At 49.9% G+C, this 49,611-nt stretch carries 36 protein-coding genes and 1 pseudogene; 6 read left to right on the top strand and 31 right to left on the bottom strand.

From position 1 onward, the window contains the following. Positions 1–96 precede the first annotated feature (96 nt). The 7 genes from BN3772_RS28790 to BN3772_RS28760 form a co-directional block, all read right to left on the bottom strand. The gene (locus tag BN3772_RS28790; protein ID WP_042203927.1) at positions 97–1,512 is read right to left on the bottom strand and encodes a DKNYY domain-containing protein; all 1,416 of its coding nucleotides are present in this window, start codon (positions 1,510–1,512) and stop codon (positions 97–99) included. An 84-nt stretch (positions 1,513–1,596) separates the two neighbouring features. Continuing rightward, positions 1,597–2,322, bottom strand: coding sequence for a response regulator transcription factor (locus BN3772_RS28785; RefSeq protein ID WP_042203925.1), 726 nt, complete (start codon positions 2,320–2,322; stop codon positions 1,597–1,599). Positions 2,323–2,363: 41 nt separating this feature from the next. Then, entirely contained in the window at positions 2,364–4,082 is a 1,719-nt protein-coding gene (gene cydC / locus BN3772_RS28780) for a thiol reductant ABC exporter subunit CydC (RefSeq protein ID WP_042203923.1), read from the bottom strand. Further along, the gene (gene cydD / locus BN3772_RS28775) at positions 4,079–5,839 is read right to left on the bottom strand and encodes a thiol reductant ABC exporter subunit CydD (RefSeq protein ID WP_042203920.1); all 1,761 of its coding nucleotides are present in this window, start codon (positions 5,837–5,839) and stop codon (positions 4,079–4,081) included. The genes cydC and cydD overlap by 4 nt, the downstream gene beginning before the upstream one ends. Beyond that, complete coding sequence (locus BN3772_RS28770; RefSeq protein ID WP_042203919.1) at positions 5,840–6,853, bottom strand: cytochrome d ubiquinol oxidase subunit II; 1,014 nt, start codon at positions 6,851–6,853, stop codon at positions 5,840–5,842. Further along, positions 6,850–8,217 (bottom strand): cytochrome ubiquinol oxidase subunit I, encoded by a 1,368-nt coding sequence (locus tag BN3772_RS28765; RefSeq protein WP_042203917.1) that lies wholly within the window; start codon positions 8,215–8,217, stop codon positions 6,850–6,852. The genes BN3772_RS28770 and BN3772_RS28765 overlap by 4 nt, the downstream gene beginning before the upstream one ends. A 258-nt stretch (positions 8,218–8,475) precedes the next feature. Beyond that, positions 8,476–9,870 (bottom strand): aminotransferase-like domain-containing protein, encoded by a 1,395-nt coding sequence (locus tag BN3772_RS28760; RefSeq protein WP_042203916.1) that lies wholly within the window; start codon positions 9,868–9,870, stop codon positions 8,476–8,478. A 113-nt stretch (positions 9,871–9,983) separates the two neighbouring features. Between BN3772_RS28760 and BN3772_RS28755 the strand changes: the two genes are divergently transcribed. Then, the gene (locus BN3772_RS28755) at positions 9,984–10,892 is read left to right on the top strand and encodes a DMT family transporter (protein WP_042203914.1); all 909 of its coding nucleotides are present in this window, start codon (positions 9,984–9,986) and stop codon (positions 10,890–10,892) included. Positions 10,893–10,944: 52 nt separating this feature from the next. Here the strand turns inward: BN3772_RS28755 and BN3772_RS28750 are convergent, their stop codons facing one another. Then, the gene (locus BN3772_RS28750; RefSeq protein ID WP_042203912.1) at positions 10,945–11,862 is read right to left on the bottom strand and encodes a DsbA family protein; all 918 of its coding nucleotides are present in this window, start codon (positions 11,860–11,862) and stop codon (positions 10,945–10,947) included. Positions 11,863–12,005: 143 nt separating this feature from the next. Between BN3772_RS28750 and BN3772_RS28745 the strand changes: the two genes are divergently transcribed. Both BN3772_RS28745 and BN3772_RS28740 read left to right on the top strand, forming a co-directional pair. Next, the gene (locus BN3772_RS28745) at positions 12,006–12,341 is read left to right on the top strand and encodes a winged helix-turn-helix transcriptional regulator (protein WP_042203910.1); all 336 of its coding nucleotides are present in this window, start codon (positions 12,006–12,008) and stop codon (positions 12,339–12,341) included. A gap of 74 nt (positions 12,342–12,415) precedes the next feature. Continuing rightward, positions 12,416–13,228: a class I SAM-dependent methyltransferase gene (locus BN3772_RS28740; RefSeq protein WP_042203908.1), complete on the top strand. Its 813-nt coding sequence runs from the start codon at positions 12,416–12,418 to the stop codon at positions 13,226–13,228. Between the two features lie 69 nt (positions 13,229–13,297). Here the strand turns inward: BN3772_RS28740 and BN3772_RS28735 are convergent, their stop codons facing one another. The 6 genes from BN3772_RS28735 to BN3772_RS28710 form a co-directional block, all read right to left on the bottom strand. Further along, positions 13,298–15,304: a beta-galactosidase gene (locus tag BN3772_RS28735; protein ID WP_042203907.1), complete on the bottom strand. Its 2,007-nt coding sequence runs from the start codon at positions 15,302–15,304 to the stop codon at positions 13,298–13,300. Between the two features lie 201 nt (positions 15,305–15,505). Continuing rightward, positions 15,506–16,225, bottom strand: coding sequence for a purine-nucleoside phosphorylase (gene deoD / locus BN3772_RS28730; protein WP_042203906.1), 720 nt, complete (start codon positions 16,223–16,225; stop codon positions 15,506–15,508). An 80-nt stretch (positions 16,226–16,305) separates the two neighbouring features. After that, positions 16,306–17,754: a right-handed parallel beta-helix repeat-containing protein gene (locus BN3772_RS28725; protein ID WP_042203933.1), complete on the bottom strand. Its 1,449-nt coding sequence runs from the start codon at positions 17,752–17,754 to the stop codon at positions 16,306–16,308. 134 nt (positions 17,755–17,888) lie between these two features. After that, positions 17,889–20,183, bottom strand: a complete 2,295-nt coding sequence (locus tag BN3772_RS28720) for a heavy metal translocating P-type ATPase (RefSeq protein ID WP_042203905.1) — start codon at positions 20,181–20,183, stop codon at positions 17,889–17,891. A 255-nt stretch (positions 20,184–20,438) separates the two neighbouring features. Further along, the gene (locus BN3772_RS28715) at positions 20,439–21,248 is read right to left on the bottom strand and encodes an AAA family ATPase (RefSeq protein WP_042203903.1); all 810 of its coding nucleotides are present in this window, start codon (positions 21,246–21,248) and stop codon (positions 20,439–20,441) included. A gap of 25 nt (positions 21,249–21,273) precedes the next feature. After that, positions 21,274–21,654, bottom strand: a complete 381-nt coding sequence (locus BN3772_RS28710) for a helix-turn-helix domain-containing protein (protein ID WP_042203902.1) — start codon at positions 21,652–21,654, stop codon at positions 21,274–21,276. Positions 21,655–21,772: 118 nt separating this feature from the next. On the opposite strand from BN3772_RS28710, the pseudogene BN3772_RS28705 reads away from it, so the two are divergent. Further along, positions 21,773–22,428 (top strand): annotated as a pseudogene (locus BN3772_RS28705) (nitroreductase family protein). Between the two features lie 87 nt (positions 22,429–22,515). On the opposite strand, the gene BN3772_RS28700 reads toward BN3772_RS28705, so the two are convergent. From BN3772_RS28700 to BN3772_RS28650, 11 genes are all read right to left on the bottom strand, one after another. Next, positions 22,516–23,748 (bottom strand): MFS transporter, encoded by a 1,233-nt coding sequence (locus BN3772_RS28700; RefSeq protein ID WP_042203901.1) that lies wholly within the window; start codon positions 23,746–23,748, stop codon positions 22,516–22,518. A 25-nt stretch (positions 23,749–23,773) separates the two neighbouring features. Then, positions 23,774–24,340, bottom strand: coding sequence for a TetR/AcrR family transcriptional regulator (locus BN3772_RS28695; RefSeq protein WP_042203900.1), 567 nt, complete (start codon positions 24,338–24,340; stop codon positions 23,774–23,776). A 173-nt stretch (positions 24,341–24,513) separates the two neighbouring features. Next, positions 24,514–26,127, bottom strand: a complete 1,614-nt coding sequence (gene nagZ / locus BN3772_RS28690) for a beta-N-acetylhexosaminidase (protein ID WP_042203899.1) — start codon at positions 26,125–26,127, stop codon at positions 24,514–24,516. 30 nt (positions 26,128–26,157) lie between these two features. Continuing rightward, positions 26,158–27,687: a beta-N-acetylhexosaminidase gene (nagZ, locus tag BN3772_RS28685; protein WP_042203898.1), complete on the bottom strand. Its 1,530-nt coding sequence runs from the start codon at positions 27,685–27,687 to the stop codon at positions 26,158–26,160. Then, entirely contained in the window at positions 27,684–28,985 is a 1,302-nt protein-coding gene (locus BN3772_RS28680; RefSeq protein ID WP_042203896.1) for a 6-phospho-beta-glucosidase, read from the bottom strand. Before BN3772_RS28680 ends, nagZ (BN3772_RS28685) begins: the two co-directional genes overlap by 4 nt. Continuing rightward, a complete protein-coding gene (locus BN3772_RS28675; protein ID WP_042203893.1) occupies positions 28,970–29,962 on the bottom strand; it encodes an N-acetylglucosamine kinase in 993 nt (330 codons plus the stop codon). The genes BN3772_RS28680 and BN3772_RS28675 overlap by 16 nt, the downstream gene beginning before the upstream one ends. 25 nt (positions 29,963–29,987) lie before the next feature. Beyond that, on the bottom strand, positions 29,988–31,646 hold the full coding sequence (locus tag BN3772_RS28670) for an extracellular solute-binding protein (protein ID WP_042203892.1): 1,659 nt from the start codon (positions 31,644–31,646) through the stop codon (positions 29,988–29,990). A 24-nt stretch (positions 31,647–31,670) separates the two neighbouring features. After that, the gene (locus BN3772_RS28665) at positions 31,671–32,564 is read right to left on the bottom strand and encodes a carbohydrate ABC transporter permease (RefSeq protein WP_042203891.1); all 894 of its coding nucleotides are present in this window, start codon (positions 32,562–32,564) and stop codon (positions 31,671–31,673) included. Between the two features lie 23 nt (positions 32,565–32,587). Further along, entirely contained in the window at positions 32,588–33,544 is a 957-nt protein-coding gene (locus BN3772_RS28660; protein WP_042203890.1) for an ABC transporter permease, read from the bottom strand. A 76-nt stretch (positions 33,545–33,620) separates the two neighbouring features. Next, positions 33,621–34,553, bottom strand: coding sequence for an AraC family transcriptional regulator (locus BN3772_RS28655; RefSeq protein ID WP_086074815.1), 933 nt, complete (start codon positions 34,551–34,553; stop codon positions 33,621–33,623). A 308-nt stretch (positions 34,554–34,861) separates the two neighbouring features. After that, a complete protein-coding gene (locus BN3772_RS28650) occupies positions 34,862–35,911 on the bottom strand; it encodes an NAD(P)-dependent alcohol dehydrogenase (RefSeq protein ID WP_042203888.1) in 1,050 nt (349 codons plus the stop codon). Positions 35,912–36,059: 148 nt separating this feature from the next. Between BN3772_RS28650 and BN3772_RS28645 the strand changes: the two genes are divergently transcribed. Continuing rightward, positions 36,060–36,470, top strand: a complete 411-nt coding sequence (locus BN3772_RS28645) for a MerR family transcriptional regulator (RefSeq protein ID WP_042203886.1) — start codon at positions 36,060–36,062, stop codon at positions 36,468–36,470. Here BN3772_RS28645 and ppsA read toward each other — a convergent pair. Both ppsA and BN3772_RS28635 read right to left on the bottom strand, forming a co-directional pair. After that, entirely contained in the window at positions 36,454–39,069 is a 2,616-nt protein-coding gene (gene ppsA / locus BN3772_RS28640; protein WP_042203884.1) for a phosphoenolpyruvate synthase, read from the bottom strand. The two genes, BN3772_RS28645 and ppsA, sit on opposite strands and share 17 nt — an antisense overlap. A gap of 239 nt (positions 39,070–39,308) precedes the next feature. Beyond that, on the bottom strand, positions 39,309–39,788 hold the full coding sequence (locus BN3772_RS28635; protein WP_042203883.1) for a GyrI-like domain-containing protein: 480 nt from the start codon (positions 39,786–39,788) through the stop codon (positions 39,309–39,311). Between the two features lie 109 nt (positions 39,789–39,897). On the opposite strand from BN3772_RS28635, the gene BN3772_RS28630 reads away from it, so the two are divergent. Next, complete coding sequence (locus BN3772_RS28630) at positions 39,898–40,848, top strand: helix-turn-helix transcriptional regulator (RefSeq protein WP_042203881.1); 951 nt, start codon at positions 39,898–39,900, stop codon at positions 40,846–40,848. Positions 40,849–40,938: 90 nt separating this feature from the next. Here the strand turns inward: BN3772_RS28630 and BN3772_RS31620 are convergent, their stop codons facing one another. The 4 genes from BN3772_RS31620 to BN3772_RS28615 form a co-directional block, all read right to left on the bottom strand. Further along, positions 40,939–47,328: a rhamnogalacturonan lyase family protein gene (locus BN3772_RS31620; protein WP_157643672.1), complete on the bottom strand. Its 6,390-nt coding sequence runs from the start codon at positions 47,326–47,328 to the stop codon at positions 40,939–40,941. Between the two features lie 382 nt (positions 47,329–47,710). Further along, entirely contained in the window at positions 47,711–47,857 is a 147-nt protein-coding gene (locus tag BN3772_RS30825; protein ID WP_157643671.1) for a hypothetical protein, read from the bottom strand. A gap of 14 nt (positions 47,858–47,871) precedes the next feature. Beyond that, on the bottom strand, positions 47,872–48,678 hold the full coding sequence (locus BN3772_RS28620; protein WP_052380745.1) for a hypothetical protein: 807 nt from the start codon (positions 48,676–48,678) through the stop codon (positions 47,872–47,874). A 181-nt stretch (positions 48,679–48,859) separates the two neighbouring features. Further along, entirely contained in the window at positions 48,860–49,537 is a 678-nt protein-coding gene (locus BN3772_RS28615; RefSeq protein WP_042203880.1) for a DUF554 domain-containing protein, read from the bottom strand. Positions 49,538–49,611: the final 74 nt, after the last annotated feature.

Raw genomic sequence — 49,611 nt, 5'->3', positions numbered from 1 at the left:
ATCTTCACTCCCGGTTCAATGTTTAGGACAGTATAAAAGATACTTGTGTTTTTTATATGTCCTAAACAAAGGAAGACCGAAATCCGCTGTTCAATCTTACTTCTTCTTGCTTTTCTTTATGGTGCCATCCTCTTTTATCGCATAGAAGAAGCTGACATCCTCTGCGCCACCTTCCTCGTCTGTCACCTGAAACGTCGCAGCATCGGCAGAACGCTGCACACTTCCGGTGGCGAAGCAGAATACCGCGTGGCCATCATTACCCCAGAACCGGTTCAGCATCCGGAAGTTCCTGCCGTCGATCCCTTTTACCGTGCGCTTGCCATTGGCGTTGTAGAGGCCGTTACAGTCTGAGGCCCAGCTCTCCGGCCCCTGATCGAACAGATACACGAAGCTGGCCCTGTCCAGCTTTTTGGCCGGGCTCCCCCACTGGTACACCGTACCCCGGTCTACTGCCCAGCTTCCATTCTCAGACAGCACCTCGAAGTACTCCGGGTCGGCACCCGGCAGCGGCACCAGAATATAGTCCGGATGTCCGAACGGGGGTTCTGTGCGGTCGAACGTTGCATGAAATACGTGATTCTTATCTTTAGAGAGACCGAGATACCCTGTTGGCAGCAGGCATTGAAACGTAGCAGGATCGGCGCCATTAACCCGGTATCCGTTATAAAAAATGCTCTCGTCATCTTTCCCGTACATTCCATGCAGTGCTTTGAAGGTCTGAGCGTTGGCTGCGGTAACCTTTCTCCATGTATAGTAGACTCCATCCGCATCGCGTCCATAGTGGCCGCTGAGCACTTCAAACGTTGCCGGATCTGCCCCTCTTACCAGATTATAAACCTGGCGCTGCTCCTTCCTGTTCGGTTTCCCGTGCTCCTCACTGTAGAAAACGGCAGATGCAGTCTTGTACCAGTTGCCTTGTATATTTTCAGCACCCTGCTCACTCTTGGCATAATCCGGATGCCACCAGCCGCCCACATCGGGATGGCTTTCCCGGAGCCATTCTATGAGCTCTCCTTTGCTGCTGTTGGCGTACGACAGTGAATTAAACAGATGCAGCACATGATCCTTATCTATACAGTAGTCCATTTTGGCCGCTGCGGTTTCTGTATCGATATCGTCCCAGGTGTGAAAGCGGTCACCGTTCTTGACATACAGGCGTTGCCTGTCCGCTGAAAAATAAGGCGATCCCGGCAACAGCCTGAAGGTGTCAGGGTCTGCCCCCGGAATCGCCTTGTCTTCCAGATAGACATGTGAACGGTCCAGTCCGTAATCATCATCCAATACGCGGAACCCTTCCGTTTCCCGGCTCACCAGCGTCACTTTGCTCTTACGGCCGTCGAACCACCATACTCCTTGAGAGTCCCGCAAATATCCGAACGGCAGCCATCCGCGATTGAAGATATGAATTATCGAAAAACCTTCACTGGTGATTCCGCCCTTAAGCTGCGCAGGTTCTCCTTCATTCTGTTTGAGCAACACCCGGTCCGCTTCAGTAACAAACAGGCTAGACATTTACTATCCTCTCCTCACAGTTTATTTGGTCTATCATATAACAATCCTGCTTCGGAGGAAATTCCTGTGTGATATCGCAGTAATCTAAGGAGTGCGGAAGATGTAGCCTTGTCCCCAGATCGTCTGAATGTATTCGTCCCCTTTCGGGTAACGGGAGAACAGCTTTTTTCGTAATCGCTTAATATGATTATCTACGGTGCGCCGGTCATAGATCTCTTGGTAGGATGATTTCCACACTTCCTTGAGTAAGGCTTCCCGGGAGAAGGCAGTTTCCTGATTGGTTACGAGAAAATAGAGCAGATCATATTCTTTGGGAGTCAGATGAATTTCATTGCGCTGTACAAGCACGCGCCGGGCTGACGGCTGAATTACAATTTCTGCAATCAGGATTTGACTGCCGGAGACCGTTTTGTCGAAATGGTAAGCTTCCTGGGCACGGGCCAAAATACTTTGGATACGTAATACAACTTCCCTCGGACTAAACGGCTTGACGACATAATCGTCAACGCCTGCCTTAAAGCCTTCGAGCAGGTCCTTTTCTTCCGAGCGTCCGGACAGCATCAGGATCGGAATCTCCTGGTGGTTCAGCTTCACATGCTTACAGATCTCTATGCCGCTTATATCGGGTAACAGCCAGTCCAGCACCATCAGATCATATTTTCCGCCGGTCATACAGCAATTCAGAATGGCTTGTTCGCCGCTATCCGCTTCGTCTACAACATAGCCTTCTTTCTCCAGGTATTTCCTCAGCAGCGTGCGGATTCGAGTTTCGTCGTCTACCAGCAGAATTCGTTTATGGGTATTAGTCATGTCTCTGCACCTCCGTTTTGCTTAGGCTTCAGGTCTGCCTATTACTCGCCAACCATTTGCAGCTCGATTTGCTTCATCCGGTAAAAATAGCCCTGTTGTTCCATTAGCTCTGAATAGGAGCCGGCTTCGATTATCCTGCCTTGCTCGATTACTATAATTCTGTCCATACCTTCCAGGCCCGTAAGCCGGTGGCAAATGAACAGTAATGTATCTCCGGCAGACTGTTCGTAGAGACGGGTTAACACTCGTTGTTCCGTTACATAATCCAGCGATGATGTCGGTTCATCCAGCAGCCATAACCGCCCTTTGCGGAGCATGACTCTTGCCAGAGCCAGCCGCTGCTTCTCACCGTCAGACAGGTTCTCTCCTTTCTCGAAGATTGTATCGGTTAATGCCAGATCCGGCAGCTGGGCTTTAGCGAGAACATCCAGTAATGCCTCGTCAGATTGCTCTTCTCCCTTAAGCAGCAGGTTGTCCCTGACGGTTCCGCGGAAAAAGTGACTTTGCTGCAGCACGACATTAGCGGACTCCCAGATGCTTGCCTCATCCAGTACCTGTAAAGAAATACCGTTTAAACGTATGTCACCAGATACAGGCGTGCGAAGTTTAAGCAGCAAATCAATCAGGGTTGATTTGCCGGACCCGCTCGGTCCGACAATCGCTGTTCTGGAGCCAGCCGGGAGCTGTAGTGACAGGTCCGTCAGTGCCGGCCGCCATTCATCTTCATATTGGAACGTAACGCCGGCCAGCTCCACCGAAACAGCCTCTTCAGCTGGCAAAGTGCGGACCGGCTGTACAGGATGATCACCGGCAGTCAATACCGTTTCGGTCAGCCGTCTAGCCGCGTGCTCACTGTCTTGCTTATACGCTGGTAAAGTAGCCATTGCTGCGGCTTCTTCAAAGACAGTCTGTGAGGCCATGACAAGCATAGCTAAGAATACGCCGGCCAGCGCGCCTTCCATAATTAGATACGCACCGAGCGTCAGTACACCCCAGGAGATAAAAAAGGTAACAAAGGTATGCATAGCCTGGCCGCGCAGCAGATGGCCCGCGGCCCGCTGCTGTTCAGCTGTCAATGCTGCAGAAGCAAGCTGGAGCTGCTGTTCTCTCTGTGGTAATTGCCCGTACACCTTCAGATCCCGGAAGCCGTACAATACCTCCGTTACTTCCGCCGACAGCAGAGCCCGCTGCTTACGGACACGGCCGTGTGTCGAACGCTGGCCCAGCAGCACGATGCCCGGTACAACTAATGCTGTTAACAGCATTCCTGCTACAAACAGGCAGGCAATCCAGAACGAAAAGGAAGCACTGAACACCATGGTCGCTAAAAAGACCGTAATAACAATAACCGGAGGATATGCGACGCGCAAAAAATAATTCTGCAGGCTCTCCACATCCCCGACGATCCGTGCAAGCAGATCGCCGCTGCGGTTCTTGTTCAATATCCCGGGCGTTAACGGAATCAGCTTGTCAAAAAAGGCTGTGCGCAGCCGGCTAAGCATGGAGAACGTGGCTCTGTGCGAATAAAGACGTTCCCCGTAACGGCTTGCCGCACGGAGCAGGCCAAGCAGCTTGACCAGCGAGGTAAGGATAATTAAGGTGTAGAGCGGCGGCATAAAGACCGTCTGTGAAATCAGATACCCGCTCGCGGAGAAAAGAGCCACACCGGCTGCGCCGGCAATAAATCCTCCCAGAATCGAAAGGAGAATATCCTTTCGCTCTGATATCATTGCCTTAGACAAAATCGCCAGCTCATTCATACTGACCCTCCCTTTCGCTGAATATCCACCATTTCGGCATATTGAGGTATGCATTCGAGAAGCTCATCGTGGACTCCTGATGCCGCTAATTTCCCATGATCCATAAACACAATATGATCGGCCTGCCGGATCGTATATAGCCGGTGCGCGACTGTAATCATCGTTGCGTTATTGGCTAATGCAGTTATAGAGCTCTGCAGGATTTGTTCGGTCTGCAGATCGAGGCCAACGGTAGGCTCATCAAACAAGATCAAGGCCGGCCGCTTCAAGAAAGCCCGTGCTAAAGCAAGACGCTGCTTCTCTCCGCCCGACAGTCCCCGGCCTCCTTCACCGACAAAGGTATCCAGGCCCTGTTCTAATTGGGCAACAAGCGGTGCTAGTCCCGCATCCTCTGCTGCCTGACTGATTTCATCCCTGGAGATATCACGTCCGGCACCGATTGCGATATTATCAGCAAGCGTTCCTGCAAAAATATAAGGATGCTGTGTAATGTAGCTAACCTGCTCAAACCATGCGTTCTCATCCAATTGTTCAAGCGGGCTTCCGTTCACCCTGACCGTGCCTGAGACCGGCTTCAGCAGTCCGGCAAAGAGATGGAGCAGAGTCGTTTTGCCGGAGCCGCTTTTGCCGACGATAGCAACATTCTCTCCCGGCTTAATAGAAATCGTACCGGCCTTAAGCTCAAACGAACCGGGTGCATAATGGAATTGGATATCATTCAGTTCAATGGACGGAGGTGCCGGGAGCAGCTTGGCAACGGACTTCTGTACCTCAGTAGGCTGTGTCACGGAGCTGTCATTCGTCTCAGCCAGCATGTGCTCAACCTTACGAACCGCTCCCATACTCGTCCGCCCGCTGTGAAAAGCGGTACCCGTATTCTTGAGCAGGTTAAAAAATTCGGGAACGAGCAGCAGAACCAGAAAGGCGGTATGAAACGGCATCGATTTAAATACAAGCAGCTGAATAGCCAGTTCAAGGGCAACGATCCCGATGCTCAGCATCACAATGGATTCCAGCATAAAGGTATTTGTAAAGGCAACCTTCAGAATATCCATTGTGGCGTCACGGTAGCCCAGGCTGCTGCGCTTAATTTGCTGCTGCTGACGGCGGGCCTGTCCGAATATTTTTAATGTCACCAGCCCTTGCAGTGAATCAAGGAATGTAGCAGAGAATTCTGCAAGCTGCGCATACTTTTCTTCGGATTTGTTTTTCGTTTGCAGTCCCACCAGAATCATAAACAGCGGAATGAACGGTGCTGTGAACAGCAGAATGAAGCCTGAATTAGCATGTAAGATAAACGTAACAATCAGAATCAGCACCGGGATGATCGCGGCTTCGACCATCCGCGGCATGTAATGGCTGAAATAGCTGTCAGCCTCGTCGACTGCATCCAGGGCCACACTGACCTTGCCTCCCGTCTGTCCCTGCAGGGTTGAAGGCATGGAAGCACGGGTCAGCTTCTGCAGTACAGCTGAACGCATATTGGCCTTGGCGGAAGCCGCCATAAGCAAGCCTACCCTTCCGTTTCCGTATGACAGCAAAGTGCGGATAGCCATAACGGACAGCAGAAGAGCGAGCAGCAGGGCAACGGATGATAAGGAGGCTTTTTCCACAAAAACCCGCTGGACTGCTTCAGCCAGCAGCCCGGCCTGACTTACAATGGCAATGCCCAGCATAAGCGAAAGGATTGTCAGCATAACAAGTGGTTTGCGTTGCCCTGACATCTGCTCAGCGATCAGGCTTGTTTTCTTCTTCATCTACTTCTTCCCTTTCACATAATCTGCGTCAAAGAGGAACAGCTTGAACACCAAAATCAGGGCAGGAACCAGCATACACATGCCGCCGATGAACACAATGACCAGTGCCAAGCCCATTGCCGGTGAAGTGATGCTGTTCTCGATTGTAATGAACGGGTCGAGAATGTAAGGGTACTGCCCAATCCCATAAGCGAAAAAGGCGCATAAAAATTGCAGCATAATGCTTGTGAAGGCCAATCCGTAACGGCGTCCGCTGTACAACAGCCACATTGCAAGCATGAAGAAAGCAACGGAAAGGGCGAGCAGCCACCATAAATCCATCATGTTTTGAAAATGCCGCTCATTGTGCTGGCCCAAATAGATAAAGGCTGTCAGTGCGGTAATAATGGTCGGGGTGCTCCAGAACAGCGCATAGCTCCGCATAAGCTTCAGTGCGGAATGATCCTCTGCCCGCGAAGCATAAAAGGCCAAAAAGGAGCCGCTGATGAACAACACGGATACAATCGCCAAGCCAACAATGCTCCAGGATAACGGGTTTGTGAACAATGCCCAGTAATCCAGAGAGATGGTCTCCCCCTGCTTGTATATAAAGCCGCCTTCCGACAGAGTGAGTGCTACTGACAATGATGCGGGAATAAGCAGCCCTGAAGCTCCGTACAGGAAAAGATATACGATGTTATTCTTGGAGCCGTAATTCTCAAACGCATAGAATGAGCCGCGGATCGCGATCAGTATAACCGCAATGCTTCCCGGAACAAGCAGCGCTGAGCCGTAGTAATAAGCGGTATCCGGGAAAAAGCCGATAAGTCCAATGTAAAAAAAGACGAAAAATACATTGGTGATCTCCCAGACGGGTGATAAGTAGCGGGAGATCAGACGGTTAATCAGATGATCCTGCTTCGTCAGCCGGGCATAAAAGGCAAAGAAGCCGGCTCCGAAATCTATCGAGGCTACAATTAAATATCCGTATAAAAACAACCAGAGCACGGAAATTCCAATCAGCTCATAACTCATTTTGCGTGCTCACCCTTTACTGTTGTTTTGTCACCGGGATGCTGGTTCCACTTCTCCATCTCGGTTTCTGCCGGATTGTTTTTGAACATGCGCCGCAGCACAAGAACACACACAGTGCCTAACAGGATGTACAGTAACAGGAACACAAAAAACAGGATTCTCACGCTCGGCGATGTCGTAGCCGCTTCTTCTACACGCATGTATCCCCGCAAAATCCAGGGCTGCCGTCCGATTTCAGCGTAAAACCAGCCTAGCTCGACTCCCAAAAAGGCAAGCGGTGCACCTAACGCGATGCTGCGAAGCAGCCATTTATTATGCTCATTGCGCTTTTTCCAGAAGACAAACAGGAAATACAGGAATGAAATGCCTAATAACGTGAAGCCGACACCAGCCATCAGATCAAACAAATAGTGCACCAGAAGCGGCGGCTGCTCGTCCAGTGGGAATTCATTCAGTCCTGTCACTTCAGCATTAAAGTCTCCAAAGGCAAGGAAGCTGAGCAGCTTAGGAATATGGAGTGCGCCCAGAACCTCATGCTCTGCGTTAAGCCACCCTAACAGAATCAGGTCTGCTCCGCTTTCGGTTTCAAAATGCCACTCTGCCGCAGCCAGCTTTTCCGGCTGATGCTCAGCCAAAAATTTCGCGGAGACATCTCCGGCCAATGCGTTCAGCAGTCCGAACACCATAACAACGGCCATCATCAGCTTCAGCGCTTTTTTATGGTATTCCGAGGCGCCCTTCTTAAGGAGTGCAAATGCGGCAATCCCTGCCAGCAGCGCGGCTCCGGTCAGATAGGCTGAGCTTAATACATGGAACACCTTGGAGAACGTCGCCGTATTCAGCATCGCCTGCACCGGATTAACGGCGGTAAATTGTCCTCCTGACATAGCAAAGCCCTCGGGCTGATTCATGAAACCGTTAACTGTCGTGATAAAAACTGCGGACATCCCTGCACCGGCGACAATCGGGATCGTAAGGAGCCAGTGTATGTACGGTTTCTTGAAGCGGTCCCAAGTATAGAGGTAAATACCCAGAAAGATGGCTTCGAAAAAGAAAGCAAATACTTCCATAAATAACGGGAGCGCTATAACATTACCGGCAAGCTTCATGAAATTCGGCCATACCAGGGCCAGCTGTAGTGAAATTGCAGTGCCTGTAACAACACCAACTGCAACAGAAATGACAAACCCGCGGGCCCATCTCTTTGCCATCAGCGTATAGTGTGGATCTTTTTTGCGTATGCCCATGAGTTCAGCGATTGCGATCATTAGCGGAACACCTACGCCAATCGTTGCGAAAATAACGTGGAAGCCTAGTGTCAAGCCTGTCACCAGTCTGCTCCACAGCACTGTATCGATGCCCATAGCGTTAGTGCCTCCTTAATTAAAAGCTTTTGATTAGTTTAAATTATTATATCTTTATCTTTAACTAAAACAGTTCCGGTCACCTCTTTGCCTTTAAACGTTCATGAAAGCATCAACTCTTTTTTACAACTCAGTGAATAACACCGAAACTACCCATTTGAGCTATTGTTTGATTAGCCATAACGTGCTATGGATTTTATTTCGCTTCCCGGGATTCACATCTTTACATGACTATAGGTATTTCATCCATAACTCGCATTAAGCTTGCGGGTAACGGCCGTTTGGACCAGCCAGCTTCAGTATTTCCTCCCGGATGATGTTCATGCCCTCTGCAACCCTCAGGCTCGGCACATTGGAAATATTAAGCCGCAGCATCTTATCCTGCCGGGGGTAATCTTGAGGATAATAGCGTTCGGTTGTGTCTGCCAGGACACCGCGCTTCGTAAGCCGCGGGACCAGTACGCTCACAGGCAGGCGGTCTGGCAGAGGGAGCACCGTGTGTTCTCCTCCGGTACGCGGTGCGCGGGCGAACGGAGCCAGGCCGGCAAATGCATCCAGCTGTTCATGCACCTTACGCATACGCTCGGCGTACCGGCTGCGGATCACTTTGCCGTGGTGGGCAAACATGCCGCTGCGGATATAGATTTCAAGAGCAGCCTGTGATAACAGTGAAGTGTCGATATCGAGCATTCTTTTGTGCGCGCCGAACAAGGGTACGAGTGAATACGGCAGCACAGCAACGCCGAGACGCAGTCCGGGAAAAAGGATTTTGGAGTAGCTCTTCAGATAAATGACCCGGCCTTCCGAATCCGCTGACCAGAGCGGGTCCTGTTTCGAATCGCTTTCCAAATCAGCCAGATAATCATCCTCCACGAGATAGACATCATATTTATGAGCAAGCTGTATCAGCCGTTTCCTGTCATGGGCAGACAGCGAGGTTCCCAGCGGATTATGAAAGCGCGGCATTACATAGAAAAATTTGATGTTGTCCTCCCTGAAGCTGCGTTCCAGTCCGTCCCAATCCAGGCCTTCTGTAGTTCTGTGTACTCCGGCATAAGGCACATGAAGCCCCTTCAAGAGCGGAGGCATGTTGTGATAGCCGGGTAACTCCAGCAATACCTGCTGCTTACCGTTCGGAAAAGGCATCAGCGCCAGCACGGCAAGCGACTGCTGCACACCGGATGTGATAAATAGCTGCTCTTTCTTAGCAAACACCTGATAATCCGCAAATTGTTTGCGGAGCAAGTCGATAAGTGAGGGTAATCCGCGGTCGGTACCGTAGAGAAACAGCTCAGCCTGCTTCTGCTTTATCGCCTGGTCCACACAGTGCCGGAAATCCGCATAGGGGAACACACGCGGATCAGGCGCCGCTGAAGAGAAATCGAGCGGGCCTTCCCACTGCGCCTCCGCCGGCAATCCGCCGGCAGGCACTGCATAATATCCGGACTGTGGAACAGCGTACACCAGATGCCGCTGTTCGAGCCATTCATAGGCACGTAAAACGGTGCTGATACTGCATTCATACTGTTTAGCCAGCATCCGGACAGCCGGGAGCTTAATGCCTTTCATCTCCCGGCTGTTCTGGCTGAGCAGCGCTGTCTGCTCCTGCATCCATTCCTCAAGCGAACGGGCAATGATTTCAAATTTTTTCATGTTGGTTCCTCCTCAACTGTACCGGTACAATTCGTGTTTTTCTAGATTGTAACACGAATTGTCAGCGTGTATATTGAATCCATGTTCACAGACAACAGGATGGAGGAAACATCATGAAACACTTGACAATAAAGACTTATGCTTACGGTGCAGCTCTTTTATACGCCATGATTATCGGTTTATCGTTCATGTTCGCCAAAATGACGGTGGCGATTGCCCATCCTCTGGATGTCCTCGCGCACCGTTTTACTCTTTCACTAATCGTTGTCAGTATCCCCATTGTATTAGGCTTGGTGCGTATCAGGCTGTCAGCAAAGGATATATGGCGGATCCTTCCGCTGGGCCTGCTGTCCCCTGTCCTGTTCTTTGCCTTCCAGACCTTTGGACTTGTCACCTCTAATTCCTCAGAAGCCGGTATTATCCAGGCGCTGGTTCCGGTATTCACGCTGATTCTCGCCTCTATATTTCTGAAGGAACGGACGACATTGGCTCAAAAGCTGTTTATGCTGCTCTCTGTCTCCGGAGTTGTTTTAATTTTTGCGATGAAGGGCGGGCTAGTCTCTTCGTCCTCCATTAGCATCAAAGGCAGCCTGCTGCTTCTGCTCTCTGTCCTCTCCTTCGCCGGTTATGGCGTGCTCGCCCGTCCCTTAACCCGGAAATACAAGCCGCTTGAGCTTACCTGGGTTACGTTAATGACCGGCTGTATTTCCTTTAATACTGCTGCACTCATACGGCATGCTTACAGCGGAACACTGGATGCGTACGTGCAGCCCTTGAGCAATGGAATCTATATCCTGGCACTGGCCTACTTGGCAATTGCATCCACAATGCTCACGACCCTCTTATCCAGCTTTGCGCTAACCCATTTGGAGGCCTCTCAAATGAGCGTATTCAGCAACCTGTCCACACTGGTGTCCATTGCCGGCGGTGCCTGGATTTTGCATGAGCCGGTCAGCGGATATCACATCATTGGAGCTCTGCTCATAATTGCGGGTGTACTTGGAACGAATATAAAGAAGTGAACATAACAAAGACAACAGGTATATTACCTGCTGTCTCTGTTGCGTTCTTATTTCAACCTATTTTCTCAACATACAATTCATTCATAATGTGCTGGACCCGGTAAGCATCTGCAGGTAATTCTGAGTCAATAAATGCCTTCACTTTCTCTTCGGCAAGCCCGTACATCTCCTCAATCTCTTTTGAGAAAAGCTTATGTCCGTCCTTTATCAGCTGTGAGAGAGGCGGCTTCTCTTTGGGCGTAATCTCTTGTGCTGTAATATGCTGCAGAGCCTCTATATAAGTAGCCAGCGGCCTTGCTCCGGCAACCTTTACCCCTTTATTCTCTTCATTCACCATGATCAGGGATGGGAATCCCCGCACTCCCAGACGGGCTGCCAGCTGAAAATCTGCATCCAGCAGCTCCTGTGCGGAATCAAGTGCCGCTTCTTCCACGATATGTCTGCCGTCCAGTCCCAAGCGGTCAACGATGGAGATCAGCACTTTCTCTTCACCGATGTTCAGATTGGACACGAATACCGCCTCCCGCGCGCTTCTCAGATATTCCTCCGCTTTGCCTGGATGCTTATCCTGTATAACTTTGAATACTCTGGAAGGCGGGAATGACGAAAGAATCGGATTGCTGTGCCACAGTGAACCGTCTATAGGCATCCGGGAATGCTCGCCCACTTCTCTCCAGTGCCCGGCAACATCTGCAGGCTTTTGGATACCGTTCCCTCCATCAGAAAAGCCTTTCCAGCTCGGCAGCAGTCCGCCCATAACGGTTGTTACTTCAAAATAATGGCCGTATTCCTGTATAAAGCGGTTCAGAACAGGCTCTAACGCCCAGCAATGGGAACAAATCGGATCGGTAACATAATAGAGCGTTATTTTTTTCTTCATATCATTCAGATCAATCACTTGCATGGTATCCTCACCGGCAACGCCGCAAATACCGGTCTCAAGGTCGCACATCATATTGGAATCACTCATTACTGCATCCGCCCTTCATTTACATTTTAATGAATATGATTTACTATCTTTTCTATAGTATGATTATATTTTGTATAAATTTTTTAACAAGTACTATTATTAATAATACCTAGTATAAAATATATACTATTGGAGGATTTGCAATGAAATATGAGATGAGTATGGACCGGCTCTGTCCGGCAACCTTTGCCTTTCAGGTGATTGGCGGCAAGTGGAATCTGCCCATCCTCGCTTGTTTGAGTGAGGAAGAAAATATACGGTACAACGAACTAAAAAGGAGGCTGAGCGGAATTACTGGTACGACACTGACCAACTGTCTTAAAGACCTCATTGATAACGGAATTGTACACCGGCTGCAATACAATGAAATCCCTCCGCGGGTGGAATACTCCCTTACTCCGTCCGGCCGGGAATTAGTTCCGCTTATTCAGTCAATCGTAGCCTGGGGCGAAAGGAACATCACCGCGCCTGATAAATGAGTCTTAATGTCATAACCCTCTGGATCAGAATGCTATATACTGGAAAGGTATACTATTGTGAGGGGGCTGTATGTATGAGCAAACAAGCTAATTACAGGGCAAATATTATAGGCGGCGGCGAGGCTGGTGTCGCATTAACAGTAGAGATGGATAAGGACGTAATACACCAGACAAACAGCTTATTCTGGGATACAAAAGGAAACGAGGTTTTAGGAGCAACCGCACTTCCCTTATACGGCGCTTTTGTCTCGGAAGAAAATCACCGGCTTCTTGGTGATGTTAGCGGTAAAAAGATTCTGGAGATCGGCTGCGGAAGCGGGCAGTCTCTCCTATATCTCGGAGAACGCCAGGCAGCTGAGCTGTGGGGCACGGATATATCAGAGAACCAGATCGGCAAAACCCGGCAGCTCCTGGAGTCGCATGGTTTGTCAGCAGAATTGATCTGTGCGCCAATGGAGGACAAGTGCGGGCTGCCTGAGGATTATTTTGACATCATTTATTCCGTTTATGCAATTGGCTGGACTACTGATCTTGAGGGGACTTTCGCCCGGATCGCTTCTTATCTGAATAAAGACGGCGTATTCCTCTTCAGCTGGTCCCACCCGATACATAAATGTGTTGGAGCCGAAAAGGACATGCTTGTATTCAAAAAGAGCTATTTCGATGAATCCTGGTATTCTGTCGAGCTTGGCGGCAACACATTATCGTTATCCGACCGCAAAATGTCCACTTACGTAAATGCACTCGCCAAAGCAGGATTTGTAATTGAACAGATGGTTGAGGAATCAGATGATGATTTACTCCAGGCTCAGGGCGGCAGCAGCGATTTTGCCAAAAAAGCAAAAGTACTGCCTGTAACGTTTGTATTGAAGGCAAGAAAGCTGTAACAGTACAATAAAGGCTATGCTTCCGCTTTCGCTGGGAGCATAGCCTTTCTGTTGTTTACCCGTTATAGATCATTTTTCTAAGACAATAATAAAGCCCCATGCTTCAAGCTCAGTGGTTTCTCCTGATGTTATAGGCTGACTGCTGACTAGTTCCAGGCCGTTGCCGTGCGGATAGCTGAAAGAGTGTTTGCCTGCGGAATAGTTGAAATAGTAACGGATCGTCTGTCCGGCCAGATTCTTCCCTGACTTAACAATCAGCGGGAATCGGATTTGCTGATCCTGGCCCCATAGTCCCGCCTCCCTGCAAGCCCGTTCCAATACCTTGCCTGTAACCTCCGGAGTTGTCAGACACCCGATATAAGTGGCAACCCCTTTACCATAGCGGTTCTCCGTTATAGCAGCATATGCCCCCCAGTGCGGATGCTCATACCAGGCCAATACGTTAGCTGTAGTCGGAGTGATTAACTCCATCCATGTGCTGACAGTATTATATTCTTCACCGGCGCCAAACGGATCATCCTTCAGCTTGACTGCACTTGGCGTAACAAACTGGCTGTACTTAATGCCGCACGCGTGTCCGATTATACCTGGCTGGACTGTGTTTCTGACTTGAATATGCTCGTTAGCGAACCCGCTTTTGAAGGTATAGACGACATGTCCCCCATTGTCCACGTAACGGTTCAACCGCTCCAGAAGCTCATCCGATGCTGCATAGAGAGCCGGGACAACAATCAGCTTGTACCGGTCCAAATCGTCTGCCGAACCGGGGTGCACCAGATCACAGCCGATGTTCATCTCATACAGCCGGTCATACAGCAAGCGGACAATATCGTTGTAGTCAGTCTGGCCACCGGGAAGTTTAAACCATTCTAATGAGGTCAGCGCTTCATTGCTTACGAGAATTGCGGCTTCATTCGTAATCTGGAGACCGATTAATTCCGGTGACAGCCGGGCAAAATCCTGACCGATGCTTATTGCTTCCTCATAGGTTGGATTGGTATCCAGATCGTGGCTGAGCAAGCCCTTCCAATAGGTCTCGATCGAATTGTGAATGGAGTGCCAATGCCAGTATTCAACCATATTCGCTCCAGATGCCAGGTGGCTGAATGCCTGCAGCCTTAGCTGTCCCGGGTACGGAGTCCATTCCGGAAAGGCCTGCGCCTGTGTCTCAAGCACGAAGTAGTTGCTCTGCTTAAGCGAACGCGTTAAGTCTCCGCCGAATGAAATTTCCTTACCGGTCAGCTCGTCACGCGAAGGATGGTAAATATCCACTCCGGCAATATCCAGCGGTGCAGCAGCTGCAAAATGATCAACATCCGGCTGTACACCGAAGGAATGACCTTTCCAGGAAAAATCGAAATTGTGGGTGACAAACTGGTTAGCCTGCTTATACTCATTCACAATTGAAACCTGCCAGGCCAGAAAATCAGTTACCAGCTGCCGCTGGAACCTGGCAAATTCTGCACCGAGGCTGCCGTTTATAGTGCCCGCGACGGACGGGAAGTCCTCCCAGCTGTTGATCCGGTTGCTCCAGTAGCTGAGCCCGAATTCATCGTTCAGGCACTCAAGTGTTCCGAACTTGTCTTTGATATATTTTACGAATTTGAGCTGGACATTGTGGCCGCAGGTCCCGTAATGCTTCGTTTCATTATCGACCTGATAGCCGATTACAGCCGGATGCTTACTGACGCGGCTGATTAACCGGCGGATGATCCGCTCCGAATAGAACAGGTATGCAGGACTGGTGATGTCCATAATTTGACGTGCGCCGTAACGGCCGGGTCCGCGGGAGGTTTCAGCAAGCACCTCAGGATGCTCCTTGACCATCCACGTAGGCACGGCATAGGTCGGCGTTCCGATAATGACATGAATTCCAGCCTTGTGCATCGCATCCAGTACCCGGTCTACGCTGGTAAAATCAAATACACCGTTCTGGGGCTCATGTGTGCTCCAGGTGGACTCCGCAATCCGGACCAGGTTAATGCCGGCAGCCTTCATCATCCGGATATCCTCATCCAGCCGTTCATAAGGCATGTACTCATCATAATAAGCTACGCCATACAATAATTCTTGCACATTTAAACGCTCCTTTTATTAATCAAATAACAAATATATTAATATTGGGTTACCATTCCATATTAGATTCAGGCTTGCCTCTCTTCAATAATAAAATCCTGCGATTGTATGATTATCGTGCCATAAGCAGCCGGTTAGCTTTATTGCATACAAAAAATCCCGCAACCGGAAGGATTGCGGGATTTCAGGCTCAAGCTGGAATTAAGCCAGCTCTAAAGCAATTTCCATCATATTAGTGAAGGAGGTCTGGCGTTCTTCGGAGGTTGTCTCCTCAGCCCGGAAAATGTGGTCACTGATCGTCAGGATGCACAGGGCGTTGACACCTGCTTGAGCTGCATTCAAATACAGTGCTGCGGCTTCCATCTCAATACACAAGACGCCCATATCCTTCCACTTAGATGCAGCGGACTTGTCCGCATTATAGAAAGTGTCACTGGTCAGGATGTTACCGATATGAACCTTCTGCCCTTGGGCATCAGCTGTTTTCTTAGCCTTTTCCAACAATTCATAGGAAGCGGTAACGGCATATTGGCCCGGCAGATTGAACTGGGAAGCGTAATTCGAGTTGGTCGAAGCTCCGATCCCAAAGACGATATCATACAGATTCAGGTTGTCCTGTAACGCACCGGCTGAACCGATACGGATTAGATTCTTAACACCGAATACGTTGATTAACTCCCATGAATAAATACCAATGCTCGGAACGCCCATCCCTGTACCCATGACAGAGATTTTCTTGCCTTTATAGGTGCCGGTATATCCGAGCATTCCCCGTACTTCGTTGAACTGTACCGGATTCTCCAGATAGGTTTCAGCAATGAATTTTGCGCGGAGCGGATCTCCAGGCAGCAAAATGGTCTCTGCAATTTCTGCTCCGTTTGGCTTAATATGCGGGGTTTCTTTAAATTGGGATGAACTCATTCATGTACAACTCCTTCAATAATTTCGTTTGATTGCAATCAATGAATTATAGCCAGAACAGCAGCGATTTGCAAATGATTTCATTTCAATGCCGGCGAATCCGGTTCCAGCCGGAAATCGTCACGGTGTACATCCTTGAACTGCGGATCGGCAAACTGTGAGTTCAGGTCATTTCCCGTTCCGCGCTGATAGGCGCTGAAGCCGTTATATTCCCTCTTGTTCCACACCCAGACAGCTTCGTCCGCTTCTTTTCCTGCAAAATAAAGATTGCTATCAACCGTATTATCTATATTACTCGTGTAATCATTGCTAATTAGAACACCGGTATCGCCGGCCACGATGATATTACCGGTAATAATATTATGGTTTAAGTTAGCCTGAAGGTACAGCTGACCATTGCCGCCGCCCAGCAGATCATTCTGATACAGGGTGTTAGATACCACACTGCTGTCACTCGTGCCTCCACGCTCTTCATCATAACCGCCCATGGCAATACCGGTCAGCCGGTTGCGGTAGACAACATTATCCCGGACAGTTATATCACTGGTTAGCCTTCCCTTATGCTCAGATGCAAGCTCAATCCCAATATCATTATCATACAGACGGTTCTGCTCTACCAGGATCGTTCTGCCCCCGTCTATGTAAATTCCCCCTGCGGAGTAGTTGTCATTAGGAAGAGAAGTCCCATAGGACGGATTATTACTGGACGATATCCCATACACCACATTTCCGCTAACCGTTCCGTTTCGAGCCTGATCCACAGCCTGGTCTGCTGCCGTTCCCTCATACCCGATAATGTCGATCCCGATGTTGTCAGTGTCATGAACTCTGTTGTTTGTTATCTCAAAAGAGTCCACGTTGCCGTTCACCACCAGCGCCTCGCTTGAACCGAGCACCAGATCATATACTTCATTGCCGTCAATCTTCAGATTACTGAGTGCTTCATCTGCTTCTGTCCCATAGACGGCAATGCCATGGGCATCTCTGCCGGAAAGCTCCTTGCCTGCTGGCGTTGCTGTATTCGCTATGGAGTGAATCCGGTTATTAAGCAGCGAGATGGATTGTCCTGACCCGTGCACATAAATACCGGCGGGAACTTCGTCTTGTGCCGCCGTTTGGTAGTTGCGGATTTCCAGGTCCTGAATCGTCACATAGCTGGCATGATCGATTTCAGCGAGTCCCTCCAGTCCGTCAACAGACAGACCTTCTCCGTCCAGAACGGCTGTTTCGCCGGGATATCCCGAGAAAACGACAGGTCCGGCTGACTCCGTTCCCCCATTGGTGATATACAGCTTCTGGTGGTATACACCACCGCGAATATAGATGTAACTCCCGGGCACTGCACTGTCGGCAGCCTGCTGAAGCGTCTTCCAAGGGAAATCAATAGTACCGGGGTTACTGTCATCCCCGCCTGCAGCAACATAGTAGACATCTGCCGTCTCCGGTAACGGCTCATTGGGGGCGGACGTACACCCGCTCAAGAGTATTAAGCCGAGCAAAATAGCAGGCCGCAGAGTTTGTAAAGACATTTCGGTATTCCTTTCTGCTTGAAAATTTATCATCAGGTTCATTATCTTCTATTATACAAAAAACCCTTCCACATTCCTCAGGGAAAGTGAAAGGGTTGAAGGGTAAGAGATATACTTCAGGATATCCGGTAGCCTTATTCGGTTAAGGCAGGTTTTGTTTTCAGCACACGCATTGCATTAAGAACCGCAATCACGCTTACACCTACATCCGCGATTACAGCCTCCCACATGGTAGCTATGCCGAAGGCCCCTAACAGCAGGAACATGCCTTTAACAAGCAAGGCGAACAATATATTCTGCCAGACAATGGCACGTGTTCGCTTGGCAATTTGAATGGCGGAGGACAGCTTGGAGGGTTCATCTGTCATAATCACAATATCCGCTGCTTCAATGGCTGCGTCTGAGCCTAGTCCGCCCATAGCGACACCGATGTCTGCTCTGGCCAAAACCGGTGTATCGTTGATGCCGTCGCCGACAAAAATGATCTTTTCTTTAGGTGATTTCGCAGCATCCAGCTTCTCCAGCTCTTCTACCTTGTGCTGCGGCAGCAGCTCGGCATGGACTTCATCAACGCCCAGTCTGCGGCCGATCTCCTCACCCACCGCTTTGTTATCTCCGGTCAGCATGACGACCTTCTTCACCCCAAGCTGCTTGAGTGAACGGATGGCGGCTGCCGAATCCTCTTTTACCTCATCCGCAATTACAATGTAGCCGGCATACTGTTTGTCGATTGCAAGATGCACAAGGGTCCCGATTTCAGACGGATTGGAGAAGGAGATTCCTTCTGCCAGCATCAGCTTGGCGTTGCCTGCAAGAACAGAGTGGCCTTCGAAGGTAACCTGTATGCCGTGACCGGATATTTCGTTGTAATCCGTAATCCGGCGCTCATCCAGCGCAACACCGTAGGCCTCTCTGATCGACTGTGCGATAGGATGTGAGGAGTGAATCTCCGCGTAAGCAGCGTACTGCAGGACATCGTCTTTAGTCCATTCCCCGGCAGTTACGATGGAGTTCACCTTAAAGGAGCCTTTAGTTAATGTGCCCGTTTTGTCAAAAACCACATATTTAACATCATTAAGTCCTTCTAAGTAGTTACTTCCTTTGACAAGCACGCCGTTCTTGGAAGCAGCTCCGATACCGCCGAAGAATCCGAGCGGGATTGATATTACCAAGGCACAAGGGCAGGAGATAACCAGGAAGACCAGTGCGCGGTAGACCCAATCCGCGAAGGTCTCACCGCTGAACAACAGCGGCGGCAGTACAGCCAGAAGCAAAGCAACGATGACAACAACCGGAGTGTAATAACGGGCAAATCGGGTGATGAATTTCTCGGTCTCCGCTTTTTTGCTGCTGGCATTTTCGACCAGATCCAGAATCTTGGCGACTGTAGAGTCTCCAAAGGTTTTGGCTACCTCTATCGTCAGTACTCCGTTTTTGTTGATAAAGCCGCTTAGAACATCATCGCCTGTGGCTACTTCACGCGGCATCGATTCCCCTGTCAGCGCTGAAGTATCCATCGCAGAGCTGCCTTCCAGCACAACCCCATCCAGCGGCACACGTTCACCCGGCCGGACAATAATCAGGTCACCGACACTGACCTCCTCAGGATTAACCCGCTTGATTTCATCACCGGTCTTCACATTGGCATAATCCGGCCGCAGGTCGAGCAAGGAGCTGATGGACTTGCGTGAGCGGTTTACGGCGATGCTCTGGAATAGCTCTCCTACCTGGTAGAACAGCATAACCGCGACACCTTCTGGATATTCACCGATTGCAAATGCGCCTATGGTAGCTATGGACATAAGAAAATGCTCGTCGAATACTTTTCCCCGGATAATATTTCTGAGCGCTCTCAGGACGATGTCTCCGCCTACAATAAGGTAAGACACAAGGAACAGGAGCAGCTCAACTGTCGGGTTGAGATTTAGCAGCATAGCAGCAGCGCCAACGGCAGAGCCGGCAATCAGGCGAATGACCATTGTCCGAACGCCGCCGGCACCGTGATCATGGCTGTGGCCGTGACCGTCGTCCTCGGCATGAGAGTGATCGTGATCATGTTCAGCCTTGCCCTCTCCGTGCTGATGGGCATGATGTGAGTGGCTGCTGCCATAATTATGCTCATGCTGATCTGTGTCACTGTTCTCTTCTTTACCGTGATGACTTGCTACTCTCTGGGCAGGAGGTTTAATTTGGCCGATAAACTTGATATCCGGCTCCAGCGACTTGACCTTTTTCCGGGCGGAATCCATAATTTCTGCTTCACGGGCAGGGTCGAACTCCATCGTTAATGACTGATTCACGTAATTTACAGAGCAGGAAGAAATACCGTCGATCTTCTTTACGCCGTCTTCAATCTTCAGTGCACAGTTGGCACAATCCAATCCTTTTAACAGAACTTTTCGTTTGACTAAGGATGAGCTTGCTTCCATGGCCTTTCACCTCGCGATTATATATGATCAACTGTTCATATGATGGTTTTATTATATTCTGCCCATTTCCTGTTCGTCAAGGTGAAAAGCCTATTATTTCCTGAATGTACACAAAAAATCCCGCAATCAACAATAGTTGATAACGGGCATGTCTATACAGATATCAGCTGGGTTATACCCATTCAACGGCTTCCAGTACTTCTGCTTCGTATCCAGCCAAAGCTCATCACGTGCTGCTTCAACCAGCTGCATTATTCAATCAAACCATTGCTTATGCTTGTCAAAAAACCGCTGGAAAAACCGTACATTGTCCAGCTCATACCATTCGGCTGTTTGCAGCGGATTAGCGTCCAGGTTATAGATTTTGGCCTGCAGCGTGCCCAACATAAAAGGAGAATGTGTAGCAATAATAAACTGACAGTCGAAATAACGGGCCAGCTCATTGATTTGTTCGGCCAGCTTGATCTGATTGGCGGGAGAAAGGGATGTTTCCGGCTCATCCAGCAGATACAATTGGCCGGGCAGCAGATATTCCTCAAAAAACTGCATGGAGGTTTCGCCGTTTGAGTATTTTTCCTGGGAGAATTGGATGTTCTTCACCTTCTGCCGGAAAGCATACGAATCCTCATATTTCTCCGCCTCCGTCTTGCTCATCCCGTTCTTCTTCTGCTCATGCATTAACCCTTCGCGCAGCACAGAGGCCTGCTGTATCTTCTTGATCTCATACAGAATATCCTCGGATTTCATATACCGGCTTCCTTCCGGAAGCTGCTGCAATTCCCGCTCCTGCTTGTCAGAACCAAGCTGACAGCTGCTCAAATCAAGGAACTGCTTAACAAACAGGCTGAAGCCGTAGCTTGTCATCGGCTCCGCCCCCGAAATTCCCAGCTTGTTGGCAATGATGTTAAGCAGAGTGGATTTACCGCTGCCGTTATTACCGTACAGAACTGTTATCCGGTCAAACAATAGCACCTCCCCGGCCTTATGCTTAAAGACATGATCAGGGTAGATGTTAGGATTTCGGCTGATATGATCAGATAGCTTGAAGCTCCTCAGATAGATCATGGGTGCACTCCTTTTGCATGTTGAATCAGCTCACGGTCCTATCATGTTTTCCGAATCCGCTCTCACAGGTGATATCTGTTTGAAGGAGCCCGTAGAGCGTTTGTTTGGCATTCTCCAGATTAAGCTGGGCTGCTTCTATCTCTGCTATTTTTTCTTTAATAATGCGTGCCTGCTCTTCCTTTGATATTCCCTTTAACGAGATCATAGATTTAATGTCGCTGATCGTAAATCCGACCGCTAAACAATTCTTCACAACCTGCAGATAGTCAATAATGTCGGAAGTATAATTGCGGTAATTGTTCTGTTCCCGCAATAGGTACTCCTCCGTGATGATACCCATCTTCTCATAATAACGGATAGTGGATATGGGCAGGTCAATCCTTTTTGCCACTTCACTTATTTTCATGAAATCACCTCATGTTTAACTCTTGCTATAAAGTATACTTCATAGTTTACAATCCTTCTAGTGAGCAGCAGTAACATTCGAATACCTCACAAATACTATCCTGAAGGAGCCTGTTTACATGAATACAATCACTGGGAAATACCGTAAAACAAATGATTTCAATGAAATCGTCCTGGAGCGCCGGTCCGTTAAAGTCTATGACACCGAAGTGAAAATCAGCCGGGAGGAGATGAGCGAAATACTTGCGGAAGCATCCCGTGCTCCTTCCGCAATTAACATGCAGCCATGGCGTTTTCTTGTCATTGACACACCTGAAGGTAAAGAGAAGCTTGCACCGCTGGCCTCCTTTAACCAGACACAAGCGCTGACTTCCTCCGCGGTAATTGCAGTATTTTATGATGCTAACAATACCGAATTCATTGATGACATCTTCGGCAAATCCGTTGAGCTTGGATATATGCCTCAGGAAGTTATGGATATGCAGCTGCAGCAAGTGAAGCCTTATTATGCCAGCATGTCTGCAGCCGAACTGCGTGATGTGAACCTCATTGATACTGGACTGGACTAATCTCGATGCAGCTAATGCTTGTTGCCCGCGCTCACGGTTATGATACGAACGCTATGGCTGGTTATGCCAAGGAAGAGATTGCTGAAGCGTTTGGCCTGGACAAGGCGCGCTATCAGCCGGTAATGCTAATCTCAATTGGCAAAGCAGCCAAAGCTGGCTATCCGTCCTACCGTTTGCCGGTTGATACTATTACAACCTGGGCATAATTAGCAGGCGTGGCCTAAATAGAAAGAGGGTGTCTCAACAGCCATGAAATGGCTTATTGAGACACCCCCTTATTAATAATGATAAAATCACTCTGCCGGCGCAGCAGACATCTGTTCACTTTTTACAGCTGCTCTGGAGGAAGTTCTAAGGAACAGTGAAGCCAGCAGCCCCAATAGAAGAATCGAACCCAGTATCTCAAAGGATAGCAGATAATTCCCTGTCTTTAACAGCTTCAATGCTATCATAGGTCCTGTGCTCGCGCCAAGAAACAGAATAAAGGCATTGAACGAAATCGCAGAGCCTCTGGCCTGTCCCCCCAGCTGGCTGACTATCGAAATGATTACGGGAGTGACCAGGGCAATACCCGCTACAAATCCAACGCTCATGAGTATAATCACCGGAAGATTTGCACTAAAACCTAATGCAAGCAGTCCGGTCGCCGCTAATGCTAATCCGCCCCGCAGGACAGCCGCTGCCCCCAGTTTCTGAGCGATTCGTCCGGCAAACGGAGATAGCAGCATGCCGGCAATTCCGGCTGCACGGATACACAGGATTTGCTGCGGCAAAAGGCCGAACTTTGGAGAGCTTAAATAGCTTCCCAGCACAGTGTACATGCCTACTAATGATAATAGAAGGACAAAGGTTACGCTAAAAGCCAGCAGCAGCTGCGGTTGCTTCAGCAGGCCTGTCATCTGTTTGAATTTTAGAAGAACATGCTCTTTCGGCCGGTGTAATTCGTCTTTGGGCAGGAGCATGATGACAATAATTGCCGTGATTCCGTACACAATCCCCTGAATAAAGAAAATAGCATGCCAGCCCAGCCCTTCATTAACGATTCCGCTAAAGACCTGGCCTACAATCCCTGCCATTAACAGTCCCGAGCTGATGAAGCCAACCGCAGTCAGCCTTTTGTGCGGAGGGAACATCTCTCCGGCATATACAAGTGAAATCGGGGCAAAGGCGGCAGCGATAAGACCCTGCACTCCTCTGAGGACAATAAGCCAGAAAAAGCTGTCTACAAATCCGATTGTTATTGTAATGATAGTAAGCCCGATAATACTGGCAACCAGGAAGATTTTGCGTCCGTAGCGATCTGAGAATGGCCCGTATAACAGACATCCCAGTGCATAACAGAGTGAGAATGCGCTGCCGATCCAGGCAGCCTGACTCACACTGATCTGAAACGCCTGCGCAAACACGTCCGAGAGCGGAATGGTTATATACATACTGGTCATAATGACCAGACCGCACCAGAATAAGATGAGAGTCATTAAGGAATAGCTTGTGTTGCCGTGCGGCAGGTCTGTGTTCTGATTCATTTTGAGAAGATCCTCCAGGTACAGGTTAATTTGAGATGGTAATGCCTTGCATAACATGATTTAGCAAATCGTCGATGTATGCCTCATCCGGAAGCTTTTTATAGATGAGAATTTGAAAGTAGACAGATCCGTACAGTAAGTCCAGTACGATATCCATGGTAATGTTAGAATGGATCTCGCCTTTGTCGATTGCAGCTTGGAGTGCCTGTTTTGCATTGTTTCTTTTGATGATTATATAGGAGCTGTAAAAATCTTTAGCTATGTCCTCATTCTCGGTAACAATTGTAAGTGTTGACTTCCCGATCCTGCTGCCGAGTATACGGGTCAAGGTGGCCAGCTGCAGTTTGAAATTATCCTTAATAGGCTTGCTGTGGTCAAACTCAAACTCCGATTCGACAGTCATCAGAAAAGCATCCAGCACCAGCTGGGCCTTACTGTTCCACCATCTGTATATCGTTGCTTTGCCAACTCCGGCTTGTGAGGCAACCGCCTCTACCGTTAAGGAGGAATAGCTGCTTGTTTCCAGCAGTACTATCGTTGCTTCGAGGATTTGCTTTTTACTGCGGGCTTCTTTGTGCTGTTTCATATTCATCTTCCATTCCCCCTTCTTTATCGAAACGATACGTATCGTATCATTATCCGATAAAAATTCATTTTTGTAAATTTAAAAGTTTAATCAAATGAAAAAAACGGATAATCTGCCTTTGAGTAAGGAAGACATCCGTTTTGGGGATATTGATATTAATTAACTATATTAATATTTAATCATCTTATAATACCCGATCCACAGGCAAAAGCTCCAACCGTTACCGGAAGTACACCGCGGGTAAAGCTTTGTCCGGCCAGTACCTTGGCTACAGACTGCATCGCCAGAGGTTTATTCTCATAAGAAGCAAGATAGGTGCGTATACCGGATACAGCGGTAAAATCATAAGGGTTACGCACAGCCACAACGACAAGCCTGCATCCTGTCCGCGCCGTAAGCTCCTGCAGAATCTGGCGTTGACCGGGCGAAAAATCGGCGTTGTAGGTTGCTGCCACAATCTGAGTAAAAGAGCGGCTCTCCTCCAACACCAAGTCGATCTCCGCAGCTGTAGGGTCAACGTCAATAATCCGTTCGGTGACCCCGTCATAATAAGGCTTCAGTGCCTTTCCGAGAGTCATTTCCTCCTGCAGTGCTTCTACTACCTCATGATTGACCCGGACCTCAGGCCAAATGACATAGATGCCTTCGTGTTCCGCCAGCGGAAGCTGTCCGTCGTCACATAATAAGGTAATGCTCTGTTCGCTGAGGGCACGGGCTGCTTCATGCGATGCTTCGGAAGCCAGCTGCTGCTGTATGGCCGGGAAGGCTTGCGGCTCTGCTCCGGTAATTCCCCGTTTAGCCTTAAGGCTTGCCAGCCGCTGTACGGATGCATCGATTCTGGCCTCGGAAATCTCTCCGCGGATAACAGCCTCGGTTACAGCCTCTATCGCCTCAACCTGCCAGCTATACGTATGGCTGACTAGGATCAGATCGGCCCCGGCTTTCACCGCCTGCACGGCTCCCGGTCCCACACCGACGGTCTGTGAGATCGCGTTCATCTCCAGACAGTCGGTAACGATTACACCGTCGAAGTTCAGCTCCCTGCGCAGCAGCCCGGTCAGAATATTCTCAGACAGGGTCGCCGGGATCACGTCATCCTCATAAGCCTTAAATACAACATGAGCAGTCATGACAGCATCGACCCCGGATTCTATAATCCGCTGAAACGGCAGCAATTCAACCTCCGCCAGCCTTTCGCGGTTATGGCTGATTGACGGAAGGGCCAGGTGCGAATCCGTATCCGTATCTCCGTGGCCGGGAAAATGCTTAATCGTTGCCGCTACGCCCTCTTTCTGATAGCCGGCAACGGCTGCGCTTCCCATCTCACTGACCAGCAGCGGTGATTCACCATAGGAACGTACGCCTATAACCGGATTGGCCGGATTGTTGTTCACATCGACACAAGGCGCAAAGTTCATATTAATCCCCAGGTGGCGCAGCTCGGCCCCGGCAATTGCCGCAGCCTGCCGGACCCCTTCCGCATTGCGGGTCGCCCCCAGTGCCATATTGCCCGGCATCAGTGTAACACCTTCCTCAATCCGGGCAACCATGCCCCCTTCCTGATCGATCGCGATCAGCAGGGGCTCGGCTGCAGCCCGCTGCAGCGCGGCTGAACAGGCGTACACTTGCTCAGCCGTTCCGATATTGCGCCGGAAATAGATAATGCCCCCGATATGATAATCCTGAATCAGTGTCAAAATATCCTTGTTTGGAGAGGTGTCCATGAATCCGCACATGAACATCTGTCCGACCTTATGGCGCAGACGAAGATTGTGGTCCGTTCCAGTATCCATTATTGAGCTACAGCTCCTTTTGCTTTTGGGTTATAGTGTTGTTCTTCCGGTTGTCAGGACCTCTGCCAGCGACTCCAGCGAATAAACGGAGGTTCCGCAGACCAGGATGACAGATGCTGCAGACGGCAGCCGTTCTGCGTCATAGGGATTACGGAGAACGGCGGTAATCAGCGGCTTCTCGCGGCTAATGGCTTCGGCCAAATCCAGCTGTCCGCGGAACATATGGGCGTTCCAAGTACCCATAATAACTGCGTCACATTCCTCAAGCCCGGCTAAGATATCGTTAATCATACCGGAAGCAGGATTGTTCGCAATATACTGTACTGAAAGATTAATTCCCCGCTCTCCCAGAAGCGCCCCCAGCTCAAGAGCCTTGCTGTCGGTATTATCCGCGAGGGTCAGCCTCTCCGGCTGCGGCAGCAGCAGCAGGTACCGCAGCTCCGCAGATAACGGCAGCAGCTGACGGGGATCACGCTGCAGCTTCAATGTTGAGCGGGTCAGCTCAGCTGTCCTGCTGTCCCACTCGGCACGCGGCACCGGAGACGCGTGCCGGCTGTGCAGCAGCATCCGCTCCTGAAGCCGGTTAATCCGCTGCAGGGATTCATCAATTCTGGCCTCCGTTATCCGGCCATCGCGGACCGCCTGAGCAATGCCCCGGATGACGCGATCCTGGAATTCAGGCGTATGACACATCAGAATCATGTCATTGCCGGCAGTCACTGCCAGCTCACCGATCAGCTCCGGCTCATAAGTATTGCGGATAGCCCCCATTTCGACATCATCCGTGCAAATGACACCTTGGTAACCCAGCTCATTACGAAGCAGATCTGTAACAAAGTAAGGACTTAGTGAGGCCGGGAGGCCTTCGGCTTGCGGGATTTCCGGGAAGACGATATGCGCCATCATGATCGCATCACACCCGGCATCTATAGCAGCTGCGAACGGGATTACAGGTCCGATCATCAGCTTCTCTAATGACAGCCCGCATACAGGCAGCTCAATATGTGAATCACCATCCACCTGCCCGTGGCCGGGAAAATGCTTGGCAGTGACGGCAACGCCTGCTTCATGCATCCCCTTGATAAAAGCGGCGCCAAGCTTCGCTACTACAGCCGGCTCTTCACCATAAGACCGGACACCGACTACGGGATTCAAGATGTTCGTATTTACATCAAGCACCGGTGCCCAGCTCATCGGGATGCCCAGTGCAGCCAGCTGGCTGCCGATAAGCTTTCCCTGCAGAAAGGCGGCTGCGGGATCTCCGGTCAGGCCAACCGCCCGGTTGCCCGGCACATGCGGGAATATCCTCTTCAGATTAGCCAGGCTCCCTCCCTCTTCATCAATGGAGAGGAGGTATGGTGAGGTGAAGCCGAGCCAGTCTGCCGCAGCCGTTACACCGTGGACCAGCCTGCGAAGCTGATATTCGTTGTCTATATTGTGCGGAAACAACCCAAGACCGCCTGAAGGCAAGACCCCAAGCCGCTCATCGAATGCTGAATCCGCTGCCTTAGCAGGCAGCCCGGTTACACACATCCGGGCAATTTGGTGTTCCAGGTTCATATTGAGAACCCTGGCAGATAAGCTTTGTTCTGCTCCAGCATCTCATCCAGCATCGCTTCTGCGTCATTGGCTGAAGGAACGAGCGGATGATGGGCAAGGGCGAGCAAGGCGGTAGCGCGGCTGCCGGTTACAGCAGCTTCAATTGCCAGTCCTTCATAGGTTTTGACCGCATGAATCAGGCCTTTGGCCGCTTCCGGCACAACAGCCACCGGCATGGCGACAGGTCCGTCCTTATGCACTTTGCAATTGACCTCAATGCAGGCATCGTCCGGAAGGAACCCGAGAATGCCTTGATTAGGAACATTCAGAGTCTGAATATCGCCGGAATCATTATATAGTGAATTCATCAGCCGGACTGCGGCTTCGGAGTAATAGGCTCCTCCGCGCTGCTCCAGCTGCTTCGGCTTTTCGGCCAGCTCCTCGTCCTTATACAGCTCGAACAGCTCATCCTCCAGGCGCTGTACCGTTTCCGCCCGCGTCTCCCCTTTGGCTGCAGCTGCCTGCTGCTCCGCCAGAATCTCACGGTGCAGATAGAAGTATTTCAGGTAATAGGAAGGAATCGCCTTAAGCGCTGACAGCAGCGTCGCATTCCAGTCATACTGCGGAACATTACGGGCAGAATATCCGTCCCGGTTCGCCAGCAGCTCTGGCAGCTTGGATTCACCGTCAATGGTAATGGTACTGATCCAGTGCAGGTGATTCAGGCCGGCAAATTCACAGTAAATCCGTTCGGCCGGTACCTGATACAGCTCAGACAGCCATTTGTAGGCGGCGATCGGAGAATTACACAGCCCGATGGATTTGATGCTTGAATGCTTATGAATAGCCTCGGTTACCATGCCCGCAGGATTTGTAAAGTTCAGCAGCCATGCATCCGGGCAGAGCTCCTCCATATCTCTCGCGACCTCCAGCAGCACCGGTATCGTGCGCAGCGCCTTCATCATGCCTCCCGGACCTGTAGTTTCCTGTCCAATCATCCCGTACTTGAGCGGGATCGTCTCATCCCAGCCGCGGGCTTCCAGTCTGCCGACACGCATCTGGGTGGTGACAAAGCTGGCATCTGCCAGTGCAGAGCGCCGGTCAAGCGTAAGGCTAAGCTCAATCGGCAGCCCGGACCGGGCAATCATCCGCTTGGCAAGCTGTCCGACGATGGACAGCTTGTGGAATCCTTCCTGTATATCTACGAGTACGATTTCTGTTACCGGAAAAGTAGAGTAGTTCAGGATGAACCCTTCAATCAGCTCCGGAGTATAGGAGGAGCCGCCCCCGATAACTGCTACCTTCAGTCTTTGATCCATACTGCATTCGCCGCCTTTACGGATAAGGTTTGTTGTAATTGTTCATAGACGTCTTCTGCCACCTGAATTCCGGATTTCTCCATAGCCAGCAGCAGCGCTCCGGCTACAGGCTCTTGTTCAAGCTTTTGCAGGGTACAGCCCGGAGCGGCAGCTGACACTACCTCTGAAATATAAGGGGCAACATACCGGCTCTCGCCACGGGTTAGAATACTGCCGGCCAGCACCAGATCGAAGACATCCTGCTGCATGCCAAGCCTCCGGATCACTGCACCGGCTGCATTACCCAGCTCTCTGCCCTGCCGCTGCAGAATTTCACGGGCTGTTTCATCCTCGGCGGCAACCTCAAAGAGCAGCTTGGCGATTTCGTGCGGCACACGCAGGCCGTGGTCAAGGTAATAGTGAAACATCTCAGCTTCGGAAGCGTACCCCAGCTTACTGAGAATCGCCTGGGTCAGCCGGGTTGGCCGCCCCCTGCCCTCCCACGCGCGGATTACAGCGCGGAAGGCTTCCACCGCCAGATCCGCACCGCCGCCGAAATCGCCGAAGGTATAGCCAAAGCCGCCTACCTGCAGCTCCTGCCCGCTGCGGTTCATTCCGTAGCAATTGGTTCCGGTACCGCAGATGACCACTACACCATAAGATTTGCGGGTCCCTGCCCTTAGGCCGATTACTGTATCACATAATATGTCATGCGGCTCCATACCTATCCGGGCAATCATCGGGCGCAGAATCCTGAAGTCAGCTTCCCGGTCAGCACCCGCCAGTCCGAACACCGAATAGGTGATTTGCTCCTTGCTGAGCCCCGCCTGCTGCAGAGCTTCCTCCACCGCCTCCCGGATGTTGATTTCGGCCCTTTCGGCCCCTGTCTGATGGTTGCCGCATCCGCTTGCGCCGCGTCCCACTATCCGGCCCGCGGCGTCGGATATGACGGCCAGTGTTTTGCTGCCTCCGCCGTCAATGCCCAAGTAATAGTTCAAGGTCTCCCGCTCCTGTATGTCAGTTTCATTTGCCCAGCTTGCTCAGGTTCTCCTGCCATTTCTCCGTCTTGAATTTCAGAAGCTCACTGTATCCGACCTGCTGTGCATCTGCCTCAGCCTTATCCAAGATTGCCAGCACTTCAGCTTCGCTTTTGGCGTTGAGCACAGCCTGAGCTCTGGCTTTCTCGTAGATTTCGCCTACGCTTTGCGAGATGATCCCTTCCTGGGAATCGCCTGCCGGAGCCAGGTTTACGTATTCGGTCGTATCAAACTGTGTCTTCCAGGTAATTTCGGACTGCCATTTGGTTTCCCAGCTCTTCTGGTCTTCCGGCAGTGCCGATTCAAACTTCATCTTCGAATTATCCACGTATACTGTATTGCCGTTCCATTGCAGATTGACCGTAGCATTCATCAGCTCATCACGGCCTTTGGTATCCGTTGTGAAGGCTTCTGTGAACAGCGGTGCCCCTTCTTCATCTGTTCCGTCCCAGTACTTGCCCTCAGGTCCCCACATAATAATCCGCTGGCCTTCAGGTCCGGTGAACCAGTCCAGAAAAGCGAAGACGGCTTCCGGATCCTTGGCAGCTGAGGTAATGACACTCACATTCCAGCCAAGCTGATTGTATGCTCCGGGGAAAATCTTGTTTTTATCCAGACCCGCCTTATGAATAGGCCAGACCATGATGTAGCCGGCTTCCGGGTCCTGCTCCTTCAGCAGCGAATTGCCGATTGCACCGTATTCAGTCGGACTGGAAGCGGCGTATACCGCAATGTTGCCTGTAATAATCTTCTGCTCCACCTGTTCAAGATTCTGAGTGAATGCATCCTGGCTGATCAGCTTATCCCGGTACATCTGATTCGCATACACCAGCGAAGAACGGAATGCATCATCCTTAAACACTGAGGTCATTTCATTGCCGTTCGGAATGGCCATCATGCTGAGGGCACTGAATACATAAGGACGGTTCTCGGCAAATGCGGACGACAGGACATCGATGCCTTCCGCGCCTTGTCCTACCTCAAACGGAACGACATCCGGGTATTTCTCTTTAACCAGCTTCAGATAAGCATAGAGATCGTCTGTAGTCTCAAGCGGCGGAATGCCCAGCCCGTTATAGATCTTTTTGTTGACCAGATAGCCGGAGTTTCCGTTCGGCTGAGTCGTATACCAGTTCGGGAACTGATAAAGCTTACCGTCGGAGGAGCGCAGCATGTCGAGCGTCTCTTCGCCTGCCCATTCCTTCAGATTCGGGTATTTGTCGAGATAATCATCAAACGGCACGAGTGCTCCGGCAGCCCGCAGCTGCTCAACATCTGCACCGCGTTCCATCCAGATCACATCGGGAAGCTCGCCGGATACGATCATCGTGCTGAGCTTTTGCTTGGCATTGCCTCCCGAGCTGACCGGCACGACATTCACCTGCTTATTATCCTTAATCCATTTGGAGGAGAGGTCCTCGCCCCAGTTAGGCATTGTATACCAGTCATAATGGCCGTAGAAGGAGAATTCCAGCGGCTGCTCACCAAGCACATATCCCCCGCCTTCAGCTGCATCCGGACTGTTGCTGTTTGCTGTATTTGCAGAATTAGAAGGACTGTTATTGCCGCCTGTACAGCCTGTTAAACCGATCATAAGACTAAGAACAGCCGCCAAAGCGGACACCTTTGTTTTGCCTGAGATCATTGGTTAATTCCCCCTTGAGTTCCTTTATTCTTTTAGTGAACCGACCATAACGCCCTTAACGAAATACTTCTGCAAAAAAGGATACACGCACAAAATCGGGATCGTAGCCACCATCATGGTAGCCATGGACAGGGATTTGGTTGTGACGGCGCGCATTTTATTCATCCGCCCCTGTGCGGCTGCATCCAGCTGGGCCATCTGCTCGGACATGATGTTGGAGTTCAGGATCTGCTGCAGCTTGGTCTGAATCGGCATTAAATCGACATTGCTGAGGTAGATGCTTGGCGTAAACCAGTCATTCCAGTGATAGACCGCAGTGAACAGGGATAAGGTCGCAATGACCGGACCTGACAGCGGAAGTACAATGCGCATCAACACTCCCCAATTGGAGCAGCCGTCAATTCTTGCAGACTCCTCCAGTCCTGCCGGTATGCCTTTGAAGAAGGTCCGGAAAATAATCATGTTCCAGACGCTGATCAGGCCCGGGATGACCATAACCCAGAAGGAGTTGAACATGCCCAGCTCGCGGATCAGCAGAAAGCTCGGAATCAGCCCGCCGCTGAAATACATGGTGATGATGCAGAAAACCATATAAAATCTGCGCCCCATCAGCTCTGATTTACTCATGCCGTAAGCGAATACCGCTGTGGCGGCAATGGCAGCAAAGGTACCGATTACAGTCCGCAATACAGAGATCACGAAGCCGTTAATCAGGCGGCTGTCCTGGAATACCACCGAATAGTTCTCCAGTGAGAATTGTCTCGGCCAAAATGTGACTCCGCCGCGCATAGTATCAGTTCCGTTGTTAAATGAAATAACACCGGCGTTCCAGAACGGATAAAAGGACAGAAAGGCTAATATTGCCAGTAGAATGTATATAACCGTTACAAGAACCCGGTCTCCGGCTGACAGCTTCATCTACAACTGCCCCCTTTCATGCTTCACCATAGGCTGTTTCCGGATTTGCGTGCGGCATAGTTGGCCCCGACCAGGAGGAATACCCCGATCAGTGATTTGAACAGGCCGGCTGCCGTAGCATAAGAATAACGGTTGTTCTGAATACCGATCCGGTATACATAGGTGTCCAGCACGTCGCCGACATCGCGCAGCACGGGATTGGAGCCGAGGAGCAGGATGTCTTCAAAGCCTGCGCTGAGCAGATTGCCGATTGCAAGAATCAGAAAGACAATAATGACCGGCAAAATGGACGGCAGTGTGATGGCAAACATCTGTCTCAGCTTGCTGGCACCGTCAATGGAAGCCGCCTCATGCATGTTCGGATCAATTCCGGCAATGGCTGCGAGGTAGACGATGGAGGAGAAGCCGATTTCCTTCCAGACTCCTGTTGTGACAAGGATGGTCCAGAAATATTCCGGCAGCGACAGGAAGTTAACCGGGTCCTTGATCAGGTTCAGCTGCTGGAGCAGCATGTTCACGCTGCCGTTCTCTGTGGAGAGCATGGACATTACGAAGCCGGAGACAATGACCCAGGACAGGAAATGCGGGAGATAGCTGATCGTCTGCACGGTTCTTTTGAACACCCGGCTGCGTACCTCATTCAGCATCAGCGCCAGCAGAATCGGTGCCGGGAAGCCGACCAGCAGCTTGAGCAGGCTGATTACAATCGTATTGCGCATGATCGTCCAGAATTCAGGTGCGGCAAAAAACATCTCAAAATGCTTGAGGCCCACCCAAGGACTGCCTCCAAACCCCTTGAACAGATTGTAATCCTGAAAAGCCATCAGCACCCCGTACATCGGGATATAGCTGAACACGAGGATAAAGAACAGGGCCGGCAGCACCATCAGCTGAAGATCCCACTGCCGGGCAAAACGTTTGAGTGCATTTGGCTTCCGGAGCGCTTCCTTTGTCTCCATGTGATAGGCGATTTTCTGCATTTTAACCTCCTTTTCCATTTACTTCTTGTTAATCCTGATAACTTATGTTGTTATATTTACTGACCTCATCATAACTCTATTCTGTTTCGGGCACTCCGCCTAATCGCTCGAATACTGATACTATCTTACTGTCGATGGCGGTTGTTTGGGTGCGGACGTTACGCGGCTCCATACCGATGTGGCGTTTGAACAGCCGGTTGAAGTTGGATAAGGTGCGGAATCCGCATTCCATGGCGATGTCGAGGATTTTGCGGTCTGTGGTCTGCAGCAGGGTGTAGGCATTCTCCAGACGCAGCTGGATCAGATAGAGCAGCGGGGACATGCCTGCCGTACGGCGGAAGATATCGCTGAAGCGCGAAGGGCTTAAATAGACGAGGGAGGATAGCTCTTCAAGCGTCCAGGGATAAGCCGGCTGCTCCTCCATGACGCGGGTGACGTGCCAGACTTTCTCAAGCTGGGTGGTGGTCACGGTGGATTTGCTCGGCTGCAAGTCGTCTGTGCGGAAATACCGGTTGATATATACGAAGAATTGCAGCAGCTGGGCGTAGACGATGGAGGTGTAGGACTGATGTTCTGCTTCATGCTCCACCTGCATATCCAGCAGCAGCGCGCGAAGAATACCGATATGCTTATTCTCGCGGTCCAGCAGATTGCTGAAATGCAGTCCCATTTCCTTGAACGGAGCCAGTATATCCGGATCACAGCGCACCAACCCCAAAAACCAGGACGCATCGAAGGTAATGACCTGCATGATCAGATTCCCTGTCTCATAGGCACAGTGCAGATCATTGGAGTTAATCAGCAAAATATCCCCTTCCCGGAAATCATACCGCTCCCCGTTAATCATGTAATACCCTGTACCGGACTTGATCATATTGATCTCCAGCGCATCATGGGCATGCAGTCTTTGATAAGTTGAAGTGACGCCGATGGTATCACCCAGAATAACCGGATATTGCCTGGAAAATACAACCTTTTCCCTGAGGCTGTTATGACCGCGCGTTTGCATAGGCTGCCCCTCCTCTGTATGATTGCATAATGGGTATGGAACCGGTGAAAGCTCACTGTATCTTGCTGGAAAAAAGTCGGAATCAGCTTATATTCATCCTAGTTGAACACCTTTTATGTGTCAATAATAGTTACATCGTATTATCCATTGTCTGAGAAGCTTTGCATACCTCCTTCGGGCCAGTCCGGTCAACACCAAAAGAACACCCCCGGCAGTCTCCCTGCTCTAAGACAGAGCGGAAAGCTGCGGGGGTGTTCTAATACCTTCCTGTCTAACCGTAACATTATGAAGCAGTTAGCCTGCTATAATTAAGCCTGCTCCATCGTGCTGATGTCAATTACGAACCGGTAACGGACGTCTGAAGCCAACACACGCTCCCATGCTTCGTCAATCTGGCTTGCAGCAATGACCTCGATCTCGGAGGCGATATTGTGCTCGGCACAGAAATCGAGCATTTCCTGCGTCTCACGGATGCCGCCGATCATAGAACCGGCGAATGTGCGGCGCTGGCCAATCAGTGAGAATACGTTGACAGCCAGCGGATCTGCCGGCGCACCGACATTGACTAGTGTACCGTCCAGCGCCAGAAGTGACAGGTAAGCATCGATGTTAATCTGTGCACTTACGGTATTAATGATCAGATCAAAGGAGCCCGCGAGCTGTTTGAAGGTCTCCGGATCGCTTGTAGCGTAATAGTGGTCTGCGCCCAGCTGCAGCCCGTCTTCTTTTTTCTTCAGGGATTGTGAAAGTACGGTAACCTCGGCGCCCATAGCGTGTGCAATCTTCACAGCCATATGGCCCAGTCCGCCCAGACCTACTACAGCTACCTTTTTGCCGGGACCTGCTTCCCAGTGGTGCAGCGGTGAGTAGGTGGTGATTCCGGCACACAGCAGCGGTGCGGCGGCATCCAGCGGAATGTTGTCCGGAATGCGGACTACAAAGCTTTCGGTCACAACGATGTGCGTGGAGTATCCGCCTTGGGTATAGTGTCCATGGCGGTCAGTAGATCCGTAGGTGCCTGTATTCCCGTGAAGACAATATTGCTCTTCCCCTTTATGGCAGCTGCTGCACTCTCCGCAGGAGTCCACCATACAGCCAACCCCTACACGGTCGCCGACTGCGTACTTGGTTACCTCTGCTCCGACCTGGCTGACAATCCCGGCAATTTCATGCCCTGGAACAAGCGGATATTTGACAGGTCCCCATTCACCGCGGGCGGTATGGATGTCAGAGTGGCAGATACCTGCATATTTAATCTCAATAAGGACATCGTGCGGCTGAAGCTCCCGGCGCTCGATGGTAGTCAGCTTAAACGGGCCCTCCGGATTAAATGTAGCGCGTGCATTAACTTGAATCATAAGTGTAAGCCCTCCTGAAATGTTTAGGTTGTTGTCTTGCTCCAATCGTTTGTATAAAGCTTCCGTCTTGTCCGGCCTTTACAAAACCTATGTTATTACTTAAAGTTAACTCTAAGTCAAGAAGTAATTTGAACATAGGAGACAGAGCATGAATACCTATACCATTAACGAAGCTGCGAAGCACTTCAATCTCACTCCGCATACCTTGCGGTATTATGACAAGGAAGGGCTTATGCCTAACTTAGAACGCACTGCGGGCGGCAAACGGATTTTTAAGGATACCGATCTTGATGCACTCAAGGTCATTGAATGCCTGAAGGCTTCGGGGATGCCGATCAAAGAAATCAAGCATTTCATTGAATGGTGCTCCGAAGGTGATTCTACCCTGCAGCTCAGATATGACATGTTCCTGGAACGCAAGGCCTCCGTAGAAGCGCAGATGGAAGAATTAAGGAAAACCATGGAAGTCATCGAGCATAAGTGCCATTATTATGAGTCCGCTCTGGAATGCGGCACGGAAGCTATTCACAAAAAGAAAAAAGCTACAATATCTCAATAATCCCCTCTGTTCCGTCAATACGGATCATTTGCCCGTCTTTAATCCGGCGGGTAGCCTGCTCCACTCCGACAATAGCCGGTAAACCGTATTCCCGGGCAATGACTGCCCCGTGCGTCATCAGGCCGCCGACTTCAGTAACAAGCCCTTTAACGGATACAAATAAAGGTGTCCAGCTGGGGTCGGTGAACGGGGTGACGAGGATATCCCCCTCTTCCAGATCCGCATATTCCATGTTGAAGATGACTCGTGCCCGTCCTTCTATTACGCCTGAAGAAACAGGAAGCCCTATAATTGCGTCCTCCGGAAGATTGGCACGCTTATAGCTGCCATTAATCATCTCACCATCAGAGGTCAGTACACGCGGTGGTGTCAGCTTGTTATACAATCTGTACTCTTCTTTACGTGTCCCGGTTATTTCGTAGTCCAGCCGGCTTGCATAGACAGCTTCACGGAGCTCATCAAAGGTCAGATAAAAGATGTCCTCTTTTTCCTGTAAAAGACCTTTAATAACCAGTTGTTCCGCCTCTCTAAGCAGAGCTTGCTTATAAATAAAATAACGGCTGATCATGCCGTATTTCGGATATTCCCGGTATCCGCTGAAGCCGCGGAGCAGGCGGATCACCCGTTTCGTCTCAGCAGCCTTTTGTCCGCCGTCCGGCAGCTGCTTCAAGCGGTTCAAGAGCTCCTGCTCCTTATTAACGGCTTCCTGCCGGCCCTGCTCGAACTTCTGCCTGCTGGCGCCCCGGCTGAAATGCCTGATATGATTCAGGATCATCGGGACCAGTGTATGCGGCTGCTCGCTCCAGCGGGTTCGGGTCAGGTCGATCTCACCGCTGCAGCGCATGCCGTACTTCTCCAGGTAGGATCGGATAGCGCTACTAGCCTCACGGCCCCCTGCCAATGAAGTCAGCTCATCCAGAAAGTCTTCTGATATGGCTTGCTGCAAATATGCTATAACCTCCGGAAAAGGGCGGATAACATCCGCAACATCCAGCAGCGCCAGTCCCATTTCTGAAGTGATATTGTCCGCTACCGACTGGGAGAGCGTGTCTGCTGCGTTCTTTTCACCTAACCATTCGTTCATCTGTTCATTGATCCATGAGGAAGCGTCCATGCCTGTCATGATGACTGCCGAGCTCTGCGGATCGAACAGAAGCTTCTTCAACTCCTGCATATCCTCCAGAATGAAGTCAAACAAGGCCGTCCCCGATTTAGCCGAAATGTTATATTGCAGCTCTTCAACGGATGCCTGATTCCGCTGAATCAATCCAGGTACGATGTCAGGATCATATTCAATTCTTGCATTAAACAATCCGGAATCTGTATTTTCGTTGCTTTTAAGCGAATTAGGTAACTTATGGTTCTCTGAAGCGACCTGAATGAAATCTCCGCATTCTACAACAGACATAAGGGCGTTTTTAATCAGCGGATCAGACTTCCCGAGCGCATTAATGACCGCTGCTCCTGTGTCCGGTGAAGCCAAATGAGGGGTTACATCAACGAAAAGTCTTCCGCCGGCGGTACGCATAGGTGCTGGAGTAGTCATTAGATAAAAAGCCAAGCCCAGCGGTTTCATGGCATCTGTCATCATCTGCTGGTGGCCGACGGACAGATACACACGGTTCACCTGATCTGCCGCCTCCGGGATTGGAAATAAAGTCGTAATGGGCCTGCTCTGTACGATATAAAAGACGCCGTCCTCCAGGCACCATTCAATGTCCTGCGGGCAGCCGAAATAAGCCTCGATCTGCCTGCCCAGCAGCGCCAGCTCAATAATCTGCGGATCGCTGAGCGCAGGTACGGTCTGCTGATGCGGTTCAAGCCTGTGAGTCTGAATTCCGCCCTCCTGAGAGCTATACATCGCCAGCTGTTTGGAGGCAATTTGCTTACCCGTGATCACTCCGTCCCGGATTCTATAGCTGTCTGGAGATACCAGACCGGAGACCAGTGATTCGCCAAGCCCAAAACCTGCTTCAATGGACATTACCTTCCGGCTGCCGGAAACCGGATCAGCGGTGAACATGATACCGGAAGTCTCCGGTTTCATCATCTTTTGAACAATAACAGATAAATACACCTGAGCATGGTCAAAGCCATTCTGTATCCGGTAGATTACTGCGCGGTCCGTGAACAGTGAAGCCCAGCATTTGCTGATATGCTCGAGAATATTATGGCTCCCGATTATATTTAGATAGCTGTCTTGCTGGCCGGCAAAAGAGGCATGCGGCAGATCTTCGGCAGTTGCGCTGGAACGCACGGCATAGGCGAGCTCCTCACCAAGAATGGACAGTTGAGCTGCCACTGCTCGCGAAACTTCAGCAGGAAGCGCTGTTTCCAGTATGATTTGCCTGATCTGACGGCTGATAGCGGCGATCTGCTCCCTGTCACCGGCTGACAGTGTCTTTAGCTGCCCAACCAGAGACTGGTACACTTCGCTCTTTGTTACCGTTTGCCGGTAAACAGCTGTAGTCACACAAAAGCCTTCGGGTACCTGAATCCCGTCAATCCGGGATAATCTGCCCAGATTCAACGCTTTTCCGCCGGCAAGCATAAGCTGTGAAGCCTCTAATTCTTTAAAACTGAGTACCGGTTTTTGCATGTCATATCTCCCCTAATGATTAATTTGCAAATAAAACATTTGACAAGAGCAGCTGTGTGTAGTAAAGTTAAGATATAAGATGAATATTTTATGTATATTTTCTTGAAAATAGAGGTATGGCGATTATATCACTGCTTCTGTACATATGCAATAAAGAAGAACCTGACTAACCGTCAGGTTCTTTTCTTGTTTTTTAATAGGTTTTTTGATAATACGCACTTAATGTGCGATGTGCTGTTTTATTTTTTGACAACAGGAATCCACATCTCCCCATATACGAGGCCGTTTCTGTTCCCCATCTCAACTGTTGTATTCGGGCCGCCGACATAAGCGAATTCTGTTGATTCCGGCAAAGCCTGGCCAAAAGCAATTCCGGTGAGCTTATTATTCAAAGCATCCGCTGTTTGGTCTTCCCCTTTGACTACCAGGTATTCCCCTGCAGGAAATTGAATGACTCTGGCCTCCTCCGGTGCTGTCTGATCGGACATAACGCCGGCGTAATGCATCATTTTGTTGTTAACCGCTTCATTTACAGCAAAAATATAATCATTTGAAGCTATGCTTTTGAGATGAGCGAGTCTTCCATCCTGGCCGGCCTGCTGCCAAAAATCCGTTTTTTCCTTATTGATGCCTGCGTAATCAGTGTAATGGCTTTTTAGCTCGGTGCCGAGTCCTATGACGATAAAGCTTTCTTTGTGCTCAAAGTTATAATCTGACATTATGGAAAACTCCTCTTTGTTTGGATTTATCAAATGATTGTCTTCCTCATCTGATAAGGCTATGATACCCTTAAATCATGTCAAAAAATGATACTGTTTAGGGGTGGCTATGAAAAAAGTTGAACGGATTAACATTATCATGCGCTATATTAACAACCGGGCTCATTTTACCATAACGGAGCTGATGCGCGAATTCAATATCTCCCGTTCGACTGCAATCCGGGATGTCCGGGAAATTGAAGCTTTAGGGATGCCGCTTGTGGCAGAAGTGGGAAGAGACGGCGGTTATTCTGTCATGCGTAACTCAGTCCTTCCTGTGGTCCGGTTCACTGATAATGAGCTCAAGGCGCTTTTTATTGCTTTTATGGCTACAAGAAACCAGCAGCTCCCTTACTTGAAGAGCCGTCAGTCCTTGACCGAGAAGCTGCTCGGCCTGATCTCAGAGAATCAGCAGGAGGATCTGTTTCTATTAAATCAGCTTCTGCTGTTTGAGGGGACTAACCCCCACAATCCGGAGCTTCTGGAGCTTACAGACCTTCCCCACCCCATGCTGGACAAGCTGATTCAGCTCCTGCTTACAGACAGCTATTTATTAATTTCCATTTATGATGAAACTTATCCCGTATTTCTCATACAGCTATACAGGGAGAAGAGCCGCTGGATGATTAAGGGCTTTGATCTACGGGGTGAAAAAATGCAGATATATCCGGTTGACCTGCTTCAGAACGTCATGCCGCTTGTACCGGAACGAAGACTAAGCAGGACAAAAATGCTTGATAAGCTGAGCAAACAGGAAGAAGCCGTCAATCTTGTTCTTGAGCTTGGTCCACAGGCAATTGCCCAGTTCAAAAAATATCATCCTGTTCAAGCCTCGCTCTCTTATACGAATCCATATCAGACAACGGCTATGCTTAAGCTCTTTATTAACGTGAATCAACCTGATGAATTGGCTGAAATGACCAGCTGGCTGTTATTCCTCGGAGAAAATGTACAGGTCCGGGAAATGCCCGGAGAAGTTAAAGAGAGCATGCAATCCCGTCTTCGCTTATCCGGTGAGTAACCTTTAGTTGCAGATAAAAAGCCCAATGAAACGGTATGGCCGTTCCACTGGGCTTAGTTCAGGCTGAAATGCTGTACGGGTTGCCTAGCCTTATTTCTTAACTGTCACAATCATCTTCACCGTCCGGGTTTCCCCGCCTGCATTGCTTAACACCGCCTCGTATTCATAGGTTCCGGCAGCTTTGCCTGAGATTGCTGTTACAGCTGACTGGGCACCAGGCGAACGGGACTGAAGGACCTGTGTGTCCACCAGCTTGCCGTTCTCATATAGCCTGTATCCGGTTGCGTTGGTTCCCCACCACAGATTCATAGTGACGTTGAAGCTGCCGTCTCCATCCCAGTTGTCATTAGACAATACCGCTTGGCCCGGCGAGGCGTCTGTAACATTCACAGTCAACGGAGCACTCTTCGTAATTCCAAGTGCATTAATGAGTTCGCCGGTATAAACATAAGTTCCGTTCTTCTTGCCGGTGATGTCCACCTGCACGGATTGGGCAGCCGGGGACTGGTCAGACAATGATACTTCCTTAACCAGCTTACCGTCCTCGTACAGCTTGAACTTAGTGCCGTTATTTCCCCACCAGAGATTCATCGTGATGGTGTAATCTCCGTCTCTGAGGCCCGTGTCATGACCGTTATTATCGGACAGGACAGGCGTTCCCGGCGCACTGTTCGCCAGCGGAGTAGCCTGGCTGAGCCATGCAGCCCATTTATGCAGTACAGCTGCCTGCTCACCGGTAAATACAGAATTAGCAGCCGTGTCTACATCGCTCATGTAAGCTGTGAGCAGCTGGCGGGCTTTGGCGCCGTTACGGGCAATTGCCGCCTGCTCTGCTTCCTGCAGCTTCGCAGCGAGCTGGCCGGCAAGTGCTGCAGCACCAGGGTCCTCTGAACCGGCAGCAAACGTGCGTGTCAGCTCTGTCAGGCTTGAGAAGGTTGCCGTAACGCCAAAGTTGAAAGCAACTGTAGTCTCCTGGCCTGCACGGTCATATACCAGTGCTGTTACGGTGTTCAAGCCCGGCTCAAGGGTATATGCCTGCGTATTCAATACTTCACCGTTAGGCTGTTCCACGCCGGAGACTGTATCGGCAGCGGAATAGCCAATGACCACCTGCTGGTCAATTGTATATTCGCTCTGCCCCTGGATCTCAACAACCGGCGGTGCCAGGTCGATCCGTACCTCCAGAGTCTGTGCATTCTCTTTATTGCCTTCCAGATCTACGCTCCAGTAGGTAATGAGATGGACGCCTTCTTCTTCCAGGCTCAGCTCCGTTCCGGCCACGGCTTCACCGCCGTCTACCTGATAATAGGTAGCTTCTACACCTGGAGCTTCATCTGTCGCGGTAAAGGTTACTTTAACCGGCGAAGTATACCAGCCGTTATAGAGCTGTCCTTCCACTGCCGCAGTGGTATGCGGTGCTTCATTATCCGAAGGATCATCCAGAGTTACCAGTGCAGACAGCGGAATGTTCAGTTCCTGTACAAGCCGTGCCACCATTTCCGCTACCTTATTTGCACCATTTACCTGTAGATGCGTATTGTCTTCGGTTGTTCCTACCCACATAAAGATGTCTTTAGTGCCTTCTGTACCAAGCTCCTGGAAGGTCTCCCAGCTCACCTGATTCAGATCAATCAGCAGGGTTCCGGTCTCCAGTGCAGTTTCCTTCATTGCCTTCACATACTCAGGGAAGCTCTTATTAAGCACTTCACCTGTAAAATCACGACGGTTAACCGGAGTTACCAGAACCGGGGTTGCCCCTCTTTGCACTGTACCGTTAATATAATCCTTCAGATACACCTTGAATTGCTCCGGCGTCAGATAACGCTCCGGACGGGAAGGTGTGGAGTCATTATGGGACCACTGCATGAACAGATAATCGCCTTCATGAAGGTTCAGCAGGATATTGTTCAGATAACCGCCAACGAGGAAGGTTTTACTGCTGAGCCCGCTGACTGCACGGTTATCGACACTAATCTGATCCAGGTCGAAGTAGCCGCCCAGCTTTTCGCCCCATCCTGCCTGCGGACGATAGCTTTCTGCATAATTGGCCACCGTCGAATCACTGGCGAGATAGATAACAGGCTTAGTACCTGCGCCGTTATCAGGCAGGCGTTCAAGCGTCATCGCGTTGATCTTTGGAGTGGCACCGGTGAATTCAAAGGTGAAGATGCCGTCAATCAGCGCGATATCATAGCTGACTTCTTTAAATTCGCCTTTTGCTATAGCCGCAGCCGGCAGCTTCGGCATTTGTTCGACGGTAACGCCGGCATTCGTCGATTCCTGCGCATCTCCGATGGTAAGAGTTACCCGGTAGTTGGCAGGTTCCATTTCAACCAGGAAGGTGCTGCCGTTCACGTTAGTGAAATCCCCGGTGAGATCATTTCCTGTCTCCCGGTTCGCATCCTGCACCAGAGCGGTATCCGTAAAGCCGTAGCCATTACCTTCAACATAAGCTCTCTTGCTGTCTACTTTGGTGTAGCCTTCAGCCGCGTTGCCGGAGCCAAAGTCAAACTTATAGCCGCGGATCTCACCTGCAGGTTCAGTTGACAGTGAATCTTTTGCTACCGTAAGCACATTAAAGGCATGATCGACCTGCGCCTGTGTGGCTTCAGTGCCGATGATGGCTTCGGCAGCCGCCAGTGCTTTATGCAGAACAGCCTTGGATGCTTCGGTATAGGCTGCCAGATTCAATGCTTTTACCTCAGTATGCAGTGCAACAAGCGCCTTCTGATCACCTGCAACCGGCGGCAGCTCTTTGCCTTCAATATGCACGTTATCAATCTGGGTAGTCCAGTTCAGTGTACCGCCACCCCCTTTTCTCGTTCCCAGGAAGCGCAGCGCTCTAACGTTATCCGCGTAGACCCCCTGATTCATGGTTATACCCTCAATAGTCTGCGTAACGCTTGGGTCTGTCAGACTGGTCAACGTAAGATCCATAGTTTTCTCGGCAAAATTAATAGTGAGATCTACGTTAACCCATTGATTCTTCAGTATATTGGTGGCAACACCGCCGTCCGGTACAGCTGTAGTCCCTGTTCCGTAATCCGGTGTATACGGGCCTACAAAGTAATGAATTTGTGTACCGGGACTTGTAGTTCCCGTCTTGGTCAGCAGTGTTAGGATGATGTTCTCATTCCCGTCCAGCAGTGACAGATGGCCCTCTGACGGAGTGGCACTGACATTGCCTGAATTCCAGTCAAAATTCACCTTCACGATGTCACCGTTAACAGCATCGAACAGCCGGAACGTCTTTGCCCGGTTACCTGAGCCTGATCCGTTAACAGACAGCACCTTATTGCCGCTCTGATCTACAACGGTTCCCGACATCGTACCGGCGATACCCGTCGCATTAACCAGCGCATACTTTACTGCTGCCGGATCGCCTTCGAAATCCTCTTCATATACCTGAATTTCCGGTTCCGGCTCAGGCTCGGTAATATCCGGATCAATCACATAAGGGGATATGTCTAATTCCATTTCTTTAACCGCTCCTGCAACAAGTGCGGCGATAACCCCTGCGCCATAGCTGCTGAAGTGAGTGTTATCACCTACGCCGTTAGGGTACTTCGGATATTCCCCCGGATTAGCATAGAGGAACACTTTTTCAGAAGCACTTAGACCGATTTTGTCATAAAAGGCAATGCTCAACTGGCTCAGATCAATCAGCTTCACATTCAGCTCCTCGGCCACTTCCTTGGCAGCCTTCACATATTCAGGGAAGCTGACGTTGAATTCCTGGGTTACGGTATTAAAATCTCTGCGGCCTACCGGGGTGAGCAGCACCGGCTCGGCACCGCGCTGTCTGGCACCATTAATATAACGGGCCAGATAGGTTTTGTAATCCTCCGGCGAAGCGTAACGCTCAGGAATGCCTGCGCTTGCGTCGTTGTGCCCGAAAGAAATGAAGAAATAATCGCCTGGTTTAATCCGCTGCAGAATCGAATCCAGCCGGCCGTCTACCATGAAGGATTTGCTGCTTCTGCCGCCGATCGCATCATTCTGGACGACTACACCATTTGCGAAATAGCGTCCAAACTGCTGGCCCCAGCCCTCCTGCGGAGCCTGGATACTGCTGTAGGACTGCATGGTTGAATCGCCGGCCATATAGAGGGTTACAGCATCGCCCGGCGTTTTGTCAGGGTATTTTGAAATGATTATATCCTGTACATCAATAGCCGTTCCGGTGAAAATAAACTCCAGCTGGCCGTCCACCAGCGCAACATCATATGAGAATTCACGGGTTTCCCCGGCATTCAAGCTGGTCACGGCCAGCTTCTGGACGAATTCTGACTTCACGCCCACGTTGGAGCCGCGCTCTGTATCTCCCAGCTTTAGTGTCACCTGATAATTGGCATCTGGCAGGTCAACTGCGAATTTAGCATTTTCAGGCAAGGTCACCTGTCCTGCCCCTACTGTGATACCGTTAATGCTCTCAAAGCCATAGCCTGAATCCTGTGTGTATAGCTTATCCTGTACTGCGGTAGCTCCGGCTGCTGCATCTGTTCCAAAGTCAAAGTGATAGACCTGCTCAGGCAATTGCTGTGATCCGGTCAGCGCAAGATTCGCTTTCGGGAATTCAGTGGCTTCTGTTCCAAGGTAGAATCCGGTATGCGGCGGCTGGTTATAGCTGACATTCTGCCAGGCAATGCCTAGCCGGTATACCGGGTCCTGCATCAATGTCGGAATTTTGTAAGCGGTTGGAATTGTAGTCGTGTAGAGCCTGTACTCGGAGCTGTCTTCACTGCGCAGCAGCAGCTCTTCGCGCCAGTCACCGAGGATATCCGCCTGAAGGGCCGGAGTACCTTTGGTGTGGTTATTAGTCAAAGTGCCAGTAGCCCGGAACAATTCTTTTAGCTGCTTATTTTCATAATCCCATTTGTATATGAGCGGAATTCCCTTGGCTGTAGTGTTATTCCAGTCATGATCAAACAGCTCACGCTGCAGATCCCCGTCCCACCAGATTGCAAAGTTAGCGCTCTTAGGCACCTCATTCTGTTCATAGATGACGTCGCCGTTTGCAGAAAAACCTTTAGACAAAGGGTCCATTTGTCCATTAACAATATTGGAAGCCCACGATTCATATCCGGGGTAGTTCGGATCAATATCCGCTGACATACCGCGCCCGGTATCCTTCCCGGTATACTGGCCCCAGATAATTTCTCCTGTTGCAGCATCGCGCATCTCCAGCCCGTATTCGGCATTCGTGTGCTCATGTACGCTGAATACCTGATAGCCTTCGCGGTTCGGATCAAGCTTGCCGGCATGAATAGCATCACCATGGCCGAGTCCGGTGCTGTACATCAGGGTGCCGTCGTCGTCAATAGCGAGCGCTCCGTACATAATTTCATCCTTGCCGTCGCCGTCTGCATCCAGCACACTTAAGTTGTGATTGCCCTGTCCCTCATACTCTTTCCCGGCTTGATCTGTATCAAAGGTCCAGCGCTGTACCAGCTGGCCGCCCACAAAGTCGTATGCTGTCAGTACAGTGCGTGTGTAATAACCGCGGGCCATCACTACGCTTGGCTTCACGCCGTCCAGATAGGCAATGCCGCCCAGGAACCGGTCAACACGGTTGCCGTAACCGTCACCCCATGCGGCTACATCGCCTCTTGGCGGGATGTAATCTACAGTGGATACGGCAGCACCTGTCTCACCGTCGAACAAAGTGAGGAATTCCGGGCCGCTCAGGATATACCCGCCGTCATTACGGTAATCCTTGCTGCCGTCACCAATGACAGTGCCTTGGCCGTCTTTGGTGCCGTCGGCAGTTTTGACCACAACTTCAGCCTTGCCATTGCCGTCCAGGTCATAGACCATCAGCTGGGTATAGTGAGCACCGGCACGGATGTTGACACCAAGGTCAACCCGCCAGAGCTTGGTGCCGTCCAGCTTAATAGCATCAATATAGACGTTGCCGGTATATCCGGCCTGAGAATTATCTTTGGAATTGCTTGGGCTCCACAAGAAAACGATTTCATATTCTCCGTCGCCATCAAGATCTCCCACAGATGCATCCCCGGCATAATAGGAATAGGTCCCGCCGTCTTTGGTGCGTCCATCCGCAGGTTTATCCAGCGGAATCGGCAGATAGTTGTTATGCCAAACCGAAACCGTCTCAGGCTGGATTTGCTCTTTTCCCGCTATTATAGTAGATATCTGGTATTGGGAGCTGTCCGCTCCTGTAGTGTCTACATAGTTCGTAGAATCTGTAATTGGCGAACTATTAACCTTATATCCGTTTTTATATACATTGAAAGCGATTTCATTTGAATCCGTATTTAAGTATCTCCAGCTCAAATACACTCCGCCGTTAGTCAGTACGGCCACTAGTCCGCGGTCCAGATATTCAGCCTGACGCGCCGGCGAGCCGCCGGATGTCTCGGCATGTGCCGGCGCCGGGGGAATCACTAACAAAATAATCATCAGAATTGACATACAGAATGCAAGTGCTGATTTCCTGCCGGAAATATTTATACCCATGTGCTTAACTCCTCCTATTTGTCTAAAATCAATTTTAGAAATCAGGGGAAATCTAAATAAGAACCTGGAAAAGCATTGCAGCATTAATCCTCAAATCAGGAAACATCAGACTATTGCCAGGCTTATCACTCCCTTCCCATGCAGCGTTTATATAAGCGGGGTTTCTCCTGTAAGATAACGGAAAAATTCTGCAATACTACATCCCGCCACTAATTATGCACAAGTGTATCAAAGATTGGGAGCGCATTCTTAGCAAAAAAATGCAGATTAAGCTTAAAATCGACTATTTTACTTTTTTGGTATTTTTATTTTGTTTAGTTAACGGGTAAAAATAAAAACAAGCCCTGCATAAATTGCAGGGCTTGTCCAAGCATCATATTCTTTAATGATCAACACCATGGCCAAGTGGTACAAAAATGCCGCCTTTACCGGTTAAAGGAACGGTTGTGCTGCTATCCGCACTGACTGCGGCAGCATTTACACTAAGCAAGGCGATTACTGTGACAACGAGTATAAATGTTTTTTTCATAACATGAATCCTCCCTAGTCTAGTATAGATTTCATTATTCCAAGATACTTATCCAACTGCTCGGAGGTTGCTTGTCCCCGGAGTGTCTCAAAGAGAGCTGCTAATTTTTTAAATCCTCTATCATCCTTTAGTTTAACTGAGGTTGCTAAAGACTGAACAATTATAATTAAAGCATCGTCAACTTTGTCATTGATTGAAAAATATCTTGCTTTTAAGTAGGAATAATCAATGTAATATCGTATGTTTCTTTGTATCTCATAGTATTCAGCCATCGCTGTAATCTGCTCACTGAACTCTTCCAGAACATGATCAACGCTGAATCTATACTTAATAGCCGAATCCAGAATGTAGAGTACTCCGGGCATCATTTCTTCTCTGGTATTACGCAGAAATGCGAGGTAATCAGGTAGAACAGATACATTTCCTTCATTAAGCTCAATGATGTACTGATTCCCTTTGGCAATTTCGCGATAATAGTTAACTTCTTCCTGCCCGTCGGCATCTATTCCTCTAATCCAGCCCAAATCCTTATAAATTGCTATACATTCTCTGGCTTCGTTATAACGTCCTAATTTTTCAAATGCAATTCCCTTTAGGCACATGCTATATCCGAAGTAATAGACTATGTTTCGTGTTAAGCCAAAGCAGCTTACTCGCTTCTCGCCAATCCGCTCCTGCTGGTTCATTTTATAGAAAGTGTTAACCTCGGTGTATAGTCTGTCGGCGATAATGAGCATGCTGTCCCAATTCTCTAAAGTAAAGGAAGCCTTTAGCATTTGTACCAGTGAATCTGCATTAAACCCGTTAAGATCCAATTCCAAAATGATTCATCCTTTCCTCTTTTTTGACATACCACCACCTAGTAAATCCCGTTTAAGAACATTAAAATGCTATTTATTGGTATTATTCCTCATTTTACCTAATTGGGTATGTGAGCTATATCATAATTTAATGACTTTTTATGCTGAAATATAGGATTTCAATAAATTTGCAGTAGTTTAGTTATGTGTAGCTCATAACAGCAATAAAGATGATGGGTATCAGCAGTGCAGGAATCAGGTTAATCGTCTTAAAGCTTCGTACTCCAAGAATACTCAGACCCGCACATAAGATCAGCACTCCGCCTACAATGGAAGTTTCTGTAAGTAGTACAGGTGATATAAAGTCGGTCAGCACATTAGCCAGAAGATAGATTGAACCCTGCCAGCAGAAAAGCACCGCAGCGGACCAGATAATCCCGATTCCGAATGTGGAGGCCAGCACGACAGAAGTCACTCCATCCAGGATGGCATTTGTGTACAGGTAGGTATTGTTGCCGTTCAGAGCACTTTCTATGGGACCAATAATCGACATTGTTCCGACGCAAAATAGCAGGATCGCAGTGGACAGACCCTCCGCCAGATTGCCTGCCGAAAATTTTGAAACCATATTTTTGAAGCGCTGCTCCAGATCAAGCATCTGTCCGATTACACCCCCAAGAGCCAGGCTGACAATGAACAATACAGGGTATTTACTATCCGGTAAATGCTGAGCGATGGCGTTGATGCCAAGAGCGGCTGCGGCCAGCCCCATAGCCTGCATAAGAATATCCTGATAGGCTTCTTTCAGCCCTTTTTTAAATACACTGCCCGCAATGCTGCCGATAACAATTGCAGCAGTATTCACAATCGTTCCAATCATTAGTTATCGCTCCTACGATTCATTTGCTACAAGTAGAAACGGCTATGCCGTCCTTCAGAGAAGGCGGTAACCGT

Source organism: Paenibacillus camerounensis (genome assembly GCF_000723885.1).
Classification (GTDB): Bacteria; Bacillota; Bacilli; order Paenibacillales; family Paenibacillaceae; genus Paenibacillus_AQ; species Paenibacillus_AQ camerounensis.
This window is presented reverse-complemented; position numbering and strand designations above follow the sequence as displayed.

Excerpts from the sequence above, each read along its gene's own strand:
- BN3772_RS28790 (WP_042203927.1), bottom strand. The coding sequence starts at position 1,512 with ATGTCTAGCCTGTTTGTTACTGAAGCGGACCGGGTGTTGCTCAAACAG.
- BN3772_RS28785 (WP_042203925.1), bottom strand. The coding sequence starts at position 2,322 with ATGACTAATACCCATAAACGAATTCTGCTGGTAGACGACGAAACTCGA.
- cydC (WP_042203923.1), bottom strand. The coding sequence starts at position 4,082 with ATGAATGAGCTGGCGATTTTGTCTAAGGCAATGATATCAGAGCGAAAG.
- cydD (WP_042203920.1), bottom strand. The coding sequence starts at position 5,839 with ATGAAGAAGAAAACAAGCCTGATCGCTGAGCAGATGTCAGGGCAACGC.
- BN3772_RS28770 (WP_042203919.1), bottom strand. The coding sequence starts at position 6,853 with ATGAGTTATGAGCTGATTGGAATTTCCGTGCTCTGGTTGTTTTTATAC.
- BN3772_RS28765 (WP_042203917.1), bottom strand. The coding sequence starts at position 8,217 with ATGGGCATCGATACAGTGCTGTGGAGCAGACTGGTGACAGGCTTGACA.
- BN3772_RS28760 (WP_042203916.1), bottom strand. The coding sequence starts at position 9,870 with ATGAAAAAATTTGAAATCATTGCCCGTTCGCTTGAGGAATGGATGCAG.
- BN3772_RS28755 (WP_042203914.1), top strand. The coding sequence starts at position 9,984 with ATGAAACACTTGACAATAAAGACTTATGCTTACGGTGCAGCTCTTTTA.
- BN3772_RS28750 (WP_042203912.1), bottom strand. The coding sequence starts at position 11,862 with ATGAGTGATTCCAATATGATGTGCGACCTTGAGACCGGTATTTGCGGC.
- BN3772_RS28745 (WP_042203910.1), top strand. The coding sequence starts at position 12,006 with ATGAAATATGAGATGAGTATGGACCGGCTCTGTCCGGCAACCTTTGCC.
- BN3772_RS28740 (WP_042203908.1), top strand. The coding sequence starts at position 12,416 with ATGAGCAAACAAGCTAATTACAGGGCAAATATTATAGGCGGCGGCGAG.
- deoD (WP_042203906.1), bottom strand. The coding sequence starts at position 16,225 with ATGAGTTCATCCCAATTTAAAGAAACCCCGCATATTAAGCCAAACGGA.
- BN3772_RS28725 (WP_042203933.1), bottom strand. The coding sequence starts at position 17,754 with ATGTCTTTACAAACTCTGCGGCCTGCTATTTTGCTCGGCTTAATACTC.
- BN3772_RS28720 (WP_042203905.1), bottom strand. The coding sequence starts at position 20,183 with ATGGAAGCAAGCTCATCCTTAGTCAAACGAAAAGTTCTGTTAAAAGGA.
- BN3772_RS28715 (WP_042203903.1), bottom strand. The coding sequence starts at position 21,248 with ATGATCTATCTGAGGAGCTTCAAGCTATCTGATCATATCAGCCGAAAT.
- BN3772_RS28710 (WP_042203902.1), bottom strand. The coding sequence starts at position 21,654 with ATGAAAATAAGTGAAGTGGCAAAAAGGATTGACCTGCCCATATCCACT.
- BN3772_RS28700 (WP_042203901.1), bottom strand. The coding sequence starts at position 23,748 with ATGAATCAGAACACAGACCTGCCGCACGGCAACACAAGCTATTCCTTA.
- BN3772_RS28695 (WP_042203900.1), bottom strand. The coding sequence starts at position 24,340 with ATGAATATGAAACAGCACAAAGAAGCCCGCAGTAAAAAGCAAATCCTC.
- nagZ (WP_042203899.1), bottom strand. The coding sequence starts at position 26,127 with ATGGATACTGGAACGGACCACAATCTTCGTCTGCGCCATAAGGTCGGA.
- nagZ (WP_042203898.1), bottom strand. The coding sequence starts at position 27,687 with ATGAACCTGGAACACCAAATTGCCCGGATGTGTGTAACCGGGCTGCCT.
- BN3772_RS28680 (WP_042203896.1), bottom strand. The coding sequence starts at position 28,985 with ATGGATCAAAGACTGAAGGTAGCAGTTATCGGGGGCGGCTCCTCCTAT.
- BN3772_RS28670 (WP_042203892.1), bottom strand. The coding sequence starts at position 31,646 with ATGATCTCAGGCAAAACAAAGGTGTCCGCTTTGGCGGCTGTTCTTAGT.
- BN3772_RS28665 (WP_042203891.1), bottom strand. The coding sequence starts at position 32,564 with ATGAAGCTGTCAGCCGGAGACCGGGTTCTTGTAACGGTTATATACATT.
- BN3772_RS28660 (WP_042203890.1), bottom strand. The coding sequence starts at position 33,544 with ATGCAGAAAATCGCCTATCACATGGAGACAAAGGAAGCGCTCCGGAAG.
- BN3772_RS28655 (WP_086074815.1), bottom strand. The coding sequence starts at position 34,553 with ATGCAAACGCGCGGTCATAACAGCCTCAGGGAAAAGGTTGTATTTTCC.
- BN3772_RS28650 (WP_042203888.1), bottom strand. The coding sequence starts at position 35,911 with ATGATTCAAGTTAATGCACGCGCTACATTTAATCCGGAGGGCCCGTTT.
- BN3772_RS28645 (WP_042203886.1), top strand. The coding sequence starts at position 36,060 with ATGAATACCTATACCATTAACGAAGCTGCGAAGCACTTCAATCTCACT.
- ppsA (WP_042203884.1), bottom strand. The coding sequence starts at position 39,069 with ATGCAAAAACCGGTACTCAGTTTTAAAGAATTAGAGGCTTCACAGCTT.
- BN3772_RS28635 (WP_042203883.1), bottom strand. The coding sequence starts at position 39,788 with ATGTCAGATTATAACTTTGAGCACAAAGAAAGCTTTATCGTCATAGGA.
- BN3772_RS28630 (WP_042203881.1), top strand. The coding sequence starts at position 39,898 with ATGAAAAAAGTTGAACGGATTAACATTATCATGCGCTATATTAACAAC.
- BN3772_RS31620 (WP_157643672.1), bottom strand. The coding sequence starts at position 47,328 with ATGGGTATAAATATTTCCGGCAGGAAATCAGCACTTGCATTCTGTATG.
- BN3772_RS30825 (WP_157643671.1), bottom strand. The coding sequence starts at position 47,857 with ATGAAAAAAACATTTATACTCGTTGTCACAGTAATCGCCTTGCTTAGT.
- BN3772_RS28615 (WP_042203880.1), bottom strand. The coding sequence starts at position 49,537 with ATGATTGGAACGATTGTGAATACTGCTGCAATTGTTATCGGCAGCATT.